The 57671-nt window shown below is 47.8% G+C and carries 56 protein-coding genes and 2 pseudogenes (1 of these 58 running past the window's edge); 42 read left to right on the forward strand and 16 right to left on the reverse strand.

Annotation, left to right across the window (positions count from 1 at the left end; translation table 11 throughout):
- From QWZ04_RS22745 to QWZ04_RS22895, 31 genes are all read left to right on the forward strand, one after another.
- Positions 1–175 (forward strand): TraY domain-containing protein (locus tag QWZ04_RS22745; protein ID WP_290330651.1); only part of this gene is annotated, 175 nt, incomplete at its 5' end.
- 560 nt (positions 176–735) lie between these two features.
- A complete protein-coding gene (gene traA, locus QWZ04_RS22750) occupies positions 736–1023 on the forward strand; it encodes a type IV conjugative transfer system pilin TraA (protein ID WP_290330587.1) in 288 nt (95 codons plus the stop codon).
- Positions 1024–1032: 9 nt separating this feature from the next.
- A complete protein-coding gene (gene traL / locus QWZ04_RS22755; RefSeq protein ID WP_012396993.1) occupies positions 1033–1335 on the forward strand; it encodes a type IV conjugative transfer system protein TraL in 303 nt (100 codons plus the stop codon).
- Between the two features lie 9 nt (positions 1336–1344).
- Positions 1345–1920 (forward strand): type IV conjugative transfer system protein TraE, encoded by a 576-nt coding sequence (gene traE, locus QWZ04_RS22760; protein WP_290330588.1) that lies wholly within the window; start codon positions 1345–1347, stop codon positions 1918–1920.
- A 61-nt stretch (positions 1921–1981) separates the two neighbouring features.
- The gene (gene traK, locus QWZ04_RS22765; RefSeq protein ID WP_290330590.1) at positions 1982–2674 is read left to right on the forward strand and encodes a type-F conjugative transfer system secretin TraK; all 693 of its coding nucleotides are present in this window, start codon (positions 1982–1984) and stop codon (positions 2672–2674) included.
- Positions 2664–4172 carry a TraB/VirB10 family protein gene (locus QWZ04_RS22770; RefSeq protein ID WP_290330591.1) on the forward strand — a complete coding sequence of 503 codons (1509 nt, stop codon included), beginning with the start codon at positions 2664–2666 and terminating at the stop codon, positions 4170–4172. The genes traK and QWZ04_RS22770 overlap by 11 nt, the downstream gene beginning before the upstream one ends.
- A gap of 3 nt (positions 4173–4175) precedes the next feature.
- Positions 4176–4556, forward strand: coding sequence for a type IV conjugative transfer system lipoprotein TraV (gene traV / locus QWZ04_RS22775; protein ID WP_290330592.1), 381 nt, complete (start codon positions 4176–4178; stop codon positions 4554–4556).
- A gap of 12 nt (positions 4557–4568) precedes the next feature.
- Entirely contained in the window at positions 4569–4931 is a 363-nt protein-coding gene (locus QWZ04_RS22780; protein ID WP_290330593.1) for a hypothetical protein, read from the forward strand.
- Between the two features lie 15 nt (positions 4932–4946).
- Positions 4947–7496 (forward strand): type IV secretion system protein TraC, encoded by a 2550-nt coding sequence (gene traC, locus QWZ04_RS22785; protein ID WP_290330594.1) that lies wholly within the window; start codon positions 4947–4949, stop codon positions 7494–7496.
- Positions 7453–8190 carry a type-F conjugative transfer system protein TraW gene (gene traW / locus QWZ04_RS22790; RefSeq protein WP_435433651.1) on the forward strand — a complete coding sequence of 246 codons (738 nt, stop codon included), beginning with the start codon at positions 7453–7455 and terminating at the stop codon, positions 8188–8190. Before traC ends, traW begins: the two co-directional genes overlap by 44 nt.
- Complete coding sequence (locus QWZ04_RS22795) at positions 8190–8717, forward strand: hypothetical protein (protein WP_290330596.1); 528 nt, start codon at positions 8190–8192, stop codon at positions 8715–8717. The genes traW and QWZ04_RS22795 overlap by 1 nt, the downstream gene beginning before the upstream one ends.
- 344 nt (positions 8718–9061) lie before the next feature.
- Positions 9062–10072: a conjugal transfer pilus assembly protein TraU gene (traU, locus tag QWZ04_RS22800; RefSeq protein ID WP_290330597.1), complete on the forward strand. Its 1011-nt coding sequence runs from the start codon at positions 9062–9064 to the stop codon at positions 10070–10072.
- Between the two features lie 25 nt (positions 10073–10097).
- Complete coding sequence (locus tag QWZ04_RS22805; RefSeq protein ID WP_290330598.1) at positions 10098–10322, forward strand: hypothetical protein; 225 nt, start codon at positions 10098–10100, stop codon at positions 10320–10322.
- 18 nt (positions 10323–10340) lie between these two features.
- Positions 10341–11048 carry a type-F conjugative transfer system pilin assembly protein TrbC gene (gene trbC / locus QWZ04_RS22810; protein ID WP_290330599.1) on the forward strand — a complete coding sequence of 236 codons (708 nt, stop codon included), beginning with the start codon at positions 10341–10343 and terminating at the stop codon, positions 11046–11048.
- A 13-nt stretch (positions 11049–11061) separates the two neighbouring features.
- Positions 11062–12792: a type-F conjugative transfer system mating-pair stabilization protein TraN gene (gene traN / locus QWZ04_RS22815; RefSeq protein ID WP_353958869.1), complete on the forward strand. Its 1731-nt coding sequence runs from the start codon at positions 11062–11064 to the stop codon at positions 12790–12792.
- A 30-nt stretch (positions 12793–12822) separates the two neighbouring features.
- Positions 12823–13173: a hypothetical protein gene (locus QWZ04_RS22820; RefSeq protein ID WP_290330600.1), complete on the forward strand. Its 351-nt coding sequence runs from the start codon at positions 12823–12825 to the stop codon at positions 13171–13173.
- Positions 13170–13670, forward strand: coding sequence for a hypothetical protein (locus tag QWZ04_RS22825; RefSeq protein WP_290330601.1), 501 nt, complete (start codon positions 13170–13172; stop codon positions 13668–13670). Before QWZ04_RS22820 ends, QWZ04_RS22825 begins: the two co-directional genes overlap by 4 nt.
- Positions 13671–13927: 257 nt before the next feature.
- Complete coding sequence (locus QWZ04_RS22830; RefSeq protein WP_290330602.1) at positions 13928–14485, forward strand: helix-turn-helix domain-containing protein; 558 nt, start codon at positions 13928–13930, stop codon at positions 14483–14485.
- A gap of 42 nt (positions 14486–14527) precedes the next feature.
- Positions 14528–14893 (forward strand): hypothetical protein, encoded by a 366-nt coding sequence (locus QWZ04_RS22835; protein ID WP_290330603.1) that lies wholly within the window; start codon positions 14528–14530, stop codon positions 14891–14893.
- A gap of 316 nt (positions 14894–15209) precedes the next feature.
- Positions 15210–15767 carry a hypothetical protein gene (locus tag QWZ04_RS22840; protein WP_290330604.1) on the forward strand — a complete coding sequence of 186 codons (558 nt, stop codon included), beginning with the start codon at positions 15210–15212 and terminating at the stop codon, positions 15765–15767.
- 33 nt (positions 15768–15800) lie between these two features.
- On the forward strand, positions 15801–16580 hold the full coding sequence (gene traF / locus QWZ04_RS22845) for a type-F conjugative transfer system pilin assembly protein TraF (protein ID WP_290330653.1): 780 nt from the start codon (positions 15801–15803) through the stop codon (positions 16578–16580).
- A 146-nt stretch (positions 16581–16726) separates the two neighbouring features.
- A complete protein-coding gene (traF, locus tag QWZ04_RS22850) occupies positions 16727–17140 on the forward strand; it encodes a conjugal transfer protein TraF (RefSeq protein ID WP_290330605.1) in 414 nt (137 codons plus the stop codon).
- Complete coding sequence (locus QWZ04_RS22855) at positions 17137–18546, forward strand: conjugal transfer protein TraH (protein ID WP_290330606.1); 1410 nt, start codon at positions 17137–17139, stop codon at positions 18544–18546. The genes traF (QWZ04_RS22850) and QWZ04_RS22855 overlap by 4 nt, the downstream gene beginning before the upstream one ends.
- A gap of 2 nt (positions 18547–18548) precedes the next feature.
- Entirely contained in the window at positions 18549–21386 is a 2838-nt protein-coding gene (traG, locus tag QWZ04_RS22860) for a conjugal transfer mating-pair stabilization protein TraG (protein ID WP_290330607.1), read from the forward strand.
- Positions 21387–21474: 88 nt separating this feature from the next.
- Positions 21475–22005: a hypothetical protein gene (locus QWZ04_RS22865; protein ID WP_290330608.1), complete on the forward strand. Its 531-nt coding sequence runs from the start codon at positions 21475–21477 to the stop codon at positions 22003–22005.
- A 24-nt stretch (positions 22006–22029) separates the two neighbouring features.
- On the forward strand, positions 22030–22257 hold the full coding sequence (locus tag QWZ04_RS22870) for a hypothetical protein (RefSeq protein ID WP_290330609.1): 228 nt from the start codon (positions 22030–22032) through the stop codon (positions 22255–22257).
- Positions 22258–22862: 605 nt separating this feature from the next.
- Positions 22863–24962 (forward strand): type IV conjugative transfer system coupling protein TraD, encoded by a 2100-nt coding sequence (traD, locus tag QWZ04_RS22875; protein ID WP_290330610.1) that lies wholly within the window; start codon positions 22863–22865, stop codon positions 24960–24962.
- A gap of 33 nt (positions 24963–24995) precedes the next feature.
- Positions 24996–25175, forward strand: coding sequence for a hypothetical protein (locus tag QWZ04_RS22880; protein WP_290330611.1), 180 nt, complete (start codon positions 24996–24998; stop codon positions 25173–25175).
- A gap of 209 nt (positions 25176–25384) precedes the next feature.
- The gene (locus QWZ04_RS22885; protein ID WP_290330612.1) at positions 25385–25612 is read left to right on the forward strand and encodes a hypothetical protein; all 228 of its coding nucleotides are present in this window, start codon (positions 25385–25387) and stop codon (positions 25610–25612) included.
- A gap of 188 nt (positions 25613–25800) precedes the next feature.
- Positions 25801–27324, forward strand: coding sequence for a hypothetical protein (locus QWZ04_RS22890; RefSeq protein WP_290330613.1), 1524 nt, complete (start codon positions 25801–25803; stop codon positions 27322–27324).
- Positions 27325–27394: 70 nt separating this feature from the next.
- A complete protein-coding gene (locus QWZ04_RS22895; protein WP_290330614.1) occupies positions 27395–28021 on the forward strand; it encodes a hypothetical protein in 627 nt (208 codons plus the stop codon).
- A 561-nt stretch (positions 28022–28582) separates the two neighbouring features.
- Here QWZ04_RS22895 and QWZ04_RS22900 read toward each other — a convergent pair.
- The gene (locus QWZ04_RS22900; protein ID WP_290330616.1) at positions 28583–28996 is read right to left on the reverse strand and encodes a hypothetical protein; all 414 of its coding nucleotides are present in this window, start codon (positions 28994–28996) and stop codon (positions 28583–28585) included.
- Between the two features lie 174 nt (positions 28997–29170).
- Between QWZ04_RS22900 and traI the strand changes: the two genes are divergently transcribed.
- On the forward strand, positions 29171–34960 hold the full coding sequence (traI, locus tag QWZ04_RS22905; protein ID WP_290330617.1) for a conjugative transfer relaxase/helicase TraI: 5790 nt from the start codon (positions 29171–29173) through the stop codon (positions 34958–34960).
- 18 nt (positions 34961–34978) lie between these two features.
- Here the strand turns inward: traI and QWZ04_RS22910 are convergent, their stop codons facing one another.
- The 6 genes from QWZ04_RS22910 to QWZ04_RS22935 all read right to left on the reverse strand — a co-directional run bounded on the left by QWZ04_RS22910 (position 34979) and on the right by QWZ04_RS22935 (position 40118).
- Entirely contained in the window at positions 34979–35338 is a 360-nt protein-coding gene (locus tag QWZ04_RS22910; RefSeq protein ID WP_290330619.1) for a hypothetical protein, read from the reverse strand.
- Positions 35339–35907: 569 nt separating this feature from the next.
- Positions 35908–36351, reverse strand: coding sequence for a lytic transglycosylase domain-containing protein (locus QWZ04_RS22915; protein ID WP_290330620.1), 444 nt, complete (start codon positions 36349–36351; stop codon positions 35908–35910).
- A 64-nt stretch (positions 36352–36415) separates the two neighbouring features.
- Positions 36416–36751 (reverse strand): type I restriction endonuclease subunit M, encoded by a 336-nt coding sequence (locus QWZ04_RS22920; RefSeq protein WP_290330621.1) that lies wholly within the window; start codon positions 36749–36751, stop codon positions 36416–36418.
- Positions 36752–36835: 84 nt separating this feature from the next.
- Positions 36836–37222, reverse strand: a complete 387-nt coding sequence (locus QWZ04_RS22925) for a DUF7659 family protein (protein ID WP_290330622.1) — start codon at positions 37220–37222, stop codon at positions 36836–36838.
- A gap of 42 nt (positions 37223–37264) precedes the next feature.
- Positions 37265–37609: a hypothetical protein gene (locus tag QWZ04_RS22930; protein ID WP_290330623.1), complete on the reverse strand. Its 345-nt coding sequence runs from the start codon at positions 37607–37609 to the stop codon at positions 37265–37267.
- A 685-nt stretch (positions 37610–38294) separates the two neighbouring features.
- The gene (locus tag QWZ04_RS22935) at positions 38295–40118 is read right to left on the reverse strand and encodes a ParB/RepB/Spo0J family partition protein (RefSeq protein ID WP_290330624.1); all 1824 of its coding nucleotides are present in this window, start codon (positions 40116–40118) and stop codon (positions 38295–38297) included.
- 638 nt (positions 40119–40756) lie between these two features.
- Between QWZ04_RS22935 and QWZ04_RS22940 the strand changes: the two genes are divergently transcribed.
- The 7 genes from QWZ04_RS22940 to QWZ04_RS22970 all read left to right on the forward strand — a co-directional run bounded on the left by QWZ04_RS22940 (position 40757) and on the right by QWZ04_RS22970 (position 49893).
- Positions 40757–41350: a tyrosine-type recombinase/integrase gene (locus QWZ04_RS22940; RefSeq protein WP_290330626.1), complete on the forward strand. Its 594-nt coding sequence runs from the start codon at positions 40757–40759 to the stop codon at positions 41348–41350.
- A gap of 163 nt (positions 41351–41513) precedes the next feature.
- Positions 41514–42617 (forward strand): helix-turn-helix domain-containing protein, encoded by a 1104-nt coding sequence (locus QWZ04_RS22945; RefSeq protein WP_290330628.1) that lies wholly within the window; start codon positions 41514–41516, stop codon positions 42615–42617.
- Positions 42598–43086: a PIN domain-containing protein gene (locus QWZ04_RS22950; protein ID WP_290330631.1), complete on the forward strand. Its 489-nt coding sequence runs from the start codon at positions 42598–42600 to the stop codon at positions 43084–43086. The genes QWZ04_RS22945 and QWZ04_RS22950 overlap by 20 nt, the downstream gene beginning before the upstream one ends.
- A gap of 15 nt (positions 43087–43101) precedes the next feature.
- Positions 43102–45411, forward strand: coding sequence for an EcoAI/FtnUII family type I restriction enzme subunit R (gene hsdR, locus QWZ04_RS22955; protein ID WP_290330632.1), 2310 nt, complete (start codon positions 43102–43104; stop codon positions 45409–45411).
- A gap of 1 nt (position 45412) precedes the next feature.
- Positions 45413–47206, forward strand: a complete 1794-nt coding sequence (locus QWZ04_RS22960) for an ATP-binding protein (protein ID WP_290330633.1) — start codon at positions 45413–45415, stop codon at positions 47204–47206.
- Positions 47207–47209: 3 nt separating this feature from the next.
- Positions 47210–48703: a class I SAM-dependent DNA methyltransferase gene (locus tag QWZ04_RS22965; RefSeq protein WP_290330634.1), complete on the forward strand. Its 1494-nt coding sequence runs from the start codon at positions 47210–47212 to the stop codon at positions 48701–48703.
- A gap of 2 nt (positions 48704–48705) precedes the next feature.
- Positions 48706–49893 carry a restriction endonuclease subunit S gene (locus QWZ04_RS22970; RefSeq protein WP_290330635.1) on the forward strand — a complete coding sequence of 396 codons (1188 nt, stop codon included), beginning with the start codon at positions 48706–48708 and terminating at the stop codon, positions 49891–49893.
- Positions 49894–50400: 507 nt separating this feature from the next.
- On the opposite strand, the gene QWZ04_RS22975 is transcribed toward QWZ04_RS22970, so the two are convergent.
- From QWZ04_RS22975 to QWZ04_RS23000, 6 genes are all read right to left on the reverse strand, one after another.
- Positions 50401–50697, reverse strand: a complete 297-nt coding sequence (locus tag QWZ04_RS22975) for a hypothetical protein (RefSeq protein ID WP_290330636.1) — start codon at positions 50695–50697, stop codon at positions 50401–50403.
- A gap of 11 nt (positions 50698–50708) precedes the next feature.
- Entirely contained in the window at positions 50709–50927 is a 219-nt protein-coding gene (locus QWZ04_RS22980) for a hypothetical protein (protein WP_290330637.1), read from the reverse strand.
- A gap of 34 nt (positions 50928–50961) precedes the next feature.
- Entirely contained in the window at positions 50962–51426 is a 465-nt protein-coding gene (locus tag QWZ04_RS22985) for a hypothetical protein (protein WP_290330638.1), read from the reverse strand.
- Positions 51427–51441: 15 nt separating this feature from the next.
- On the reverse strand, positions 51442–51912 hold the full coding sequence (locus tag QWZ04_RS22990) for a hypothetical protein (RefSeq protein WP_290330639.1): 471 nt from the start codon (positions 51910–51912) through the stop codon (positions 51442–51444).
- A 525-nt stretch (positions 51913–52437) separates the two neighbouring features.
- Positions 52438–52740 carry a DinI-like family protein gene (locus QWZ04_RS22995; RefSeq protein WP_290330640.1) on the reverse strand — a complete coding sequence of 101 codons (303 nt, stop codon included), beginning with the start codon at positions 52738–52740 and terminating at the stop codon, positions 52438–52440.
- A gap of 73 nt (positions 52741–52813) precedes the next feature.
- Positions 52814–53023 carry a hypothetical protein gene (locus QWZ04_RS23000; RefSeq protein ID WP_012397048.1) on the reverse strand — a complete coding sequence of 70 codons (210 nt, stop codon included), beginning with the start codon at positions 53021–53023 and terminating at the stop codon, positions 52814–52816.
- A 315-nt stretch (positions 53024–53338) separates the two neighbouring features.
- On the opposite strand from QWZ04_RS23000, the gene QWZ04_RS23005 reads away from it, so the two are divergent.
- Both QWZ04_RS23005 and QWZ04_RS23010 read left to right on the forward strand, forming a co-directional pair.
- Complete coding sequence (locus QWZ04_RS23005; protein WP_290330643.1) at positions 53339–53941, forward strand: DUF2913 family protein; 603 nt, start codon at positions 53339–53341, stop codon at positions 53939–53941.
- A 47-nt stretch (positions 53942–53988) separates the two neighbouring features.
- A pseudogene (locus QWZ04_RS23010) lies at positions 53989–54228 on the forward strand (Rpn family recombination-promoting nuclease/putative transposase); the annotation flags it as partial.
- Positions 54229–54330: 102 nt separating this feature from the next.
- Here QWZ04_RS23010 and QWZ04_RS23015 read toward each other — a convergent pair.
- The 3 genes from QWZ04_RS23015 to QWZ04_RS23025 are packed head-to-tail and all read right to left on the reverse strand — an operon-like array spanning position 54331 to position 57498.
- The gene (locus QWZ04_RS23015) at positions 54331–55332 is read right to left on the reverse strand and encodes a tyrosine-type recombinase/integrase (RefSeq protein WP_290330644.1); all 1002 of its coding nucleotides are present in this window, start codon (positions 55330–55332) and stop codon (positions 54331–54333) included.
- Entirely contained in the window at positions 55329–56243 is a 915-nt protein-coding gene (locus QWZ04_RS23020) for a tyrosine-type recombinase/integrase (protein WP_290330645.1), read from the reverse strand. Before QWZ04_RS23020 ends, QWZ04_RS23015 begins: the two co-directional genes overlap by 4 nt.
- Positions 56244–56253: 10 nt before the next feature.
- Positions 56254–57498 carry a tyrosine-type recombinase/integrase gene (locus QWZ04_RS23025; protein ID WP_290330646.1) on the reverse strand — a complete coding sequence of 415 codons (1245 nt, stop codon included), beginning with the start codon at positions 57496–57498 and terminating at the stop codon, positions 56254–56256.
- 161 nt (positions 57499–57659) lie between these two features.
- Between QWZ04_RS23025 and QWZ04_RS23030 the strand changes: the two are divergent.
- Positions 57660–57671: pseudogene (locus QWZ04_RS23030) on the forward strand (Rpn family recombination-promoting nuclease/putative transposase) (its annotated part continues 684 nt past the right edge of the window); the annotation flags it as partial.

Here is a 57671-nt window from a genome sequence, read left to right on the forward strand (position 1 = left end):
CAAAAACCCCAATGGCACACACGTCAACGTCAAGCTCTCAGAAAAACACAATCGTGTTTTAGAGCAGTCGAAAATTCACAACAAACGCGCTAAGCGCGCTGAAGCCCAAGCCCGGCTTGAGCATCACCTCGATTTGTTTGGCGTGAATTGGGAAGTACCAAAAAACAACCGGTGATTTTTTTAGCCAAAAGGATCCCGAACAGGGATCGCTTTAGTTTGTTTTTTAAAAACGATTTTTTGTTGAGATCGCTTTTAAAAAAGCAGGAATGCAACTGGAAGCGCTAAGAATGGCGCGGGCAGGTTACCCCAAGAAGGCCGAAACCCTTCCTTAATGAGACGGTGTCATAAGACGCCCCATCATTAAGAAATATGCGAAGCCGTATGCTAGGCGATGACCGTTAGGGCCACCGACGGGAATGTAGCATCTGTTATTGCCAACACCACAGTAAGGGCAATCCGTGTCATTCGAGCGGTCATATCGAATAAGGCGCGGGGCGATTAGAAATAACGCTTTATCGCCCCTTACCTTTCAAGCTCGCTTTTGGCTGCGATAACGAGGCAACGCCTCTTGTCGAGACAAAAGGAGTACCGCGTTAGCGGAGCACTTAGCTCCATCGCAATAGAAAGGCCAGGTGAAAGGCATCGCCTGCGCGGCGCTTTTCACATGGTATTACACCCATCTTTCATGCACACCCAAGCCTTAAGGCTTTTACTCATAAAAAAGGAAATCATCCCATGAAATGTAACTCACAACGCGCTCTGGCTGTTGGCGTGGCCGTCGGGCTTGGCGCCCTCTTGCTCACGCAACCCACGCTCGCCGCCGATTTGTTTGCCGGTGGCAAGCAAGCGGTCAAAGACACTGCCGGCAAAGGCTCTCTAGTCGAAACCGCCATGCTCGGCACTGGCCTACTTGGCGCCGTGGTGACCGGACTCATGACGCGTAACTGGTTCGCCGCCCTCGGCGGATTTGCCGGAGGCTCCATCCTATGGAACGTCGGCGCCCCAATGGTCGGACTCGGCTAAGGAGATCTCATGGAAGATCCTCATCAATTTTTTGCGGTCCCCAAACACATGAACAAAGGACGCCGCCTCGTCGGCTTCCCCATGGATGAAGTGCTGCCGGCCTTTGTCACCTTTGGCCTCGCGTTTTGGCTCGGACACGAAATGATTGGCATGGTGATAGCCATGGCGTGGTTCGGGGGATTGCGCTACATCAAATCCCAATACGGGGATCACATCATCGCGCAAGCCAGCTATTGGTGGGGGGCTTCCTTTATGAAGCGTGTGTTATTCACGCGCACCCCTGCCGCCTCCAAACGCTACTGGATATATTAAAGGCCGTTTATGGACAGTTTCATCAAACAAGACAAACTGGCGATAAAAAGCCTGCTCAATCTTTTTTTGAGCCTCGGCTTTCTTGCCATGCTCCTCACCAATCTGGTGCTCGGCTTTTCGGTGTACCAAGCCCTCACCCATAAAAGCCGCACCCTTGTGCCCCCGGTGATATCAAAAGCCTTCTCTTTGTCGGACTCCCAAGTGGATGCGCCCTACTTAGAGCAAATGGCCGATTACTTTTTGTATCTCAAACTCAACGTCACCCCGGGCAACGTCGGTCGGCAATACGGCCAACTGCTGGAATACGTGGACGAAGGCAGTTGGGCCAGCTTTCAACCCAATCTGCTACGAGAAGCGGGCGCCATCAAAAAGGGCAACATCAGCAGCCAGTTCGCCGCAAGCACGTTCACGGTAAACCTTGATGCGTTGAAAGTGCGCGTAGAAGGAGACTTAACCAAACACGTTGGAAAACGCGCACTGCCGTCAGAGCACAAATGGTATCAAGTCAACCTGACCTACCACCATGGCGTACTCGCCCTTCAATCCATCCAAACTCTAGAGGCCACCGACCATGCCACGCCCTAATGTCTTTCCCCCAACGCGCACACGGTTGTGCTTACTGCTCTTTCTCTTGACCGCTCCGTTCATGGCGCAGGCGCAAAACGCAGAAAAAGTGACCTACCCCTTTAGTAATGGCGACACCATCCCTTTGTCTCTGTCTTCCATTAACCTCAACCGGCTCGTGGTGGCCAACGACCGAATTTTATCCATCGTGTGTCCGCAAGGCTTTTGCACCTCATCGGGCAACCAAAAAGACGCCTCCGGCTCCATCACCTTAAAAATCAACATTGCTCTGCCCTTTACCGCGCATTTGACCACCGAAAAAGGCCGCTTGTTCGCGCTGTTCATCAGTCCCAAAGCCACCCCGGGCTTCGTGTCTGAATTTACTTGGGCGCAGTCTCATTTAGAACAAGACAGCGTCATGCAAACCAGCGCCGATTACCCCAAGGGCTTAACACGACTCACCAAGGCCATGATGCGCTTTGTCCATGATAAAGCGCCGATTGAGGGATTTAGCCAGCACCCGGTAGATCCGACGACGTTACCAGACGATGACGCAGCGCTGGCCGTCATCCCCACCACCGTGTTTGTCGGCCGCGATTACTCGGGCATCATTTACACCCTGCGCAATCAAACCCAAACCCTTATGACGCTCACCACCGCGCAATTTTACAGCGATTCCGCGCGCAGTGCGGCGCTTGAAGCTTACGAGCTGGCTCCTGGGGCCAGCACCACCTTATACCTCATCACCGGGGGAGGCGCCGCGCATGTTCGATAACACCAAAGACCGATTAAGCCGCGTGGGACGCGCCTTCTTTAAAGACCGTGACGGGGACTTTGACCAAGGCGAGCGCATCAATCAAGCCACGCACTCCCGCAATCTCATCATCACTCTGGTTATCTTGGCGGCGCTCGCCTTAGCGGGCGCGCTGGTCTGGCAAATGACGCGAGAGGCCACCTCGGTTGAGCCCGTCACCCAAGTGGGCTTTGGCGCCGTGGTCGGGGATGACTTCACCGAAAAAGACAACCAATCCGCCCTCACCGCGCAGCAGCTTAAAATCAACCAGCTAGAGCAATCCCTGACTAAATTTGAAAGTACGCTGTCCCGCTTTGGCGACAGTCTCGCAGCGGAGCTTGAAAACATCGAGCAGGCGAGCGCGCGCAATCAAAGCTCGACCTTAAGTGAGCTTGAGCGAAAAATGCAAGACAAGTTAACGGAAATCGACGCCCTCAAAACGCAACTCACCACGCAGTGGCAAGAGGCGAAGAAACCGGCAGGCCAAGGCGCGTCAGCCGACGTCTATTCTGGCCGAAATTTTGGGGAGTATGCCCTGCCACCTCGCCCGTCTGTTCGTGATGGGCAAGACAACCCGAACATGGCGGACTTTCAATACCAAGGCAAAGACAACGTCGCGTTTGCCGCGCAAGGCTTTGACAGCTTCGAGTTCACCTGGGCGGCCAGTGAGCAAGAACGCGCCCCTCGGCGCACCGTTGATAACTACGTGCCAACCGGCACCTTTGTGACCGCCGTCGTCACCGGGGGCGCGGATGCGAACGCCGGCGTCTTAGGCCAAGGCGATACGGCGCCGCTGGTTTTCCAAACCCTGAACGCCGGCATTTTACCAAACGGTAAACCGTCAAAATTACGCGACTGCACCGTCACCGCCTCCGTTTATGGCGAAATCTCGTCCAGTCGCGGCATTGTTCGTACCCACCGTTTGAGCTGCATCCAACCAAGCGGGGACATCTTAGACGTGCCCGTCAAGGCCACCGCGTTTAACTTTGGTCGCAACGGCATTCGCGGAACGACGATATTGAAAAACGGTCAAATCGTTAAAATGGCCGGGATATCAGGCATCCTTGAAGGGTTAGGCGGCGCCGGAAAAGCCCTCTCTCAGACCACCACGCCGACCGCGTTAGGGCCAAGCAGCAGCGTCAGCACCGACAAAATCGGCCTGAACTTACTGGGCAATGCCACCCAAAGCGTCGGCAGCAAACTGGCCGACTATTACATCCAATTGGCGGAGTTGTATCACCCCATCGTGGAAGTCAACCCGGGCGCCATCGTGAACCTGGTGTTCTTGGAAGGGTTCCCGCTTGATCCGGTTCTGGCGCAAGCCTACGAAACCGAACTGAAAGAAAAAGCGCAAGCCGCTTCCAATACCAACCACATCATGGACGTCATCACCAATGCGCCCACGAGCGCCATCAACCCCCTCGCCGATAAGCTCACTCAACAAGGGCTTAACCAAACCGGCTTTGGACGACAGGAGTAACACATGAAGCGCATCATAATGAGCCTCACTTTGCTTACCTTATCCGGCTGCGCCGCCGGATTGGATGGCGACTACGGCTGCAAAAAAATAGGCGGCACATCGAGCTGTACCACCATGGACGACATTCGAAACAACCCTTACGGTCATGCCGGTCAAGACCATGGCGACGCCATCTTGACCCCCACCACGCCCGCCTCTTTTACGCTGCTGCCAAGGCGAGACCGACACGGCCAGCCGACACGAAGCCGTGAGCGAGTCAAAAAGGTAACCATTTTTCCTTTTAAAGACCAAGATAACGACTACGTTGACACCATGGATGTGTATTTCGTGCTGGACGACAGCCAATGGTCAGGGCGCCCCGCGCCGGCCATTTGGCAAGATTAAAAGGAGAAAGGAATGCAATCCTTCATAAAAAAGGCGTTCATTGTCGCCATGCTCCTTTGGGGCGCTCTGTTAATGAGCGCCTTAGCCCAAGTGGCGCAGTACGTGCTCAGCACGAACTCAGCCAGAGCCCACACCTATACGGTTTATCTTGAGCATCAATCGTGGTCTCATCAACGCCGCATTGACGCCTTACGCGAGCTAAAGCGGTGCGAACTCGGGCAACCTATCAGCGAAGACGCCACACACCCAATCATCAAACCCGTTAACCTCTACGAGTGCCTCAACAAAAAAGGCTTCAATGAACTCTCGGCCGCCATTAAGCGCTCCGATGAGGCCATGATGCCCGTCAGTTGGCCCTTATCCCTTTTCTGGTAACCCCACGGAGTCTCCATGTTTTCTCAATCCACCTCCGGCTTATCCCGCCTCTTTACCGAGGCCAAAAAAGCGCAAAACCACTTACACCATGAACTGCCTTATCGAGAGCATGACGCCATTGACCGCGTTTTTCGCAATCAACACGCTCAAGGCTTTGGCTTTCGCCTCAGCATTCTGGGCGGCGCCAATGACACCATCATTCAATCGCTCAACAAATTGGTGGCCGATTTACCGCAAGGCGACAAATGGGACTATCAATTGCAACTGTTTGGCCACAATCGAGTGGCGCATTATCTGGAAAGCAACGAAGCCTTACTCAGTAAACGCGGCGGCGTGTGCGCGAAAATGGCAAGAGATGACGCGACTTACGCGAATTACGCTGCCCAAGCCGGCTTTTTTCATCGACAAAAAAACAGCCATTTCGATTTACGCGATTATGATGCGTTTATGTTTGTCTCCACCTGCGAAGACGAACCCCAAGCCTTGCTGGATGCGCGCATCACGTTAGAGACCGGGTTAATGCAATTGGGGTTTGATTTGCAACCGCTGACCCCGGAGGCGCTGCTCACTCACGTGGGCGATGTGCTTAATTTTGACCCCAATCAAGACCGGCCACAGCTCAAGTCTTATCACCCTTTGGAGTCACTGCACCGCCAAGCGCTCGCCCCTGACACGGAAATGATGACGCACCGTGAGTACATTGACACGCGCCACACCAACGACAAGGGAGAAGAAACTCGCGGACGCATTGTGAACATGGGCTTATCCAAACTGCCCGGAGACTATCGTTTGTACGCACTGCCGGAGTGTTTTTCGTCGTTAAGAAACGTCTCCCGCTCCATCAAATGCCCCCATATGCTGACGCTCAACTTTCGTCATGAGCCCACCGGCAAACAAAACGCCAGTAATGATGCCAAAATCAAAGATTTGACCAAAACGGTGGAGTCAAAAATGGCGCTATTAGCGCCGACCGCTAAAGACGAGCTGGCTGAGCGCAAAGCGATTCAAGCCGGATTGCTCGGTAAATCCTTTACCATCGCCAGCATGGTCTTGACCGTCACGCTGTTCACCAACCGCAAGGAAGGAAAACAGCACACCCAAGCGGCCAGAGAAGCGTTCAGTAACGCCGGTCTCGATATCGCCCCCCTCAAAATGCTCCAGCCTCAAGCCTTACTCAGCATCCTGCCCTTCATGATGAGCGAAGGGCTTTGGGAAGATTGCAAGCGGGTCGGCCGCACTCGCACCGTGAAAAGCTCCAACCTAGTGAATTTTTTCCCGGTGGTACTGGACTTTCGCCAGCTCAAAGGCGGCATGCTGCTTCCGACCATGCGACAGCAAATTTCATTTTTTAACCCCTTTACCTGCGGCAGTGATAACCAGAACATTGCCCTGACGGGCGGCTCAGGGGCGGGCAAAAGCTTCTTTGTCCAAGAGATGGCCGAGAACGTGTACGCCATGGGGGGCAAAGTGTGGATCCTTGATAAAGGCGCCAGCTACAAAAAGCTCACCTTAAGTTTGGGCGGCACTTACATGACCCACAAAAACATTTACTTAAACCCGTTTACTCACTTAGGAAAAATGGCCGACGCCCAATTTGAGTTTGTGGACGACGACGGCACCGCGGTGGATCCGATGATGGAAGCACTGGACAACATCACCGCCTTATTCGCCACCATCGCCTCGCCTTATGCGCCCCTGTCTACGTTCCAACAAAGCGTTTTGGGCGACGCCATTGTCCAAGCGTGGGAAGCCAAAGGCGTAGACACCTTGGTGGATGATGTCAGGGATGCGCTCATCGACATTGCCGGTGAAGAGCAAGACCGCCGCATCAAAGACATTGCGGTGCAACTGAAAAAGTATGGTACTGATGGCACGTATAGTGATGTGTTTAACAAGCCGTCCATGCTCGATCCTAAAGTAGAATTCACCACCTTGGAGTTAGACGGGTTTCCGCCTGCGGTGTTAAGACCGGTGATTTTCGCGCTCATGGTGTCGATTAATCAGCAAATGTACTTATCCGGCTCTCGCTCTACCCCGAAGCTGTGCATCATTGAAGAGGCGTGGAGCTTGTTGAGTGGCGCCAACGAGCAGGCGCGCGAGTTCATTAACACCGGCTATCGCACCGCTCGAAAATTTGGCGGCGCGTTTTGCACGGTCACGCAAGGCATTGAGGATTTCTTTAGCAGCGAAGAAGCCAAGGCAAGCTACAACAATTCCGACATTCATATCTTATTACGACAAGGAGCCGGCTTTGATAACTACCTCACCGACAACCCCAACGTGTTCTCCTCCTTTGACCAAGCCATCATCAAGGGGTTTGAGCGATCCAGCGACGCGGGCTACAGCTGCGCGCGCATCAAAGCGGGCGGACACGTTACCTACCACCGATTTTTCGCCTCCCCCGTTAAACGCGCCATGCTCTCCACGGAGCCTCACGAGTTTGAGTATTGTGAAAACTTGGTGCAAGCAGGCCACGCTTTGGAGGCGGCCATTGAGCAAACGTCCATGCACTTTTACGGCGATGAAATCCACGCCTTCCAGCAAGCCATACAGCAAGCGCCGTAACGCTTGCCTTTTGGCCGCGCTTTGGGTAAGTTTGTTGTGGGCAGGGGCAACCACTAACAGTCAGGCCAAGGATTTTGGCCTGGTTGCCCCCGCCTTTCCCATTGGGGAAATCGACATGCTGGAGTGGATAGAGCACCGTTTAAAACAGTTTGAGGCCAACGGAAAGATGGCCGACCTACAAGACACGTTCACCCAACGGGTGAAAGCCAGCATCCAAACCCCCACGCCCGTCCAAGGGCTGTTAACCACCACGTCGCCGCGCACCTTTTATGTGGATCCCAGCGTGACGTTAACCAAAGACTTACTCGTTCCCAATACGGGCCAGCGCATTGCCAAGGCGGGCACGCGCATCAACCCGTTCGATCCGACAACGTGGCCAGCCATTGACGGTCAATCGGTCTTACCCAATTTTGAATTGAGTAAAGTATTGGTGTTCTTTGATGCCCGCGATGCCAAACAGCGGCGATTTGCCAGTCAATACACCCACACCAAACCGATAAAATGGGTGCTCACTGGGGGCAGCCCTAACGCCATGGCCGCCTTAACCGGTCAGCAATACTATTTTGCGCAGCAAGGGTTTCTCACCAAGCAATTGCACATCACTCACCTTCCCGCCATCGCCTATCAAGAAGGCACACGCTGGCGCATCGACGAAGTGGATGTCTCAGGCTTACAACCCCTGGAGATAGAGTAATGGCAACCCAAAAACGATGGAAAGGATTTTGCTATGACATGGTATTCATGTTGATTGAATTGCTCAAAAACATAAAGGCGTTATTGTTTGAATTTCTGATGGCCCCCATCATTCAATACAGACAGCCTTACCATGTTATAGACAAGCACATCAAAGCCGCCGTCCAGCAATTAAACGCCATTGATGGCGTTGAAACTATCGCGTCTTGCCATGGCCACTTGTACGGGCACATTGAACCCCCCTATGTCTACTTTAAAGCCCCTGTACACATAGCCATTCATCTGCATCAACACCTTTGGAGCGTGGCTCAATTTAAGTCTATTCCCTGGGTGATTGAAGGGAAATTCAACCAAGAATGTGAGTTATGCTTTCGGCTGACAAGCCCACCTTACGATAAAGCCTACCACTACTTTTTCTCACGCCTCTGGCGATATGGATACCAAAGACGTGAACTTGAGCAATCCATGCGCGAGCTAGCCTATGAAATTGAAGTCGCCAGCCGCTCTCTCAAGAGCAAAATAAACTAGAACCCCAATAGCCGCTATCACAGCTAAGATATTTTTATTTCGCTGTTTATAAAAGGGGGCTTTCGTATCGTTCTCTTGTGCCATTCTCATTAACTTACCACCTTGGATACCATCGAGAAAAAGCCGATAAAGAACTTGCGCAGTTAGCCCAACGCCTCTCAACGATAGGGGCAATCAAAGTAACCTAACAAAGTCACTTTGGATAATGAGCGTCTTCTTGATCATGCTTCCATTGCGACCCTTTTTCTATCAACTAAGCTCGCTTTTGGCTGCGATAATGAGGCAACGCCTCTTGTTGAGACAAAAGGAGCACCACGCGCAGCGTGGATACTAAGGACACGCCTATGCACCGCTTACTGTTGCGCTCAATACTTGGCCTCCTACTCGTATTAAGCGCCCCCTCTACGCTCGCCGCCGGCCCCGCCTGCAAGAGTCGTTTTATCAACCCCATTACGGATATTTGCTGGGACTGCTTGTTTCCGATGACGATTGGCGCCGCCACCGTATTGCCCTCCAAATACCCCGATACCCGCAACCCTTCTTTTCCGATCTCCTTTTGCCCCAAGCCGCCGCCGATATTCATGCAAGTGGGCATCAACATTGGTTATTGGGAGCCTTATGCGTTAACGGACATCACGCGCGTCCCTTATTGCATGGTCAACATGGGCATTGAAATGGGGGGCGCCAATAAGCAAAAAATAGGAGGACGCATCACCGCCCGCGAAAGCGACAGCAGCGATGGCGGTTTTTATCACGCCCATTGGTACAAATACCCGCTCATTTACTGGTTACAACTGATGCAATCGGCCGCGTGCATGGCGACCGATAGTTTTGATGTGGCTTATCTCACCGAAATTGACCCGATTTGGGACGACGATGAGCTGGCCCTGGTGCTCAACCCCGAAGCGTTATTGTTTGGTAATGTGGTGGCGCAGCTTGCGTGCGTGCCAGAGGCCATGCTCACCTCGACCAATTCGTCCCTGCCCATTGATGCCCTGTTTTGGTGTTTGGGCTCCCAAGGCAGTGCCTATCCGTTAACGGGCACAACGAACTATCGAGACACGCCCATCCAAGCGGCCACCCTGCTGATGGAAAGGCTCAATTACAAATTGCATCGTCAAGGCATGGTGTGGGAAACTCGCGGTGAAAGCGGGGCGATTTGTTACCAATATCCAGACCCACTACTACCCAAATCCCGATACCGCTATCAAATGTCCGCGCCCATTGCGGACGCACAATGGTGTCACCCCTACACGACCACCACCACGCTGTGGGAGGCCGGTCATGACAACCCCGTCACCGGGGATAATTTTGGCTTTGTTCAATGGCGCAAACGCAATTGCGTCTTTTTATAATCTGAACCCAACAAAGGAGTACAACATGAGCACCGCCGGTATTGATGAACGCACCCTATTCATCGCCAGTAGCCCTGACTCTTTAAACGACTTTTTAAAAACGTCACTGTCCGAACAAAAACACGTGTATTGTAATTTCCCTTCAACCCAACTCAATTACTTGTTACGACGCGCGCTCACAGCAAGAGAGATATTGTCCATCAGCTTCCAGGATGCTCGCACGTTTTATCCACCTTTCACCACGAATTAATTGCATCAGGAGACACTCATGCGCCCTCGACTCTTACGCAAAGCCTGTTGCTTTGCGCTGTGGGCCTGCGCGCTCACAAGCCCGCTCACCCACGCCTACACAAAAGAAGAACTTCAAGCCTTTCAGGACATCGAAAGGCGCCTAGCGGAGCACCCCGACGCCGCCATCATGGCGCAATCCAAAACCTTACATGACCAAGCCCGCGCGCATCGAAGCGAGGCGCAACAAGCCAGTAAGGCCGCGGGGCTCAAGCTTACCCCGCAATCGCTCTCCCCCTTACTGGATACCCTATCCGCTCAGACCAATCCAGAGCAAGCGCCCAAAGGCGTGATGGTGTTTGTGTCATTAACCATGCCGAACACCGCCCTCACTCAATTGCTTAAACAAAGTGAGCGCACCGGCATCCCCTTGGTGATACGCGGCGTCCTGCCACAAGGCTTTACCGCGACCGTAACGCGCATTCAAACCCTCATCAATCAAGGCAACCGCCCAGCCATTCGCAGCGGTTTCTCCATCAGCCCAGATTGGTTTCGGCAATTTGATATCCAGCAAGTGCCCACGTTCGTGTCCATCAAACCCGGGCAATGCCAACCCAAACAATCTTGCCTGCCCACCGATTATGATGTGGTCACGGGCAACATTTCGTTATATCAAGCCTTAGAGACGCTAGCGCAAGGCGACACCCAACAGGAGGTGGCGACGCTGCTGCGCGCACTCGAGCATTAAAAAAGGAGCGCTCATGCGCACATTCTTGCCCCGCTTCATCACGCTGTTATGCCTTTGCTATCCCATGCTCACTCACGCCAATCAAGCGCAAACCTATAGCGACAGCGCCCAATGGGCGAAACACACGGCCAACCAAACGCTCACCCCAAGCGCGTTGCCCTTAAACGCCAAAGACTATTGCAAGGACGCCGCCTGTAAAAGTGGCGTGGATAACCCCAAAGAGTCCCAACTCGATGACAGCACTATCAATAGTCAAAAGGCGCACGCCTTTGCCACCAATGACACCGCGCAAGACATCACCCACAACTTTAACCAAGGTCGGCCTGACATTAAAAATGATCCCGCCATGAGATTTGCGCTGCTTGGCCAAGAGAACGCCTTTGAGGTGACGCACGGCATCTCCAACGCCTACGTGGATTGCAAGAGCGGCTCTCAATGCGTCATCGACCCTGTCCCAAGGCAATGCAATCAACCCACGCGAAAACAAGTTCCTTGCGAGAAAGTTCCCATCGCCTCTGTGACCGTGAGTCCCGTCATTTTCATTTGCCCTCAAGGTTGGACGAATCAAGGACGAGACTGCACAAGGCAAATCACACAATGTCGTTATGACGCCCGCAACTCTGTCTCCGCTAGCGGAGGCAACTGCGGACAACTTGGGGGCGAGCGAATGACGTGGGATGGGCGTCGCGTTCAGAGCGGAAAATGGAAAGGGAAAGAAAAATCGGATCGAAACTATGATTGTCGAGGAGGCCGGCACAGCGGCTGGTCAACCACTTGGGAGATTTGTGGTCTGATTAATGAAACCATGCCCGCCACGCTGACCTGCCAAACAGGCTTCTCTCTTTCAGGCGGTAATTGCATCAAAAACACCTTCCGTTGGTCACCGCAATGCACGTTAATTAAAGCCTGTAAGCCCATCAGTGAAACCTGCATTGAGGGGGAAGAAACCCGGATAGTCAATGGGATCCCCACCACGTTGCCTTGTTGGAAATACCAAATTAACCATGAATGCAACACGACAGATACCTGCAAGCCACTGCACAACGACTGCACAACCACAGAGAAACGATGCAGCTTGAAGCAAAATGGCGTGTGTGTCGAAGAGGAAGTGCAAAAAAGCTGCCCTGAAAAAACCTGCCATACCACGACACTCGAATGCGGTGAGCGGTCTTTTTGCTTGGATGGGGATTGCTACCAAGAAACGCCGAAGCTTAATACTAACTTCGATAAATCCGTGGCCGCGCTCGCAGGCCTTGCCGAAGCGGTCAAAGACGTCGGCTCACCGCCCAAAATCTTCACGGGAAAGCCGATGCAATGTGAAAAGAAAATCGCCGGCTTTAATGACTGCTGCAGCGATTCAGGTTGGGGCCAAGGCTTAGGCGCGAAATGCAGTGAGCAAGAGAAAGCCTTGGGCAAAGCCAAAGGAAAAGGCCTCACGCTGTATGTCGGAGAGTTTTGCGCCAAAAAAATTCTCGGCGCTTGCTTTCGACACAAACGCAGTTACTGCGTTTACGACAGTAAGCTGGCCAAAATCATCCAACAACAAGGGGCCATGAGTCAACTTGGCAAAGGGTTAGGCTCCTCAGAGCGCCCCACTTGCGCGCCATTAACCCCCGAAGAGCTCGGTCAAATCAATTTTGAACACATTGACTTTGCAGAGTTTTATCCAGAGATGAAAGCCAACACCAACCTACCCAACTTTGATGAAATCAAAAACCGACTTCAAAGTGCCACGGGCGGGTAAACCGCCGTCAACAACACAAGGAAACACACCATGAAACCAGTCCCCACTCTCATCCGCGCCCTTCAATTGGGGCTTTATGCGATGAAAGCGCTCGCCTTTGCAATAATATTGCCCGCGGCTCTTTTTATTTGCGCCTTATTGGGTTACCTAGGCGCCATGACACCGGAGCAAGTCCAAGCGCTGTCTATTGCTGAGTTTTACGACATGACGACCACACTCTGGTCGCAGACCCTCACCGCAACAGGGGGCGCCATCACCCTTTACGCCTTGCTTCTGATGGCAAAAAACCACTTACAAAAACGGGTTCGACAGTACGGCTTACCCGTCATTGCTGGCTGCAATTGTCTTAAAACCAGCCATAACAAAAAGGAAAACCGATGAAAAGCATCCTCCAACGCCACCGACATACCCTTTCCCAACTCGCCAATCACCTCATTTTTTATCCCGCGGTGATGTTCTTTACTCTGACGGTATACGTTTTCGCTACCGACCTTCACTTTCGTCATAATCAAACCCTCGTCACCGCCGTGGCGAAAGTTACTTGGCTCGGTAAAGCCGAAGAGGGGCAGATACGCATTTATGAATGCACCGATGGAACGCCGATTGATAGGGCGACCATCATAGGTCATGCCAATCCTTGTCCGGACTCCGAAGTGAGTGTCATCCCAATAGCCGACTCAGCGCAGCAAACCACGCAGCGAGAAAGAAAGCAGATGGGACTCCTTTATTTGATTTTGGTGCTCATCAATGCCCTCGTATTTTCTATACCGAAGATTTACGACCACATAAAGAAGAAAGACAGCGAGCGCTCAATGCATCAGGCTCTGGTCGGTGAAACCGGCAAAGCCATGGGGAAAGAAAAGAAACGAGAGCAGTAAGGAGACGCGCTCTTATCGTCAAGCTCCCTTCATCGACGGGAACTTGGCGGTAAGAGCCACCGATTAAACCGTCATTTTTCGTTGAAACCAAAGCGCACCAATCATCAAGAGAAGTAAGGGATAAATCTCACCCAAATATGACCAAAACAGAGGAATGGCTTCACCAAGAATATCACCAGACATAACGAACTCCTTTTGTGTATTAAAAATAAAAATCAAATAAATAATACACCGGCAAATTTCAAGAGCAACTGAATATGACAACTAATATTTATGAAGCTAAGCAACACCAGGCTAATCACTCTCTCAATATATTGCAGCGACGCCTTACTTACCTTATACACGAACAAACCATTCATTCTGTATTTGAAAAAACAGGCATATCCAGAGCAACGCTATATCATTATGTTAACGCTAAAAGCCACCCTACCCTCCCTAAACTCGCCCTTATCGCGCAGGAATGTGGCGTTTCGTTAGCGTACTTATTCGGCGCAGAGCAAAACGATGCACAACCATTACCGCAGCAAAGCACGCCTTTGCGCTTAACGGTCGTAGATGACGTCATGAGTCCTACGATACCCACTCAAGCTGAGATTGAATACCGCCCCATCAAACCGCGACCAAAGAAAAAGCGCTTAACGGATGGCTTGTACCTCTTAACCAATCAGCAAGGGTTGATTGTACGCCGCATACAGTGGCTTGAAACGCAACAAACCTATCGAGTTTTTGGGGATAACACGCATTACCCACCGCAACATCTTGAAGAGATAGCCCCTATTGGCAAAGTGACCGCGATTATCCAACCCATAGGTTAATACCGGCCACTCACACCCTAATCAAAAGAAGGAAACGCATCCATGCATAAATCCATTTTACCTCGAACCGTAAATCACCTTATCTCCTCACTCATTGCCATGTATTTAATCATACTCCCCCCTGTGCTCTGCATCGAAAGGGGGTATTGGTGGCTTTGGCTGGGCGTAAGCGCGCTGTTGTGGGGCGTCATCACTTGGCTTGACTCCCTATCTCTTGATTTCACTCTGACTAAAACACAAATAAACGGATGGCGCTTTGTTATCGCAGCGCTGATGACATATATCCTGATTGTCTTTCCTATTGAGCAATTCATCGGTCTAATGCTGGCAGGCGGAACCCTATTATTAAGCGCTGACTTAGACGAGAGTCACGAGCAACCTGACGAACGTTCGCGAGCATCCAATTAAATACATCAAAGGGAAAATGAGCGCTCAACGCACCAAACAAAGATCGACGAAAGCAGTAGGGTTATAGGAAGGGAAAATAAGATAGAACAGTAAGGAAAACCGCCCTTATCGCTAAGCCATGAGTGCTTTACGAGAAGAGCGATTAATAAATATGTCAAAATTAAGCAAACCCTTTACTTTGCAAGAACACAAGAGCAAGAAGTAAAGGGAAAAGTACCCAAACACCCGAATCTATTGCAGCCGTCCACAACGCCATAATTTAAACCTCATTGATTAAATAAACACAATCAATATAAAGACAAAGACAAAGTAGCCCATGAACAATCTAGAGACTCGAAAAAGAGAATTTAATCCCAAAATAAAGGAGCAAATCTGCGGACTTGGGGAGCGACTTCGCATTGCCATTGCACCGACGTCGCAGCGAGCCTTCGCGAAAGCATGGAAAGGTGCGGGGTCATTTGTCAGCATCAACAACTATGTAAATGGCAAAAGCACTCCTGGCATTCACGACTTAATCGCCATAGCACAACTGGCCAATGTAGATATCCTTTGGTTATTAACAGGTCAGAACTACACCGATAACCACTGGCTTCAATCCAACCAGTGTGTCGAACTTTGCTTAGACGATGCAATGAGCCCAACGTTATCTATCAATACGCCAGTAGTTCTTGAAAAACTCACACCAGATAGCTACCTACCCAACGGCATTTATTGCTTGGAAAGCTCACAAGGACGAATATTTCGACGGTTGCAATGGGATGAAGAAAAGCAAGGATTCTGGTTACTTTGCGATAACGAAAGATTCCAGCCTCAATTCTGCCAATCACCCCACGTTGTAGGAAAAGCCATAAGCGCACTGTCACCCATAATTTGAACACTCTGTCTCATTTAACCAAGGTCTATGATGATGAAAAAAACACGGCTTTGCGTCATTACCCTGGCGCTGATTGCTCACCTCGCTCCGGCACTGGCTAACGATGCCCCGTTAGGGTGGCGATGGTACAACGAACCAAAAGCAATCACCGAACCCCCCAAACCCAAGCCACTGCCAAGCAATACCCAAACCACGGTGTCACCGCCGAGCACCCTCTCAGCCACGCAGCAAATGGACTGGTTTCATTCTATGCACGATGAAGCCAAAAACGACGCGTTCATTCACCCAAAGGACAAAGAGAAACTGGCGCACTTCTTAGCCCTGAACCGCTTCATCACCACTCAAACCGATGAGATTGGCATGACCTTTAAAGCCGTGCTGCTTGACAAGCCTGAGCTGTCTTACACCAAAGACCACCCAACAGAGCAAGCGGCCAGACAGCCCTACCTTGCCCTTGAAACACAAAAAAAGACGGACGCCGTCAAGCAAATGAAACAGGAGGGATGGGGTTTCTTCTTTGTCTACGAAGGCCGCGATGCCCTTACCCAAAAATTAGCGCCCTCCATTCAAGCCTTTGCCGACGAACATCACTTCGATTTGCTGGGCATAAGCACCGACCAGACCTTCATCACCAACCTAAAAGAAAACCGGCACAACCAAGGTAAGGTGACCGTGCCCTTTACGCCGGCTTTGATTTTGGTGCACCCGGATACAGGGGAAATGAAGCCATTGGCCTATGGCTGGATAAGTCAAACCGACCTTCTTGGGCGGTTTTACAACGTGGCCACCGACTTTAAAGCCTCAGACTTTTAACAACGAGAATGTTTAATCCACTAAAAGTAACCACAGCCCAACAAACACCAACAACGCGACGCAAAAGCCCGCACCGATTATCACGTTTACCCAAAAAAACCACTGTCCATTTTTAATCCCCTCTTTATTTTCATCTTGGAGTCTTCATGAATGTTATTCGCCCTGTCTTGCTGGCGCTCCTGCTGAGCGTCAATAGCGCGCACGCCGCCATGCAAAACCCATACGCCCTGGTGTTCTTTTTTGACAGCACCTGCGCCTACTGCCATCGACTGGCCCCCAAAGTCCAGCAAGCCAGCCTCGACTTTGCGCTGCCAATCTACGCTTTTTCCGTGAACGGCCAAGGCATTCCAGGCTTTGAGGTGCCCATTCCCGTCACGCATGACATCGCCACCACCTTTTTCCCGCAAACCACCAAGCCGGTGATGCCCGCGACGTTCTTACTTAACGTCAACAGCCGTAAGTTCGCCAAGCTCAGCATTGGCGATGTCGCTCAAAGCCAGCTCAATCAAAGCATACAGCAAGTGCTCAACGACCTCACCATTCAAAAGGCCCTACAATGATGCGCTCATTTACTCACCGCTTATGCACATTTTATGTGCATAAACGCATATTTCCTTTGTTATTCTTAAGCTTAGCCGCCCCCGTTACTTGGGCCGACACCAATAACGCGTTGGCGCGCTTTTTTGATGCCACCAGTTATCAAGCCAACGTCAGCAACCCCACCGCGTATCAAGGCCAAGCGGCAAACTACTACAGTGGGGGCAGTCTTTTCGTGCGCACGAAGATTGTTGATGCGCAATTGGTCAGCGTCACCGTGCCCGCCATCAGTGCCGGTTGCTCAGGCATTGACATGTTCATGGGCGGGTTTTCTCACATCAAATCCGACCAACTGGTGAAACTGGGCAAAGCCATCATTCACAACGCCCCGCCTTTTGTCGTGAATTTGGCCCTGCAAACCTGGGCGCCACAACTCAAGCAAAACCTTGACCAGTTGCAAGCGACCCTCGACAAATACCTCAACCAATCGGTGAACTCCTGCCAAGCCGCGCAAGCGGCTATTGGGGGACTGGCGGCGTTTGCCGCGCCCGCCACCAAAAAACACGTCTGCGCCACCTTAGGCACGCAAAACAACGCCTTCTCGGATTGGGTGGAAGCGCAGCACCAATGCGGCGCCGGGGGACAAGCGGCGGGGCAACTGGCCAGCGCCAAAGGCGATGCCAGCTTAAAAGACATGACCAAAACCAATCACAACGTGATTTGGTCCGCCATCATGACCAATCCCTTCTTAGCCTCAGACACAAAACTGGCCGAATTCATGATGAGCCTGTCAGGGACTTACGTGTACGACCAAAACGGCAAGCCCCACTACTACCCAAGCTTGCTCACGGACAACAACAACCTCATTCAAACGCTGCTTGAGGGCGGAAAAGGCGACATTTACCAATGCAAGAACACGGGCAAAGACGCTTGCGTCACTCTGACCAAGAAAACCGCCCTCACCATCAGCAAAACCCATGGCATTGAACGCCGCATTCGCGCGATATTAGAAGGGCTGCTGCGCACCATTAACACCGACCAAGCCTTGACGAGCCAGCAAAAAGGCTTTTTGGAGTTCACCCAAACCCCGGTGCTGAAATTTTTCATTGATGCGACCGCCACCCAGCAAACCCCGGATTTGGGGCACTACGCGCGCATGATGTCCGTCGAGCTGTTAAACCAATACTTAACCAACATGCTCGCCATTGCCCGGCAATCGCTTCAAAACACCAACAATGACCTAAAAGACATCGAACGCATTACCCACGACATCGATAACGCCAAGCGTTTCACCGATGGGCTGGCGGACAAGGCTATTCACGCCTTACTGAACAAGAACGCGCTCATCGCCTCAGAAAAAGAGACGCCGAAAGAAACGCGAAAAGCGATTCAAAAACAGACCCCACCCACGTCAACCTATGGACAATAACCATGAGAACCCTGGAATATTACACCTACACCGGCTCTGAGGTCGTGGCCAAGGCGCTAAACGCCTTAGCCACGTTTTTTACCACCGCCACCTTTGGCAGCTTCTTACAAATCTGCTTGGGGCTGGGGCTCATCAGTAGCTTGTTCATGTTCATGCTCAGCCGTAACCCCAAAGATTTGATAAAATGGGGCGCGGTCTTTTTTCTGGTACCGTTATTGCTCATCAACATGAAAGCGCGGGTCCTGGTGATAGACAAAACCGAGCCGGGTAAGTTTTTCACCGTGGATAACGTGCCTTATCTGGTTGCGCTGCCCACTTATTTCTTTTCTACTGTCATGGTGGGCATGGCCGAAGGGGTCGAAGCGATTTTCACCACCTCCGATGATGAGCGTTATGGCCGCACGGGCATGATGTTTGGCTCTGAGCTGTATCAACTCTCCAGACAATCAAGCGTGCAAGAAGTGGCGCTCAAGAAAATCTGGAACGACTACTTTGATAACTGCATGATTGGCGATGTGCAAATCAACAACAAGTACAGCTGGGATACCCTCTTTTCCAGTCCCGACATTTTTGCGATGTTAGACACCGTGAGACAAAGCCCCCTACGGGCGGTCTTTTTAGACGAAGGCGCGGGTAAGATGAGCTTTAAAACCTGCGCGCAAGTCTACCCCATCGTCAGAAAACGCTTCACGGACGCCGCCGGTGGCAACCTCACCGCATTGGCGCATCACCTGTTAGGGAAAAATGCCGCCAAGTACAAGCCTCAAATCGCGCTGTCGCTCAAACGCAGCTACGATAAGTACGTCAACATTTCCACCTCAGCGTCCAACAACATCAGACAAAACATGGTGATGAACGAAGTTCGTTATAACCTTGACCGCCTTGATCCAACGCAAAGCGCGCTCAACTACGCCTACACCCAAAACAAACTGCAAACCACGTCCATGTGGGCCTCACTTGGCCTCATGGCCCGCGAGTACTTGCCGATGCTGCACACCCTGATTTTCATGCTGTTTGCCTGCTTGGGCTTCTTCATTGCGGGCGCGGCGGTCATCCCCGGACTGACCGCGCTGGTCTTAAAGAATTACGTGTCCACCTTCGCGTACTTATCCACGTGGCCGACCTTGTTTGCCATCATTAATGCGCTGCAATTGTGGGGATTGGAATCCTTGTCCACCGATGTGTCTGGGCGCTTTGGGGGGCTGGTGCTCTCCAACGCGAACGCCATGGATGAGCTTCACAGCCGCTTTGCTTGGATGACGGGCATTCTCATGATAAGCGTCCCGGCCATTGCTGGCGGCCTTCTCAAAGGAGGTCAAGCGGTCATGTCCAGCATGAACTACCAACTGGCGGGCATGATTAACTCAACCAACGCAAGGGCGAGCGCCGCGGCGGCCAGTGGCAATTTGGATTTTGGTAACATGCAGATGGACAACCACAGCATGAACAACACCAACGCCAACAAATTTGATGACAACACCTTAACCAACACCGGGCACACCTACACGCAAAAAGGCGATGGCTCCGTGAGTACCCAACACGCCGATGGTCGCATGACCTATGACAGCAGCCAAACAACCAGCCGGGGCAACATCAGCGCCAACACCCAAGCCATGGTGCAAGAAACGGTGCAAAACGCGCGCAGCAGTACGCAACAATCGCTAGACCAAACCACCACGCAGCTTGGCCAAAGCCTCAATGCGGGCATGGCGCTCAATGAGCGCTGGAATGACAGCGTCAGCAAGAACCTCTCTTACGGTGAGGGCGGCTCGACTGGGGTAAGCTCTCAAGTGAGCGAGGGCATGAATAACATGCAATCGGCCATTGATAACGTCAGCCAAAACAACAGCTGGACCAAAGACCAATCTCGGGCGTACTTACAAAGCGTTCACGGCGGCGCGGATGCAGGCTTTGGCCTGGGCGGAAAAAGCGGCATGGGCGGCCCTTCCCCGTTCAGTTTTGGCGTCAATGGCGGGGTGAAATTCTCAGACGAAGAGCGCACTGCTTACTCAAACATGAGCGCAGAGCAGCAACAGCAACTTGAGCAAGCCACGCAGCAATACAGCGAAGGCGCCACCACGGTTACTAACGCCGCCTCACAAATCGACCATAAAGACACGCGCAGCGATGTGGAGCAATACGCGCACGACTTTGCCTTAAACATGCAAAACACCCAATCCTTAACAACCAGCGCCATGAACAGTCAATCGCAATTGGAGGCCCTGTCAGAAACCCAAACGCGCTTAGACTCTGGCTCGTCCAGCTTCTCCGCCAACTCCATCCAAGGATTCCAGAATTACTTAGAAAAAACCCAAAGACTAGAGGAACCGGAAGTCAAACGCCTCATGACCGCCTTCCAGCCGGAAGACATCGCCGACGCGAAAGAAGAATGGCAAAACTACACCCGCACCGAAGCCTTTGCCTCAATCGCGGGCTTTGAGGGCGATAATGGCGCCAAAATCAAACGCATGGAGAGTGACTACCAAACCGATGCGACCCAAGAAGGAGAGAAACCGGCATTAAGCCGCGGCCAACGCAGGTTAATGGATAAAGAGGGGGAGCGGTCGCAATCGGCGTTTGAGGCCACCACGGAGGCGGTTCTTAGCGCCAGACAAACCGGCGCCTTGTACAACGATGAGTATTTTGAGGGCACAAAAGAGAGCGTTTATAACCAGCAAGAGCGGGCGCAACAAGACATCGCGCCGCTTGAGTCGATGATTGATATCCGCATCAAACCCCAAGTCGAGGCAGAGCTTAACCCCGAAAGGACGGAGTACGTCAGCTCAGACCAGGCGTATCCGGCGGCGCCGGCTTACACCAAAAACCCAACACAACAATAGTGATCGAGGTGCATAAAAATAGCTTTATGCACCGCTTAAATACTGGTATTATGATCAGGTATTGAGTCTCACGATAAAGGACATGACCATGAAACATTTTCTTGCGTTACTGCTGCTTACTTGTGCGAGTGCGCAAGCTCAAACGCACTCCCCGGAGTTAGAGCAATTACTTGAAGAACTTCATCATCAATATGAAAACCCCACGCTTGCGGGGGCGCAACGAAAAATGGCTGACGTAGGCAAACTCCCTTACTTCTTGATGCACATTGATGAGACAGACACCGTTGAGAGCATGAGGCTGAACGCGTATTTAGACGGGCTTCAAGCGGCGTATCTGGGCAGCGTCAATCGTCAAAACGACTTAGGGGGCAACCACTGGTTTTGCATGCGTGACACCATGGCCATGCACCCCAAACGCAACCCTGAGTTTGTGACAGAGATGATTTGGACGGTACTGGAGAAAACGGCCAAGAATGACCCGCAAGGGTTTAGGCAAGGTAACTATGCCGCCGCTTTTGGGGTTTCTACTAAAACGATACTAGAGTACGGCCTACAAACCGAATACCCTTGTTACGCGCCCATTCCAAAATCATTGCAGCTTAATGGCTGGAAATATTAATTTCAAGAAAGCGAAGAGCACAACATGGATACGAATTGGCATGAAAAACTCAAGCTCGATACAAGCAGTGTGGCGTTAGTTGAGTCTCGATTTGTCCGCACCACGCAGTCTCAAACCGACGTAGCAAAGTGGATGCTGGATGAATGGATGCCGATGGATTCAGTGGTGGCCATAACGGGTTTACCGCTTGAAACCGTGGTGTTGCTTGAACTGGAGATGACATCCAGCCTGGGAGCTGATGACTGGCACTGACCACACAACATCAAGGGAGCACGCCCCTTAACCCCATCGTCGTCTTTATTGCAAAAAAAAGCCCCACGCATGACGTGGGGCTTTGGCTTTCATTCACAAGTTTACACAAAAGTCACATAGAGCACCTATCGTGACTCATTCGGATGCACGAAACAAACGAGTCAACACCTTACTCAAAATCTCGCCATTTGCCAATAAAAAAACGATGACGTAGAGGTCAATCACTCACACCCTTTGGCGATGGTGCGCTGCTTGATGGAGGCGAAAAAGGTATATCAGCTCCTATCGCCTTCCACGCCTTATCCTTAAGGACAACCTCCGTGTCTCGTGACACCAAGCAGCCTAAAAAGCATATCGCAAAAATCCGTTGATTTCACGCATAAAAATGCCCTCATCAAGGAGGGCATTTCGTCTATTCTGATATGAATATCAGTCCCAATCATCAAGCCATCACTTCATCGGTGGTTCCCGCACCTAGCAACGCCTAACAATGAAGACCCAATCGAAACTACCTGACCTCTTCTTTTTTTACAATATTTATTTGTACCAGAGTTAGTAATGAACAAACTCGCCACCTCTGCCTTGACAGACAATAGGAAACCATTATGCCTAGACCCACGCGCGCCAAAGGGAATCACTTTACCCGTGGCGGACAAATTACCTTTCACTCCATTCGGATGTTCTTTCAAGTCAACAACACCTTAGTCACCGCCGCCATTTGGTCGGTGATTGCCTTAACCGGCTTGATGACCTGGCTCAGAGCGCCGAATAACGCCTTTTGGTCCATCTTCTATTATTGGCGCAATCGGCTTTATGCCAGTTTAGGCCACGACCTCAACAGCGAAGTCACCACCTTATGGAGTGGGAAGCGCTACGTCGGCACGCTCGCCTCCCAACTGGAAAACACCCAACTCATTAACTTATATGATGAGGTCATCCAGCAAATACAAATCAACTTCTTGCTCACCATCGGGCTGATTTTTGTGCTCTGGATGCTGGCCATGCGCTTTTTCAGGCGACAAGGGGAAAAACAAAGTGAAGACTTTCATGTCAGGGGCTTTCAATACGCGGAGCCGAAAAGACTAACCCAAGATTTAAAGTCGCGGGCCAAAAAGCTGAAAAAGCAAGGCGTCGGTAACGGGCGTATCTCGGATTTTAAAGTCGATGGGCTTGCGTTGTTTAAACACGAATTTGAGGTGCAGCACCTACTCGCCGATGGTACTACGGGGGCCGGTAAATCCGTGTTGCTGAGAAAGCTTTTAACCTGGATACGCAAGCGAGGAGATAAGGCCATTGTTTACGATAAAGGCTGCACCTTCACGAGTAAGTTCTTTGACCCCTGCCAAGACACACTGCTTAACCCGTTTGATGAACGTTGTGCCAACTGGGATGTTTGGTGTGACGCGAAGGATGCCCCTGATTTTGAGAACATCGCCAACGCGCTCATTCCCCAACACGGCGAAGGCGACCCGTTCTGGGTGGATTCCGCGCGCACCATCTTCTCCAGCGCCGCGTATCAAATGAGCCAAGACGACAAACCGTGCTCAACCGCCCGATTACTCAGCCTCATTTTAACCTCTGAGCTTGAAACGCTGGGTAATTTCTTACAAGGAACAGAATCGGCCTCACTGGTCTCAAAAGACATCAAAAAGACCGCCATCTCCATCAAGTCGGTGCTGGCCACCTACATAAAAAGCCTGCGCTTTTTAGATGGATTGGATGACAAAGACGCCAAAGGAAAACCCAAACGCAAACCGTTTTCTATTACCGACTGGGTACAAGATGACAAACAAAAAGGCTTTTTGTTCTTATCCAGTAATGCGCAGCAACACGCCTCATTGCGCCCGCTCATCTCGACATGGCTTGCCATTGCTTCTAACGCTATTTTGGGCTTGAAGGCCGATGACAACCGGCGCATTTGGGTCATCATGGATGAGATGCCAAGTTTACATAAACTGCCAGAGCTGGATAACATCATCTCAGAGGTGCGTAAATTTGGGGGGTGCTATGTGATTGGTCTCCAGTCTTACGCTCAATTGGTTAAGACTTACGGCAAAAACACCGCGGATGTGATTTTTGATTTGCTCAACACCCGCTTCTATTTTCGCGCGCCGTCGGCGCAAATGGCGCAGATTTCCTCTAAAGATTTAGGGGAGCAAGAAGTGGACGTATCAAGAGAAAACATCTCTTATGGTGCAAACGCCTTGCGTGACGGGGTCTCCATTGGCCATCAGACCGTGACTCGCCCGGTGGTGTCGAGCAGTGAAATACAAGCCATGGATGATTTACAATGTTACTTACGCGTCCCCGGTAGCAGTTTCATCACTCAACTGGATTTACACTTTGATAAGAGGCGCGATGTCACGCCCGCGTTCATCAAGCGAGATTATACGCTCTCGCCTGCGATGATACGGGCGTATCAAGAAGCGGTGTATTGTGAATGCGTAGCCCCTGGACTGTTTCTTAGTGAAGAAGACCGGGATGTACTGGCAAAAAGGCAATCGGAGCAGTTTGATACGCCCGAAGAGATGACGCTTGAGACCAACCAAATCAAAGCGGCCACTCAAAGTGACGCGGTCAAACACCTCGCAAGCGAAGAAGCCGCTAAACTCAACGTCGAGAGTGACTATCAAGAGCGCGCTCAGGCAGAGCTTGAAGAGTCCGCAATATCTCAAGATATTGAAATGGACGGCCTATCTGAATAATGAAAAGCAAATGAACTTATTAAGGCTCTCAATATGGCAAAAAACCCCTTACAAGACCATCAACGCATGACCATTAAATCCAAATCAGACCACAGTGAGTCTCCCATCAAACCCTTATCAGAAGGCAAAAAAAGTGAACACAAAGTGCGGCGGCGCATTGAGGATTTACTGGATGAGCAAGCTTTTCACCAATTATGGGACCCGCTTGAATAACCATTGACGGCCTCAATGATAATGATTACTATTTGCAAACAATTTGACGCAACATTGCTCACATTGCTTCCAGTGTAATTTTGGGGTGGCTGAACATAACGCCCTAACTTTGTTTCATTTAACGACGCCACTTGGCGTCGTTTTTTTCTACTCCGCATCGCGTATCCTATCCCTTGTCTTTTTCATTCCTGTTTTGCATGGGAGGCCACATGAAGCCAAGAAAACACCACAAACACCAACAAAAAATCCAAAGACAACATCAGTCCCGTCCAACATCATCTCAAAAGGAGAGCCAAGCAAAAGCCTTATTCGTGCTTGATATGCTCGATGGCAATGACTGGCGACACCTGACATTGACGCATGAAGCCGCATTAAAGCTCATTCGACGAACCAACCACCGAGGGTATACCTTGACCCCTTGCTCGTCCGCCGATTAATCACTCCAACACCAAGCCTTGCCATCGCAAGGCTTTTTTACGCCACGCAGCCAAAACGCGCCATTTCACACATTTACCGACCGACTCACCGCTCCGCTTTGCGGCTAGCGGCGATTTACATTGCACAAAAAACAACCCGGTCATTCAAAGACACACTCGCCCCCTACTAACAGAAAAAGGATAAAAAGATGAGCCATAACATCACCATCAAACCAGAGCACCTCCCCGTACTTCACACACAATTACTCACCATCCGTCATCAACTCATCAGCACGGAAATTCTGCCTAATCCCTTCATTGGAAAAACCGCATGGTTGTCGATTTGCGCTCAAGCGATAGGGTATCTCGATTGGGACGACTTAACAGCACAAACCCAAATGCCCCCCATATCGACCAATAGCATTGTGTTTGACCCCGCATCCATTATCCCTTTCATACAAAGCGTGAGAGTCGGGGTAGGTGAGCACATCGACAACATTGAAGGGCTGTCCAGTGTCATTTTGAGAAACTTAACTGGCGAAGAGTTAAGTTCGATGGATGGCAATGAAGAGGATCGCCCTCCATTACCCACGCCACCCACTTCTTATGTCATCGAGTTAGGACCCAACACCCTGTATGCGTCCGACCTTTTAAATTGGCTCTGGCCTATGACCCAACATCATTCCGTTCATCGTATCGAACATCACTATTTAGAACACATGAAAAAAAGGCGAGTCGGATTGAGTCAGTCACAAGCGAAAGAGCGCGCCTTGGATGTTTATCCACACTCAGGCGTGTTAGTCAGCGATATTTTAACCTCACTCATATCTGGAGGGTATCTAGAGATTAACGGCAAGCAAACGTCCGTGTCTTTTACACAAAAAGGACTTAACTATGTAAACCATCAAATGACCAACGAATATGACGCAAAATGGAAAGCCTGGTTTAAGGAGTTCGCAGCTCATGTCAAAACAATCCCATACCGATACATCAAGCACGATTGGACACGCTACATCTCTTTATATTCCAGTGGGATCACCGCGATGGCCGCCGCAAAAAGTATTGAGTGGTCAGAATGCTACACCCAAGCGCATTCTGAGATCCAATCCGCCATTAAACACCAACTCGACATTGACTTACCTCTTTATCCAAAAGAACGATATCTGCAATTTACGCCGAGAATACTGCTGACACCAGCGCTGACCAGCAACAAGATCAGTGACATTCATTTTGAATTTATCGGGCCAGACTGGGCAAAGCCAAACGGCAAGTTAAAAACAAAACGCTTTTGGCCAAACAAACGTTATGTGTCGGTGTACTTAGGCGATCGCACTAAAAGTCGAGGTTGGTACGCCACAATCCCTAGCCATATTGACTCTTTTAACGTGATCTATAAATGGACAAGCCCGTCCCATTCTTTTGCAAGCGTCACACACCACATGACTTATCAATTAGAAACCAATATGGAGTGCGCTCAAGATTGGCTGTACGGCAACGAGTGCATGAAATATTCCGATGCTTCGATACCAGCAATGGCAACCGATGAATACAGCTTTAACAGTCTAGATTGCTTGACGCATGGCAAGCACTTAACCGAAGACGACATTGTAGAATTAGATCGATTTAAAGCGGGCATTACATCCATTCAGATTGATGAACATGGCGTCACCATTCACGAAGAACGAACGCTAACCGCCAGCAATTCATTTGCTTGTGTTGGGATCATTTTGTAACCACAGTAACAACACTCACCGCTCAGTTTTGCTGCTAGCGACAATTTGCGTTACATAAGGAAATACCACCATGTCAATCAAAGACAAAATCAAGACGAACTTTTTCAAGTTAATCCGTACCACAAAGCCATCATCCCCAGAAAAACACCCTCAATCAAATTTGCTCCAACCCCCAAAGTTTGAGGCAAGCAGATATTTAAATGCGGTTATCGTAAACACCCCATCCTACCTATTTCGTCTTTTCAAAAAAGCAGGGGATGGGTATACACACAACAACATAATTTTTCCCAGTGAGGCAGAAACGGTTTTAAGACTGACGTCCTATTATTGTACTTTGCGCCATGTACCCCTTCATCTCGTGAATATGAGACGACCGCGCCATTTCAATAAACAGCAAAAAGAGAGCATCTTTTCTAAAACCAAGGCGCATGAGCGCTATGAAATGCTCTCCGGCTACATCGAAAAGATTGACGATACTTTTAAGAGTCACATACCTTACAGTGACGCAGCATTTGACATCCTTGACTATATCACCCGACACCCTATGTACGAGGCAAGGCAGAATATTCTCATTATTCAACACTACAACAATGATCAATGCCCCGAATGGTTTTGTGAGTTCATTGACGATATCACATCATTAAATCGATTTTGCTATGGCAGTGTTTTATTTATCGATTCGAGCTTTGAGCCGTAAACCAACAAATTAGTCCACACAGATTTTACTTCTACTTTCCCTTAACTCCCACACCGCTCAGTTTTACTGCTAGCGGCAATTTACGTTATATAAGGAGCACCACCATGCCACTCAAAGACAAGTTTAAAAAAACGAGGCACACTGTCAGAAGCCAGTACCCTTTTATGACAATAGCCCTATTGACCCGTGATATAGCATGGTTAATTTTTTTATTTTATAGTCCATTCATCCTACTCAGGGTGCATAACAATTTGTATCAAACTACACTAGAAATTGTCTTTATCATTACGTACTCAACGTTCTTAGCTTGCGCTCTAAACAAACAAAAAGGAAACAGCATTCACGCCTCACGCTTTCACCGATGGCTATCAAAAAAGAAAAATGTGAAAGCGCTTACTAGAACCAGCATTGCAACACTAAGAAACGCCCTTTGTCACTTTAGTGTATGTTCAGTAATCACGGCATCAATAATCGCAATACCGTTATTCTCATTACCTATTCAGATGTGGACGTTATTTGTAACATGGGCGTTTTCTTGTATCTGGACTTACGCACTGATTGTCAGTGTTGTTCATATCTATATCGGCTCATGCAAAAAACCATAAAATAGCCGACAATCAAAATTGAAGCCGACACTCCCCACTGAAACCAATGCTCGCCATAAAAAGCAATTTTTGTTTGAGTAAAAGTACGAACAATCCCTTCATTTGCCCAATAGTCTAAAAACGGAGTTAACATGCTCCACAAAGCAACAGCAAATATAGGGTAAGTAAAATCTAAAATATCAACATCCATACTGAACCTTGCATACAATACCCCTGCAAGAATAACAGACCATACAATAAAGGATGTGACAGCACTCACCGCCATCTCAAAGGGTACTTCTGCAGTCTTGCCCACCCACATAACCATACCAATAAAAACACAAACAATAAGGACAAAAATCGGTTCAAGATCACCATTATGTCTTTTCATTAAAGCACCTCAAAAATCCAAACGACTAATCATAATATCCACAAACTTCAATCATAACTAAACCGCCAAATGAAACAAGAAAAGGGACTGAAAGAATTTTAATCTCATTTTTCATCCTCACTACCGCTCAGTTTTGCTGCTAGCGGCAATTTGCGTTGCATAAGGAAAATACTCATGCTTTCTATTAGCCCACTGAAATCCGCTTCTGGCGCCGCTAAATATTACCTAAGCGAAGAAAACCCAAAAGACTCACCGGATCTCTCGTTAGAAAAAGACGCCGGTGACAACTACTACCTCAAAGAAAAAGACCAAGAGGAGAACACCTTTTGGCATGGCAAACTCGCCATCGAAGCGGGACTGGCAGGCAAAGCCGTAGACCAACCGACCTTAGAATCGGTACTCTCAGGCAACCTAGGCGATGAAACCATTAAAGGGAAGCGGGGAAATCACAAATCAGGCTTCGATCTGACCTTTTCGGCTCCTAAAACCATCAGCGTTCTTGCGCTTGTTGGAGGAGATGCCCGCCTCATTGAAGCGCATAACAACGCCGTCAAATTTGCTTTAACAGAGCTTGAAAAAGACGTGGCACAAGTCAAAGTCACTCATGAAAAAGGGATCCAAGAATACGAAAATACGGATTCGATGCTATTTGCGGTCGTGCGCCATAAGACCAGCCGTGAAAATGACCCACAAGTCCACTCTCACGCTCTAGCGGCAAACATGACGCGAGACCAAGAAGGTGATTTACGGGCTTTATCAACCAGCCTAAAACAAAAAGGCGGTGTCATTAACGGCACAGGTGAACGCATTTACAACTTCCAAAAATACTACGGTATCTTATACCAAAGCCAGCTTGCTAAAGACGTACAAGCCCTTGGTTATTCGACGCGAGGCGTCGGTAACGGTCAGTTCGAAGTCAACGGTGTCCCTCAACCCATTATTGAAACATCATCGACTCGCAAACAGCAAATTGACCAACGCACCCTAGACTTAGGCTTTGATTCACGCGCGGCAAAAGACGTCGCCAACCTCGATACACGTAAAAGCAAAACCTACCAGAGTCATGAAAGCCTCAATAATCAGTGGCAAACTAAAGTACGCTCGCAAGGCTATGAGCCGTCTGAGTTAGTGGGAATGGCGCAGCAAGCCAAAACATCACAAGATGGGATTACGCCAGATGATGCGAAAGCCGCCATTCATAAAGCCATTGACCATTTAGGTCAATACAGCACCGCATTACACCTAGAAAAAATCATTGAACTTGCCGCATCTGATTTTACCAAAGGAGGCGTTCAAGCCAATGCGATTGAGCTTAAAGCCATCCTAGACCAACAGATAAAAGAGGGCGCGCTTATTCCTTTAGCCGATAAAGGGCAATACACCACCCAAACCCTGATTGATAATGAGCGCTCACTCATGAAAAGCACCCAAGGACGGGCGCACCACATGCGCACCCACATTGACCCCTCGCTCTTACATCGCCTTGATATTCCAGCCAACCAGCAACAAAAGCTCACCGACCTATTTCAGTCCACCAAGCAGTTTCATGTCGTCAATGTGCACGGCTCATCACAAGGTATCGCGCAGCAACTGCTTAATGTCGGCAACCACAGCGGAAAACGAGTTCAGTTCGTCTCCCAAACCGCCAAAGCCAAATCAGAAGGCGTGGAGAATATTCAGCGCCACAGCCACACCTTAGCCGCCTGGATAACGCATCATTTTACACCTGAGCAGCGCCACACCACCCAAAGCTTGCTCCAGGGCGAAACGCCGCTCACCAACAAAGACATCTTGCTCATCGACGACGCCAATAAGATGAGCGCCAATGAGCTGATGAGTCTCACCGACCAAGCCAAGCAATCCAACACCAAGGTGGTGATGCTGAACCGCGTCTCCAGTCGTCAAGGCTTTAAAGCCAACAACGCCATTGAACTGTACCGCAAAGGCAACGTAGAGCATCATACGTGGGTCGGTGGGAAAAGCGCCCCCACCGACATCAAACTGCATGACAACGACACCGATAGGATAGCAAGGGTCTACGCTGACTTGCCGGACAAAGCCAACACCCAAGTGATTGCCACCTCCGGCGTCGAGCAGCGGCGATTAACCGAAGCGATACGAGGGCAGTTAAAAAACACCGGCGCCCTCTCTCGTCATGAAACCACGCTATTCACTCAAACCCCTCACTCTCTCTCCAAAGCGCAGCAACCGCTTGTCCAACACTACAAACCCGGCATGACCCTCACTCATTGGGAGCAAGGCAAACCCCAAAGTTTTGTCATTGCCAGTATCGACAAAGAGAGCAACACCATGACCGCACTCAGCAAACGCGATGGACAGTCACACCGCTTTGACCCGTCCAGTCGCGCCTTTAAGAAGATGAAAATGCAAATCAATAAACCGCAAAGTCTCAACATCGCCCAAGGCGAACGCCTTCGCACACTGGGTAAGCACTTTCCTTCTGGCTTAGAGGGCAATCAAAGTTACCTTGTCACTAACGTGGATAAAGAACACATCACACTGGAGAATCAAGGTGATAGTCAAGGTAAGCCACAACACCTACGCCTAGAGAGTCTAAAAGACGCACCCCTGCAATACAATTACGTTCACGGCGCCAGCCACATCGAGCAAAAAGCCCATACCTTGCTATCAGGAAAAGCCTTTACTCTGTCTAAACCCCTGATAAACGACCTCACTGAAAAAACAGCGCGCCTGGATGTCTTCACCGACAAGCCAAACAAAGCCCAAAGCGCCCTAGAAAAAGAGCAGGTCTCCCCGTCGGCCATTGAGCGTGTCTTGCAAACGCAAAACGTCAACGACCGCTACCTAAGCGGCGCCACCCAAGCCTTGTTAACCCAAGACGTCAGTCAGGCGCTTTCCGCCTTGGCAAAAGCGCAAAACGCCCCACTGATTGAAAAAGCGGTCAGCTTTGCCTTAAACCATTTATCTGAGCGTGAAGCAGGCTTTAGCCAAAAAGCCTTAGTGGTGGAGGCGGTACGCTACGCCTTTGAAGAAGCCGGCGGCGTTATTACCAAAGACCAGATTGACACGGAGCTTACCAAGCGCCGTGACACCCTTTCCGCGGAATACAGTGACGGCACACGTTGGACAACACACGCGGCACTTGAGACTGAAAAACGCATCTTGCAAAACATCACCAATGGCAAGGGCCAACATCCGCCTTTTGCGACAACCAAGCAGGTAAAAGCCTTTCTTGAGACCCAGCCTCGCCTCACTCAAGGACAACAAGGCAGCCTTACCCTGATTTCAACCACCCAAGACAGCTTTGTCGCCATTCAAGGCTTAGCCGGTACAGGGAAATCCACCATGCTCGAGTCCAACATTGAACTTATCCAATTAGCAAAACAAGTCAGCCAACAACCCGAGCAAAACGTCATTGGCCTTGCGCCCACCCACGCCGCCGTTTCTGAGCTGGAAAGCAAGGGCGTGAAAGCGCAAACCCTAGAGAGCCTACTCAGCGACGTCCGCCAAGACAACCACCAAGCCAGTGACTATCAAGGCACTTTGTTCTTTCTCGATGAAAGCTCCATGGTCAGCAACAAACAAGCCGATGAATTCACCACGTTGGTCAATGCCAGTCAATCCAAAGCCGTGCTGTTAGGGGATAAAGAGCAGTTGTTATCTTTAAGCGCCGGTAAACCCTTTGAGCTGGCCATGCGTCAAGGTCGCCTCGATACCGCTTACATGACCGACATCATTCGTCAGCAAAACGACCCCCTACTCAATGCCGCACAAAACACCATTGATAAGCAACCCGAAAGCGCCCTGGACAAACTCCAACACCAAGCGCCTGATACGCAAGGCAATCACCAACATGTCATCTCCACGCTGGATGAAAACAATAAAGACCGACGCAAAGCGCAGTTAGAAGCCACTGAAAAGCTGCCCTTTGTCGTAGCAAAGGATTATCTAGCGCGCACACCTGAAACCCGCGAAAACACGCTCATCATCGCCTACACCAACCAAGAGCGTGATGACATCACGGCCTACGTTCGTGTTGGCTTAATGAAAAACGAGGAAATCGGCAAAGAGAACATTGTCGCCACGAGATTGCGCTCCATCGGCGCGACGGGGGAAGAGCTCACCACCATGATGCCGTACCAAAAAGGCTTAGTGCTGAGCACCAAGCCCGGTGAGTACGCCACCATTACCCACGTGGATTCAGAGCATGGTGTGGTGACGCTTGAAGACGCCAGCACAGGCAAGACAAAGCCGTTCTTACCGCGTAACCGTGACCATCGTTTCACGACGCTTTTCTCTGTATCAGAAAAGCCACTTTCAACAGGCGATAAGATTGTCACTCGCTTTACTGATAAAAGCCGCGACATCAAAGCCAATGTGGAGTACCGCATCACCCAAGCCGGACAAGACAGCATCATGGCGCAATCAAAAAGTGGCCAAACGCTCACCATCAACCCGAATGAGTTAAAAGACAGTCATTGGGACTACGCTTACAGCCGAACCGCAGACATGGCGCAAGGGGCCACGTACCCACACGTCATTACGGCCATCAAAAGCAAAGGCGCATTAACCAACCTAAGACGTGCCGGCATTGATGTCACCCGCGCCAGCCAGCACATAAGGCTCTATACCGATAACACAACACACCTGCTCAAAAGCTGGTTATCCAAAGAAAGCCATAAAGCCAGTGCAATAGAAACCGTCAACCAAACCCCACCCCAAGCCACCACTTACTTTAACCGTAACGCCCTGCCCCATGAGGACGTTCGCTTCCAAAATAAAAGCGGTGACTTTGACTACAAGAAATTTAAGGAGCACATCAACACGCAACTCCCGAAATACACCGAAAGCTTGGCCATGCACTTATTAGGTAAACCCAACCAATCCAAATCCGACCGCGACTATTTAACCTTTGGCATTGGCAAATCCGCCATTAAAGTGACCTTAACAGGCGAGCATCGTGGTTATTTTAAAGACTACACCACGGGCGAGAAAGGCTCGCTGATTAACCTCATCATGAGCCACAAAGATATGGGCTATAAAGAGGCCATGAAAGAAGCCCATACTATGTTAAATGAGCCAGATAAATACCAACTGGAGGAAAACAGCAAACATGACAAATTACTCAATACCACGCCAAAGCATATTGCGCAATTTGAAGAAAGAGCCAAGGAATACATTAGTCAAAGTAAACCGATAGAGAACACACTGGCTCAAACTTACTTAAACAAACTTGGGGTAAATCACACCCACAATGACCAGGTTAAATTCCACCCGGCGGTTTACTCGTCTGAAGACAAACTCTTCCATCCCGCCATGGTCACCAATATTCACAACAAACAAGGCGAAACCAAAGCCATTGAAGTGACCTACCTTGACCATCAGGGAAATAAAGACAGCGCCTTAGACATTAATCCAAGAACGCTGGGGACAAAATCCAAACAATTAACAACCTTCCATCAAGGGGAGCATTTAAACACCACCCTCATCAGCACGTCGATTGAAAACTCATTTTTAATACGCGAGCACACTCAAGGCCAAATGGACATTATTAACGTCAACCACAAGAATGACATTCAAAATATACCCACGGATGAATTAAGACAGAATGTCATTATTGTCTTAAACCAAGGCAACCACGATTTAAACCCGAACAACATCGAGAAGATTGTTGAGAACTTTAATGGTCGAGACATTCAATTCATGTCAGACGACCATTTAAAGGAGGACATTAAAACCTGCATAGATAAATTAGACCGCGATAACCGCGCGCATGATATCGAATTAAGCGAAGCCCATCCCACTCATCAAGAAAGAGAATTAGACACTCTGAACCTGGATGAGAAAAAAGAACGGGACAGTCAATCCCTTGAACACTTTGAAAGCAAATCGCCGTCACCTCAACACGAGATGGCTTTTAATCATCCAGAGAAAGAGAGCGATTGGGAAAACAGAGAAATAGACAGAGAGTTAGAGCGATAATAAAGGGTAGCCATAGGGCTACCCTTTTTTTTCGCCTGAAAGATAGGACTCCACTTTATTATTGACATCAGCCGACACCAAATTACGCATCTCCCCTGCTTCTTTTTTATTTTCATGAAAAGCCACCCCATCAAAGCTCTGTGTATGCGTTAAATTACCAGTACCTTGTATCAACCTAATGCGTCGGTACATCTCCTCCATCAACTCACGGTTTGATGGGCGATCGTCTTCTTTATCGTTTAACTTTATCTGCAATGCCAACGTCAAGAGTTGCCGAACCGCTTCCGCGTCACCCAACTTTTCTCTGTCTCTGAACGTCTTAAAATCTTGCTCCAATTTACCTCGAATGTAACTTTGAACAGAAAAAGATTTAGCCATAAACTTGCTACTCCACCGTAAATTTGCACTTTAGAAGCACATTATAATCACATCACATCTGATGCATCAACTTATTAAGAATAACATTAATCACATTTAAAAACACAGACTTAATCACATGCAAATTATATCTACATTATTTGTACTTTAAATCACTCACAGCCCTTTCCATTAAAGGGGTTAAGTACAATCAATGCACAAATGATGTAATTCCACATTGAATTTCAGCGGCTAATTAGTTGAGATTTTGAAAATTTTCCCCATCTAAATACACACGCTAAATTTGAATATAAGCTGTTGTTTTTAATGCTTTTATGTTTTTACAGACAACCATTTAAATCGTTTTTCGATTTAGCGTGGTGTGTGGTAACTTTCAGAGAAAGTAAAAAGTCGGGGCGGCTTCATCAGCTTGAGTGGGTAGAACTTGAGGAAATAAAACCAGGCCGAAGCAAAAAGACGAACCCATGACGACTGAATCGGGGATGCAGAAAGGGACGAACAGGCAAGAGCAAAGAGGAATGAGAACGTTGGACGGCAAGACGTATTGCACCAGAGCGGTGCAGTGCGGGTTATTTTACGTTTTGCGAATAATAAACAGATTGGACTTTTTGGATGTATATTTTTCTGGCGGTTTCGGTACGTTTGGAAAACCCTGCGTTATATGCCCCCACGCTGTTCCAGTTATAACCGTGACTGGCAAAGTTAGCGCTTAATACCCATGCACCTAATGACACGTTAAAACACGGTTCATAAACATTCTGATCATTCACATTAAAATATGAAAGCTTGTCGAACCAGATTGAGTTAATTTGCATCAGGCCATAATCGCGGCTCACGACCTCACCGACGTTATTTTTATTTTCATTGATAGCCTTAGGGTTTAAGTTACTTTCAACGGTTGCAATGGCTCTGAGTAAGTCTGGTGACACATTATAATGGTTGCCAGCCTCATTAAAACAAAAAGCAAACACAGGGAAAGGGAAAATAAGCCCCCATAAAAATAGTGCCTTCATATCCTCTCTCTATTAATAACAATCCAGCCCGAAGGCTGGATGATAACACGATAAATAATGGCCGTTAGTATTCGAACGGGAATAATACGGTGGTCACACTTCGATCGCCTTCGGTAATAATCCAAATCCTTTGATTGCAAATTTGATAACCTGACATGATACGAGCGCCTATTTTTGTCGCCTCATCATTAGCAATTTTATCTTCTATTGGCATATCCCCCCAATCGCCGTTTTGATGACGCATTAAGTAAATACGCAAATTAGCTCCGATGTTGTCACTCAATAACATTTTTACGCCTTGAGTCATCACCACCGCTCCCAATTCAAAAGGTTGGGCGCTGCACACATACTGCTCTGCTTCCATTTTTTTGTTTTCTATTGTAAACTCTAACTCGCTCATTATTGGGTTGTCCTTTAAGATTAGATAATGGGTCGCGCCTTGATATTTATTAGCGTTCATATCAAGGCGTTTTTTATTGGTTGATTAACACACGTTTTCGGTCTGGCAAATGTGGCGATAGACTTGGTGAATATCATCAAAGCAATAGCCGTATTCGGTGAGATTTTCGACGCAATCCATAATGTCCCCGCTATAAAAGCATTCGTAGTTAAATAGCTCACGGCGAATAATGGCATCTTTCCCATTGTCTTTGATGTCTTGCTTAATTCCTTCTTGGTTAATGGTGGCGAGACGGTTAATTAATTGTTTGGCTCTGTCGGTAGGACAAATTAATCCAGCCCCTATTGAGACGTATTCAATGCCTTGTTGTTTTGCTTTGGCAAACTGCTGATTAGAAAAAGCAAAAAAAGCCCCTGCGTCATTAAACGCTTGCGTTTGTTTATCTTGGATGTAATGAGATAACGATTTCATGGTTTTACTATTCCTTGTCTTAATTAAAAACATCGCCCGTCATTAAAACGGGCAACGGTCAAATGAATAAAGGGTTTCAAAAGGCGTAGACACATCCAGCACAACAAAACAGTCCCTTAACGTCCCGATTTGAAATTGGCGCATGATAAGGGCGCGTACCTCTGCCAGCGTGAACGGGAAGTACTGAGCCTCACGCTGAACAAACCCTGCGGCCTTGAGTTCTTCTGCTGTAATGTCACTCCAAGGCGCAATCGAAAATCCTTGCGGTGCGCTCTCGCTCTGCTTTAAAGAGACATCATGTTTTGGTGAGCTTTCGCCCGCCAGCGGCGAGACGCTGGTCGCTGTTTGGCATTTAGAGAGAGTTAGGGTTGAGTTTTGTTGCGCCATGGGGAGTTTCCTTTTTGTTTGAGTATCACCTTTCGGAGCCGCTTAGCTGTCCATCGGGCTTTCATGGTTCTCAATAACAAGGGCGCGAAGCGTTCATATACCCTTGTTATTGAGGTTCTGAAAGGTCATGGTTAACAGCTTGCGAGTCCGTAAGGTGATGCGAGTAGAAAGGAAAATCGGCGCATAAAAAACTCGGCCCTTACTCTGTCTTAATGACAGGCAGTGAAAGACAACGAGGAAGAATGACGAGGCGTAGCGAACGCAGTGAGCGGAGGCGTTGGGTGATTGTTCGCAGGAACGCAATGGCACATCGAGCTTTGCTCGATATTCGTGTCATGCGTTATCGCGGGAGGAGCGAAGCGACGGAATGAACGGAGCGAAGCGAGAACGCCCAAGAAAACGGAAAGCTCTGCACGAAAAGTTACCTCCAAATGCCTCACTGATAGTTAATTATTTTACTGCCTAAACCTAAACCAGCATGCACTGAGTTCAGGTATTATCCATAGAAAAAAGGCCTTAAATCAAAACAGGCCCTGGGACAGCGCTTGCTCGTGTTAACGAGCCTTTCTTTTTGCTTTTTCCTGAACTTATCTTGGTAATGGGGAGCACGCCTTTTTTCGTAGACGAAGTAAGGCTCACACACGGTTGGGGATATGCAGTCCGTCAGGACTGCATATTGAGGACATTAAAAGCCCACGGGCATCCACTGAGCGAAATGCGCCCTCTGTGGCTCTGTCAGTGAGTTATCTCCCCCATTAAGCCAGATAGTTAATTGCTTCACCAAATCACTCTTCTTGAGCGATTGGGCGCTCTGTAACCACGTTTCTGACATCACAGGACGGGCAATATCAATCAGCGCCTCTTTGTTGATGCGTTTGATGAAGCTGTCCGTGGTTGGTCGCCAGTAATCGGGCGCATCAAAGGCCAGTGCTTGATAGAGGAAATCATGAGTGGAGCGGTTATCCCCAACCAGACAAGGCACGAGCATTAATGACGTGGCGAACGCCACTTGCTTGTGTTTTTCTTCACTATCGAGGGCAACGAACGCTTGAAAGCGTTCGTGCTCACCGCTTGCCTCATACCACGTCATGTCCAAACTTTGCTTGTGTTGCTCGATACGCTCAAGTGCTTTGTTCTCATTAAAATCCCCTTGCTTTGGCTCAACAGCGCTGTGATTTAGGGTGACATTAATGGGCGCACTCAAGTATTGATTTTGGGCTTTCAGGCACAAAGAGAAGTGAAGCGCATCGAGCGCAAGTGACGTATTTTGCATCAAGGCATGTTTTGCCATGGCTAGGCGGTGCGCGTTCAAATCGTCAGTAAGTGCGCCGGAATAGGTTGGCTCTGACGCGACAACGTCACTTAAACCCTCCCCTAGTTCGACGCCCTCCTCACGGTTTGCTTTCTTGGCATATTCGGCTTGCAAGGCTTTGAGCGCTTTACGTTCGGATTTCGCCACCAAACCTTTAATGATGCAGATATCCCCGTTGTGGCCTAACGCGAGAATGCACCCTGCTAACGCTTTTTCGGCTTTCTTATATTTACCTTGATTGGCCGTCAGTTCAACATAGCCACGCGATTCATCGTGAGTGCGTGTGAGCAGTATTTCGGTCCATTTCCAGCCCTGCGCGCTCAGTTTATCCGCTTCAAGTTGTATCTTAGCCCTCGCAAGCGATTCCATTAAGGCGCGGTTTTCAAAATAAATTTTGTCAGAAAACAAATCCGTGGTGACCATCCCCCCTGCTTGTTCGTAATACGCTTGACCAACAAACGTGACGAGTCCGCTTGACGCTTCCAATGCAGATTCTTTGAGCATGTGGCGTACTTGATGTTCAGAATACCAAGACTTCTCTTTCACTTGTTCCCACACGTCTCGTTGACGCTCTGGACTGGCAAGGGTGAATAATATGACACGCTCAAGAGAGACGTTGCCCTCGCGGTATGCTTCAAGGATAGCCGACTCGACCGCTGCTAACTTCATGCGCTGATGCACATAACGTTGTGTTTTACCAAAACGTTGCGCGACCTCGGCCACGGTTGCGCCGTCTTCGACTCTTTTTGAGTACGCCTCAAACTCATCGACTGGGTGCATCGAGGCGCGTGTGACGTTTTCAGTCAATGAGATTTCAGTGGCATCGTGCGACACGGTGGACGCATTTAAGATTTTAACGGGCACAAGGTGCTCAGGTGTAATTTTATTTAATTCAACCAGCGCTTGGAGTTGAGCTAAACGACGCCCCCCACTGATGACAGGATACCGACCTGACTCACAAGGCAACGCGACCAAGTTTTGAATGATGCCATGCGCCAAGATGGACGCTTGTAGAGATTCATCATCGGCTTTACTGGCTTTGCTCTTTCGCACGTTTAAATCCGACACCACCAATTGATTAACAGGCAGTATCACAATAGAGGCATCATTTTGTGCAGTTGCCTGAGTGTCCAGCGGCGATACGCTGGTCGCGTCTTGACGGTTAGAGGGCGCTGAGATTGGGTTGATTGCGTTCATAGCGGTTTTCCTTTTAGGTTCGTTGAGTATCACTTCGCTTATTGCCTGATTTCATCGACTCAACTTGAAAGACCGCTTTGACAAGGGCGCGAAGCGGTGAAGCCTCCCTTGCAAAGAGGGCGAACGTTGAGAGATTAAGAAATCAGCGCGGGTAAGCAAGTGAGCTCAAATCAAAAAGTAAAACAAAAGGAACGAAGCACCGAAGCGATGACGCCCTCTTAGCGTAAAGGCGTGAAATAGAGCGGAGTGCGTCGCTTCAGACGCCTAACGACGCGTTTGCGTGAGGGATTGTCTATCTGGAACTTAGAAGCGCATTGAGCTTGCTCAATATGGGCTTCAAGTTAGCGATAGGAGGAGGAACGACGAAAAGCCCGACCGCTTGCGGTCACGCCCTGACGGGAACGGCTACAGGAAGAGCATAAGGTGTGTTCATTTTGAGCATCAATTGAACCGTTAGAGAGCGATCACAACAGTTAGACCTTTAACTCCAAGAAGGTTTTGCCCCTTTATCAGCTAGAACAAATACTCTACCTCCAGTTCTTGCTGCAATTTTCAATTGCATATTCATGCACCTTACATTTCCCGCTCTTCAGCTAAAATTAATAAGACCATTTCAGTAGTCATATAGGAGATAGCGTATGTGGACGAAGAAAGGTCATTTAACTGGGCAGAAAAAGTCCTTTAAGCTTGAGGATATCTGGCGCATCCGTACCAGACTCGAAATCGAGGGGAATATTATGGAGTTGGCTCTGCTCAACCTCGCCATCGATTGTAAATTACGATCATGTGATTTGCTCAGAATGAAAGTTCGAGATATTTCATCGGGTGGTGTTATTCAAAATAGAGTTCTTTATCAACAAAGTAAAACGGAACGTGAGGTTCAATTTGAAATAACTTCTCGTACAGCTCAATCACTAACACTGTGGTTAATGCAAAGTAGCTTATCGTCATCAAGTTATATATTCCCTAGCCCTCGTAAAGAGGGAAGGCCTATGAGCTATAGCTGCTATGCAACTATAATTCATCGCTGGGCGTCACAACTTGGTTATGACTATTACCTGTATGGTACTCACTCTATGCGAAGAACAAAGGCAACCTTGATCTATGCACGAACGAAAAACATTCGAGCCGTACAGCTATTGCTTGGTCACGCCAAGTTGGATAACACAATTCGTTATTTAGGGGTAGAGATGGAAGATGCACTTAATATATCTGAGGATATAGAGTTGTAACATTATTGTGTTAAAGCTATGCGCATGAGCAGGTGGTAGATTGGATAATGAGCAAAATGGGGCGCTCGGAACTGCAAATTAGATAGTAAATCACGGCAATTCGGTTTATATTAATGACAATTTAGTTGTTTTTATAAACCAAGCTATTGCTTGAGAGGATACCATGTTTGCAGAGCGCCTAGAACGAGCCCGCAAGGCTGCCGGGCTATCAATGAGTGCATTAGCCAGTGAAGTTGGCCTATCCGCTAACGCCATTAAAAAGTACGAACATGGCACGACTATGCCCTCTTCTTCAAATCTACTTAAGCTTGCGAAAGCGCTAGATGTGCGCAGCGAATACTTCTTTCGCCCAACCAAGGTGAAGTTAGAGGGGGTTGAGTACCGCAAACGTGCAAGCACACCCAAGAAAGTCTTAGACCGAATCAATGGTGACGTATTAGACCAAGCTGAACGTTGGCAAGAGCTTTTAGATCTCTATCCTGACTCAGTAAAACCGATCCCTGAGTTTGCTCTACCTGATAAACTTCCTGAACAAATCCTTAGCTTAGAACAAGCTGAAGACTTGGCTATTCAGATACGCCATGCTTGGGAGTTAGGGCTAAACCCTATTCACGATATGATCGATACCCTCGAAGCTAAGGGTGTGATGATCATTACCACGGATGTGGAAACAGATAAGAAGTTTGACGGTTTAGCGGGTAAGATTGGCAGCACGCCAGTAGTGGTGATCTCTACCGCCCAAAGTGGTGACCGCCAGCGCTTCACCTTGGCCCATGAACTTGGGCACTTAGTCGTGCATGGACGTTTAGCTGAAGGTATTGATGAAGAGAAGGCTTGTAACACCTTTGCTGGTGCATTTCTTCTACCTGCCCAAACACTTATTGAGCACTTGGGTGAAAAGCGCCGTCATATTGAACCGCGTGAATTACTGATGCTAAAGCACGAATACGGTATTAGCATGTTGGCGGCACTGTTTCGAGCCGGCCAATGTGGAATAATTACGCCAGCGACTCAGAAAAATCTATTTATGCTGTTTAGTAAAAATGGCTGGCGAACTCAAGAGCCAGGAAAAGCATACCCTCATGAATCGACTTATCTACATAAGCAATTGGTATACCGTGCTTTAGGTGAAGAGTACATAGGGGAGTCAAAAGCCGCTGAGTTACTTGGCATGTCTGTATCTAGCTTTCGTAAAGAACGAAAGTTGGAGGCGCCGACTCAAGCACAGTTAGCTCAGGAGGCTAGCCGTGCAGCAGCTGCTAATTAGTGATGCCAATATCCTCATTGACATGGAAGAAGGTGGCTTACTGGAAGTAATGTTTCAGTTGCCCTATGACTTTGCAACGCCAGATATCCTTTTTGTTGAAGAACTTGAAGAAGATCATCCCCACCTTCTAGATTTAGGGTTAGCGCTAAAAGAGGTTTCTGCAGAATCAATGATGTATGCCATACAGCTAACGGGGACCTATACCCAAGCAAGCCGAAACGATTGTTTTGCCCTTGCTTTAGCAAAGCAAGAACAGTGTCCTTTGCTGACTGGTGATATGGCCCTTAGAAAAGCAGCAGAAAAAGAAGCTGCCATTGTTAAAGGCACGGTTTGGTTAGTAAACCAACTGGTGGTTCATCAGCAAATCAATACAGAACAAGCGCGAGCGGCATACAGGCAGATGCAAGCCAATGGCAGGCGTTTGCCTTGGGTTATGGCCGAACAAGCTTTAGTTGAACTAGATCGTTGAGGGAGTAGTTGATATATGTCGTCAGAAGCAGATACTAGAGCAAACTATATAGATCCAGCTTTAAAAGCCGCACATTGGCAAGCTAGTAACATTATTCGCGAGCATTACTTTACCGACGGCCGTAAGCTTGCCGGTGGCGTCCGTGGTCGCCGTTGTTTTGTCGATTATCTGCTCCACAAAGACAATCGCTACCTTGCTGTAGTTGAAGCAAAAAAAGAATCTGAGCACCCAACCAAAGGCCTTCAACAAGCCATAGACTATGCCACGAAGCTACTTGTTCGCTTTGTCTATTCAAGCAACGGCAAACAAACCTATGAGTTCGACTTAGAAACGGGCAAAGGCGACTACATCGAGTTTTACCCAACACCGCAAGAGCTTGAAAATCGCTATGCGGGCGTTAATTCGGATCTAGGAAAGCAACTTCGAAATGTGCCCTTTCATTTAGAAGGCGCAATGCAGCCGCGTTATTACCAAGAATTAGCGGTACATGCGGCGACAGATGCTATCGGTAAAGGTAAACCACGAGTGCTATTAACGCTGGCTACCGGCACAGGTAAAACTTTTATTGCCTTTCAGATCGTCCATAAACTGTTCCAGTCCCGTTGGAATAAAGAATCACCGGGTACACGCAGACCTCGAATTTTGTTTTTAGCTGATCGCAATATTTTGGCTGATCAAGCCATTAACACTTTCAACCCATACGAAAAAGATCTAATTAAAATAAATGGTGAAGAGGTGCGCAAACGTGGAGGTGTAGTGCCAACCAACGCACACATCTTTTTTGCTATCTATCAAGCCATTGCTGAGCGTGAAAACATCGAAGGCTATTACAAAGCTTACCCAAATGATTTTTTTGACCTTGTGATGATTGATGAGTGTCACCGTGGAAGTGCCAATGAAACAGGCTCATGGCGAGCTATACTCGATCATTTTGGCAGTGCGGTGCATGTGGGTCTAACAGCAACACCAAAACGTGAAGCCAACGTGGATACCTATGACTACTTTGGCGCGCCTGCTTTTGAATACTCATTAAAAAATGGCATCAACGATGGATTCTTAACACCATACCGTGTCAAACGGGTTCGCACGAACTTGGATGAGCTAGTACTAACTAAAGATGACCAAGTGATCGAAGGTGAGTCAGGGCAAGATGTCTATCAGGTTGATGATTATGACAAGAAAATTGTTGTCGATGAGCGTACCGAACTGGTCTCAAAAGCCATTTTGGATAATATCAATCCATTAGAAAAAACCATCGTCTTTTGTGAAAACCAAAATCATGCACTCACCATGCGTGACATGATCAATAAGCATAAAAAGGTGAAAGACCCACACTACTGTGTGCGAGTGACCAGTGATGAAGGCAAAATTGGCCGCGAGCTACTGGAAAAATTTCAGGATAACGACAAAGACATTCCCACCATTATTACTTCATCGCAAATGCTAACTACCGGTGTGGATGCCCGAAACGTGCGTAACGTAGTGCTTGATAGAACCGTAGGTTCAATGGTGGAATTTAAACAAATTGTCGGTCGTGGAACCCGTGTTTTTGATGGCAAAGACCACTTCACCATTATCGATTTTCGCGGAGCAGCTAATAAGTTTTATGACAAAGATTGGGATGGCGAACCTGAAGCGCCAGAGCCAGGAGGGACTGGTGAACCGATACCACCACCTTACACGCCTGAACCACCCGGAGGAACAGGTGACCCAGAGCCGGGCGAGCCAAAGCCTCGGTTAAAAGTAAAACTAGGTAAGCATCGTGAACTTAAAGTGATTGATGTTGAAACCCGCTATATCGATGAAAACGGCAAACCGCTCACCGTTCAAGAGTTTGTAGAACGTTTAATCAATCAATTGCCAGGGCTATTCAAATCAGTCGACGAACTGAGAGGGATCTGGTCTGATCCAGACGAGCGAGAGGCTTTACTCATTAAACTCGTGCAATCTGGTTTCGACAAAGAACAACTTGCTACGCTGCGACGTATGTTCGAAGCTGAAGAATGTGACATTTTTGATTTGTTGGCTTTTTTGGCCTTTGAACAGCCAATGGCAACTCGCAAAGCCCGTGCCGACCAAGTACGCACTAATAGCGTCTTCTTTAGTCAGTATCAACAAAAGAAAGCGCAGAAGTTTTTACACTTTGTGCTCAACCGTTATGAACAAACTGGTAGCACGGAGCTTTCGCGCGAGCGCTTGCCAGCACTTATCGAGCTATCGGGTTTAGGGACAGTGAAAGATGCCTCAACAGCATTTGGTGGCAAACCAGCCTATTTACTGGCGGCTTTTAAACAATTACAACAACAACTTTATCATGTGAATTAAAATGGAAATAACATTAACGCCTAATCCGCTGTACGACCAGTCGCAAATCTTAAACATTAATAAGGTGGCAACTTTAATTGGTGAAAATGGCTCTGGTAAATCCAGTATCTTGCAATCAGTATTTGAAGCGCGGTTAAACAAACACGCACATCAACATCTAAATGTGGTGTGTTTTTCTTCTGGGCAAAATGAAAATTACTCTGAAAAGTTTGGCATTTATTTAAAGCGCGAGCGGCAAGCAGGTAGAGGGTTAGGTTTGGAATGCCTGTATTTTGATAAGCCTTGGTCTAAGTTGCTTATCTTTTTGGCAACCGCTACCAAGCGTAGTGGCAAAGTTCGTTCATTTTTGCGTGAGCGAGGCTATATTACTGAGGCTGATGGTGATGACCAATCGACTTGCTTAAAATGTGCATTCAAAATAGACAAAAACTACGTCAATCGAATACAGGATGCTTTAAAGCGAGAAGAAAATGGCGAAGTTGATACGCTGCGAAAAACTCCTTACTTCCGTTCATTAGAGAGTTTCATTAGCACATTTCACTCTAGAGACTATGACTTTGAGCAACCACTGCGTAAACGAACCATTGAAATATCAGCAAGCCGCCTTATCGATGTTTCATTCGATTACCCAAGACAAGCACAAGCAGGAGAAGAAGGGATAGAGGCTGGTGAAGCAGATGCTCAGGCTTCAAATATAGCGTTTGGTCCTGAAGTAAGCTTTTTTACCCAAGCGGCAGACAACGATTACTTCATTGATAAACAAGGCTATAAGCTCTTTCTTAAAGATGGAATAGAGCTTGCTCAGTTGAGCGATGGTGAATACCAACTGCTCTTCTTATACGCATTGATAGACCTTTTTGATGCGCCGAATACTCTATTCCTGTTTGATGAGGCAGATTCGCACCTGCACTACAAAAACGTAGAGAAACTATGGTCGTTATTACACAACATACAAGGCCACGCTATTACCACTACACACCTGTTGGACTCTATTTCTGCAAAAGAAAATCGCATAGAACACCTGAAAGTTGTGGAACACGGCCGAATCAATGAAGAAAATAAGATCAAGCAACTGATCAGCCGACTCAGTGTGCTTTCCCGTGCCAAATCCGTTGAATTTGAGGTGTGTGGTAAGATGCCTAACATCGCCTTATTAGACGACTACAATGACTGGATTATCTTTACCAAACTAGCGTCACGTGCGGGATTAGACGTAAATCGATTAGACTCCGTGCATGCTATTAAAAAGTCATCTAGTTACGCATCGGCAAGCGAGACCTTTGGTAAGGGGAAAATAGATTGGTTACATGGCTTGAGTAAGATTGAATCACCTCTTGTCACCACGCAAATTTTCCTAATTTGCGATAGAGATGAAGCGGCACTTGAATGGAACGCGAATGATGGTGTGCAAGTTAATGGCCAAACTTATCGTGGGTTATTATCGGCAATTCAATGGCCACGTGGCACCAATGTATCGCCATATCTATTAGCTTGGAAGCGCCGTGAAATTAAAAATTACCTGCTTTCACACACAGCGTTGTTGTCCCATGGCATTTTAGATCAAATTAACAACACAGAGCTATTAAGAGCACCGTGTTATTTACAACCAAATAACCCAGGTGACAACGACGATATTCGTCGCTTGAATGCCAAAAATTGCATTGACCCTCTGATCAATACCGAGGGTATAGGGCTCGATATTGACAAACTTCAAGCCTATATCGACCTGATTCTGCCCACAGAAATCAGCGAAGACATCACCAATATGTACAATTTTATTATCGGAAAACTATAAGCCATGTCATTACAACAAAAGATTGACCGAATTACCGACATACTACGCCGCGACGATGGTATTAGCGGCGCTATGCACTACACCGAGCAAACCTCTTGGGTGCTGTTCTTAAAGTTTTTAGATGATTACGAGTCTGAAAAAGAAGATGAAGCAGTACTGTCAGGTAAATACTATCAACCGGTATTAGATGAAGAGCATCGTTGGTCAAATTGGGCATGCCCTAAAAATGCTGAGGGCAAACTGGATATTAACAAGGTCCGTACGGGTGATGACTTAACAAAATATGTTAACGATGAGCTGTTCCCCTACCTAAAGGGAGAAGAGTTCACAGGGGTTAACGTAGATAGAAAATCGTTTAAATACAAGCTTGGTGCTATTTTCCAATATTTAGATAACAAGGTAGCTTCTGGTCATACCCTACGCGAAGTACTGGATATTATCGATACACTGAATTTCCAGTCTAGTGATGAAATGTTCGAACTGTCATTGGTTTACGAAGGGATGCTACAAAACATGGGCGATGCCGGTGGTTATGCAGGTGAATTCTACACTCCGCGACCAGTAGTTCGTACCATGGTGAAAGTGTTAGACCCTCAACCATTAGATAAAGTCTATGATGCAGCGGCAGGCTCTTGTGGTTTCTTAGTCGATGCATTTGAGTATAACCTACCAAAAAATCGTAAAAAACGTGGAGTTAGAGAGATCACAAGCGAAGAATATGACTTCCAGCGTTTCGATGCGTATTGGGGCTTTGAAAAAACGTCACTAGCCTATGTTATGGGCATGATGAACATGATTCTGCATGGCATCGAATCACCTAATCTGTTCCGTGGCAATACCCTGACTCAAAACATTCGCGATATTCAGGAACAAGATCGTTACGACATTATTCTGGCTAATCCGCCTTTTGGTGGTAAAGAAAAAGACCAGATCCAACAAAATTTCCCAATTAAAGCGAATGCAACTGAATTGCTGTTTTTACAACACTTTATGAAAACACTAAAAAGTGGTGGTAAAGCGGCAGTCGTGGTGCCCGAAGGTGTACTATTCCAAACTAATAGTGCCTTTAAACAGGTAAAACAGGAACTGCTGGAAAACTTTAACCTACATACCATTTTAAGCCTTCCAGCCGGTGTGTTTTTACCGTACTCAGGCGTTAAGACCAACGTATTATTTTTTGAACGTAGCGGTGGCACTAGTGATGTGTGGTACTACGAATGCGAGCCTGAGAAAAAGCTCACCAAAAACAAACCGATCACCGATAACCACTTAAAAGAGTTTGTTAATCTGTATAACAGCCGCGAAACTACTGACCGCTCATGGACCGTACCAGCCAGTAAATTGGCTGAATATTATGATCTATCCGCCAAAAACCCAGCCAAGCAGAAAGATGCTGAGCATCTAGCGCCAAACGATATCCTTAAGCAGATCCGCACCAAAGAAAAACTGGTATCAGGGCTGTTGGATGAAATTGAAGATCTGTTGGCGGAGAAATAAGCATGGAACAGGTTTTATATTTATTGCCGGATGGGTGGGAGTGGCAAGAGTTAGCAGATGTTGTTGTTAAAACGGAAAACTTGAACCCGTTAAAACACGCAGATCAGCTGTGGACGTACATTGATATATCATCAGTAGATCGTGATCGATTTGCAGTTACAGATCCAAAGGAAATTCTAGGGAAAGATGCTCCATCACGAGCGAAAAAGCATGTACAGCTAAACGACGTGATATTTGCAACGACACGACCAAACCTAAAAAACATAGCGTTGGTTCGGGATGAATATAGCTCACCAGTGGCATCGACAGGTTTCTGTGTTCTCAGAGCTAACAAAAAGGTTTTACCTGCCTATTTGTTTTATTTTGTCACAACAGATTTTGTTCAAACCCAAATTGAGCCCTATGTTGGTGGCGCTTCATATCCCGCGATTACTGATGGAAATCTTAAGAAGGCTCCAATCCCGATACCTAGCATCGAAGAACAAAAATGTATCGTCGAAAAACTCGATGCACTGCTCACCTGCATCGACACCGCCATCGAGCATTTACAAAGCAAACTCGATCTATCTAAGCTACTGTTCGACAGCGTATTAGATGAATTTTTTAAACTGTCGGATTGTGATTCTGTGCCACTAACAGAGGTGGTTGATTTTATCGGTGGCTCTCAGCCTCCAAAATCACAATTTTCTGATGTTCAGAAAGAAGGCTATATTCGATTAATTCAGATTCGTGATTATAAGACTGGTAACCATATTGTTTATGTCGATAGCGCATCAACGAAGAAATTCTGTACGAAAGATGATGTGATGATTGGACGCTATGGACCACCAGTATTTCAGATATTGAGAGGGCTTGATGGCGCTTATAACGTTGCTTTGATGAAAGCCGTACCTAATGAGGATGTGCTGACGAAGGATTATCTATTTTGGTTCCTTCAGTCTCCGTCAATACAGAACTATGTTATTGGCATTTCTCAAAGAGCTGCTGGTCAGTCAGGGGTAAATAAAAAAGCGTTAGAAAAATACCTAATCCCAGTTCCAAGCAAAGCTATTCAGAATGATATTGTTGAAAAAGTGGGGCAGTTAGTAAATAAAAGCCGCAATTTAGAAGCTAAAGTGTCAGCAGAAATTACGTCTCTGAACCAACTAAAAGCATCAATTCTCGATTCCGCCTTTAAAGGCGAGCTCTAAGTAGGGAGTATGGTATTCGATACCACAGTTTTGAACAAAAAGAGTTTAGAGTAGCAATCAACAAACTTGCAGAATTACTCTCACACTCAAAAACGGTTCTGTTAGGCGAGTTTTTGTGCTGAACTTCCATTAACCAACCAGCTAACAGAAAGAGCGCTAGAAAGAGAAAAGCTCTCCGCTGATTCAAAGCCGGTGTTGACTGCCATACAAACTTCTTTTGCATGTGCAAATCAGAGCGGCCACAGACCACTTTTTTGCTGTGGCTTTTCTAGAGATCGCAGGCTCTTTGACATCTCGAATTAATGATGATTTTCAGGTTCTCAAGCTCGCATCTTTAAGTTGTGCGCTGTTTATTTATTTGCTTTAAGTGATTATTAACTCAAACCAATGGCATTGCGTAGACCTTTAGTAGATTTTTTACTCTAACCAATAAATGTCCAAAAATTAGTTAGAAATTGATCATTCTTTAATTTTTGTCATGTTCTTGCTCCTCTCGGCGGTGACACGTCATAACTGACCGATCCAAGCGAGTTTGACGTCCTTGATGGTTCGATATGAATGGCTGCACAGCCAATCGCCCCACATGGAATAGGTCTCCACAAAATAGAGCGGTTTGTTATCAACGCAGGACACGTTTAAGCGCAAATAGATGTGCGTTTGGTATTCGCTTGACCAATTAATCACATTACAAGACTGGCCGTTGTTATAGACATCAAACCGACGTTTAGGGGTGATCACTGCTTGTTTTTTAAAGTCACGAGCCGTGAGCTCGGAAAGTGCCGCAAAATGAGTAGGCGTTTTCATCGCATGCTTCCTTATTCTTCAATCCAATGGATGAGGGTATACACACTGTTCAATCCTTTTTGACACAAGATTTCTTGCACGTTATTACGCGCGATACCTTGGCCCCAATAAGGAAGATGAAGCCCAGTGCGCTCAATATGAATCACGATGGGTTGGCGAGCACCACCATGACGTGCTTTTGCTAAGACCAACGCACCGGTCACAAAAATAGAGGGGATGGACTGTTCCATTTTTTCTCCATGACAATCAGATTAAGAGTTAGGGTTAAGATGCCAGGCGGATATCAAAGTTGAAGCCGCTACAGTGGTAGTGCTCACCCTGCTTTTGAAAACGCAAACCAGGGAAGACGGCCCCATAAGAGGCATACACAATGACTTCTTCACGGCTTTCTCGTAAACGCCACTCACCAAGTCCGATACGGCTATCGAGATCCAGCAAAAGCTCATAGAAGTCATGATGCTGAAACGTTTTCTGTCCGATGCCAGGGAACTGAGTGTTGATGGCCTCCCGGACTCTTTGTTCTTTTAATTGAGCGATATCATCCAATTGCTCAGAACTCTGACCACGACTGAACATTTTCAGGTGTTGCACGCGCTGCACAATCGCGTGACGCTGTGGTGATAGGGTTGGCGCCGATGGCGCCCCTATTCCCTTAATCGACTGACGCAACGCCTTCACTTGGCAGCGAAGCGCCACTGGCTCTATCGTACGGCTTGATTGTTGTTTCATGTGAGCGCCCTCTGGTTAACATTCCGACGTGCCAATCCAGCGACCGTCGCTATCAAAGGCATCCCATGGTTCGATCGTCGTGTCGTTCTCTTCCCATTGCTCGGCCAGCCCTTCCCAACATGGCTTGATAGACACCGGCTCTTGATCCGTCAATTGGTTGAGGTAACACTTAACCAGGGCCTCTTTAGGGAGCGCACAAAAGAATTTCGTGGGATGAACATGATCCGTTTGCGCCACAAACTGCATGGCTACCTGCTCGCTCATGTTCCACACGTACTTTTCTAGATACTCAAAAGAGGCCTCATCATTTAAACCTTCACGCTGCGCTAAGATCTGTTTTGAATCGGAGTCAATCAGTTGAATGAAGCCCCTTTCGCCCTCGGACAAAGAGACATCATGTTTTGGTGAGCTTTCGTGCTCCAGCGGCGAGACGCTGGTCGCTGTTTGGCATGTAGAGAGAGTTAGGGTTGAGTTTTGTTGCGCCATGGGGAGTTTCCTTTTTGTTTGAGTATCACCTTTCGGAGCCGCTTAGCTGTCCATCGAGCTTTCATGGTTCTCAATAACAAGGGCGCGAAGCGTTCATATACCCTTGTTATTGGGGTTCTGAAAGATCATGGTTAACAGCTTGCGAGTCCGTAAGGTGATGCGAGTAGAAAGGAAAATCGGCGCATAAAAAACTCGGCCCTTACTCTGTCTTAATGACAGGCAGTGAAAGGCAACGAGGAAGAATGACGAGGCGTAGCGAACGCAGTGAGCGGAGGCGTTGGGTGATTGTTCGCAGGAACGCAATGGCACATCGAGCTTTGCTCGATATTCGTGTCATGCGTTATCGCGGGAGGAGCGAAGCGACGGAATGAACGGAGCGAAGCGAGAACGCCCAAGAAAAGGTCAGGATTTTCGAAAAGATCTATCAAAAAACAGCGCATTGATGCTTGATAATTCTCAGCCCCTCCTTAGACAAACAGACCTAAACCTAGACCTAGACCAGTATGAGATGAATAGTAGACAACATTAAGATTCAGAAAAAAGCCACTCATCAGCTTCATTAAACGCTTGCTCAACAATGTTATTTGCGAGAGTTTTTTTATCTTTATGTGCATAAATATCGAGTCGATTACTCGTGCCAGCACGTACACGGACTTTTGCATCAGGAAAGATCCCATGCAGCCTTTTCTCTAACTCAACCGTGATCAAAGAGAGCTCGTTTTTAGGTAACTTATCCTTTTGAACCATCATTTCAACTCGCATAATTAACGCCTCCAGAGCCACACGTGATACTGTATGAAAATACAGTATCATACCGCGTATTTTCATGTAAAGCGCTTTAATATTTGCCTATTAATCTCAAAAAACCTGCCCGTTCCTTTTGAACTGTCTGGAGAGCGGATCAGTCGCTCTCCAAAAGCTCGACCAGTTTAATGTATTCATTTATGGTCAGCGGCTCCGGTGACTGTAGAACGGTTTTTCTGATCAGCTCTTTAGTCATATCAAGAGAGCCATTAAGATATTGCTGAGTAACAAAGAGAAGTCGCTTGAAAATCACCGTTGTTGGCAGGAACGCAATGGCACATCGAGCTTTGCTCGATATCGGTGGCATGCGTTATCGCGGGAGGCGCGAAGCGACGGAATGAACGGAGCGAAGCGAGAACGCTAAGAAAAGGCAAGGCTTTGCGAAAAGAACAAAAAAACACCTCACTGATGCTTGAGTATTCTCTGCCCCAAAGCCAAAGCCAAAGCCAAAGCCAGCATGCACCGAGTTCAATTTTTATCCGTAAACGAACCAAAAATAAGGATTTGAATCGCCATAGGCACTAGAATAGTGCCGGTTCGTGTAAACGAACCCTTCTTTTCGCTTTCCCCTGGGGATCCGCAGCGCCAAGAGCGCCATAGATAGAGAGTCAGACCAGCAAGCATGCAAATAAAACGCGATTTTAATTACTATCATCATTTACACGACACGGTGACGCACGCGTTACTTCACTTGTTCTTTCAGATATCAACGACGACCCGTTATGTTCCGGTGAATCGCCGTAATGAGATACTGATTAAATATCTCAAGCCTAAATTAAGCGACACATCGTTATCAAGCATTAAGAAAGACATTAAGCTCATGGTAAACTCAGCCAGAAAGAGCGGAGGGAACTTAGAAATGAAACTGCATGAGTTAAACGCCCTGGCGAAACAATCTAAGCTTAAAGGAGCGGAGAAGCTTTATCACTTGTTGGTCTGCCTTTATGATGAAGAAGGCCTCGAGTCTCGACTGTTTGAAAAAGGGATGCAAACCAAGCCCGGCATACTGTATTTACTTGAAGAGCAATTAGAGCAGGGCTTTGATGCTGAGCACCGGCAAGTGAGCCCCATTTCAATGCTCATCGAGTTAGAGCGCGCGCCTGAGCTGATTGAGTGCATCAACCGACACGGTTTATTTGTGGCGGAGATGAAAGAATGGAATGAGAAGACACACCAAGCGCACCTTTTGGTTCATCCCTTAGACATCAACCTGGTTGAAGGCTAACGGGAAGTGCGATGAACGTATCACATTAACAATGAGATAACGCAACGATGGCAACGAACAACCCTCACGACGGTTTATTTAAATCCTTTTTAACGCTGCCTGAGGTGGCAAAGGATTTTCTAGAAATCCACTTACCGCCCGACATTCAGGCATTGTGCGATCTTTCCACGCTGCAACTGAAATCGACGTCGTTTTTGGAAGAAGATTTACGGCCTTACTACTCCGATGTGCTTTATTCATTGGAAACACGTTATGGTACAGGGTATGTCTACACGGTGATTGAGCACTTATGCGGTGCGCCGCATAAGTGCTCTTATGCAAAGCGATTGTTTATGCAAAGTATGTAGGTTGAACCCTAGTCATAGAGCTCAACCTGTTGTGTTATTACTTTACATAATATGATCTCCTCGAAGCATAGCAATAAGACGATCTGATGGCTTGAACTTACCAGGCCTCAGTGCAGTCGGAACAGTCTCCGCGATGCTTTGTAGCTTTTCCATCGGGTCCATCTGAAGGTAACATTCAGTGGTAACTGTACTCTCATGCCCCAACCACAATGCCACTTGCCGTAGATCTCCTGTTGCTTTCAGAACTGATAATGCACATGTATGACGCAGAACATGAGGAGATAGTTTTTTTTCAGCCAAAGAAACGCATTGTTTTACCGCTTTCTTTCGACATCGCTCAAGCACGTATTCAAATCCAGCTCTTGTCATTTGGTTCCCCTGAGCATTTAAAAACAACTCCGGCACAGTTGCATTGCCTCGTACAGATAACCACGCACGAATTGACTGAGCAACGTTTTTCCATAGTCGAAGCTCGCGCTGCTTTCGCCCCTTCCCATGCACAAGTAAATCAACTGAAGAATTATCAAAACGTAGGTCTTTCATCTGAATCCCTACCAATTCAGACACTCGAAGACCACCGGCCAGAGCGAGATGTAACATAGCTCTATCCCGAATACCAATTCGAGTCGTTGGGTCCGGAGCATCTAATAATGCCTGTTCCTCATCTCGTTTTAAATGACGCACTAAATTGCGATCCGTTCTCTGCATTGGTATCGCAAGGATACGGTTGATTTGATCTAAAGCTGTGGGTACTCGATATTGAAGAAAACGCATAAATGATTTTATGGCTGCTAACCGTGAATTACGTGTACGAGGCGAATTTAGTCTATCCAATTGAAGGTGCGTCAGAAAGCCCAGAATTAGCCGTTCATTCAGTTGCTCTATAGTCAAAGCCGAAGGCGCGGTTTTAAGTTGTTTACTGGCAAAATTCAACAATAACTGGAATGCATAAGCGTAGGTTTCGCATGTGTTCGGACTGGCTTGCCGGTGATTTTTTAAACGTTCAAGTAAGAAGTTGGTCAGATGCGGAGCTAGTGGTGTCATGATATTCCCTCCTCTTCAAGTGCAGCACAAGCATTTGCAATCCGATCCATAATAATTGGTGTACTGTGCATGTAGTAATAACTGGCCGCCACACTTGAATGTCCAAGATAAGTCATGACTGCCCGTACGTGTTGATCCACCTGCTCAGGGTTAGTTGGCGTGGATTCGAGAGCTCGGACAGCCCATGTATGCCTTAGGTCGTGAAGACGGGGAGAATGACCATAGCGAACTTTCTCGAGGCCAATGTCTACCATCACTTGACGAAAAGCATGTCGTGCGGAAGACTTTTCGAGAGGTTGTCCATTCATTCCAACAAAAATCTCGGTGCTCGAAACGCCTATTTGTCTCTGTAACTTCAGGTATTGGTTAAGTTTACTCGCCGTAGATGTGTGAATTGGGACTATTCGGTTTTTTTTAAATTTGGTTTCACGAATTAATAAGCCATCTGTTGTAATGTCATCCTTACATAATCGGACAGCCTCTCCTATTCGTAACCCTGTTGATGCCAGCAACCCAAACAAGGTGTAGAAAGTGATGGGGCGTAATGATGCACATGGCTCCAGTTTAAGCGCCGCTGCTAGAATTTTCGGTATTTCGTCGGGAGAAAAAATGTATGCAATTGGACGTTTATGGCGACCAGAAGAAAAAACACATGTCGGTGGTAGTTCATGTTCGAGCTCTTCTGCTCGGCAGTGTCGAGCGAAGGCAACGATTGTTCTCAACCGACACTCTCTATTGTCAGCGGATGTTCCTTGTGCAGCCCATTCGATGACAGTGTCTGTGCAAATGTGTGAATCACCTCGTTTACACGCAAATCGAACAAATGATTGGACATATATTTCTTGTTGGGCGTACTTAAACCCACCAAGTCTTCGTAGCTGAATATAGTGTTTAGCATGTAGATTTAACATGATAATTCTCCTATTTCTCAGGCCAGGGCTGAATCACCGTTTGCAGAAGTTTGAAGTCGATCTTGGCGTATTTTGCGGTAGTTTGTAGGTTGCGATGCCGAAGGATGACTCCAATACCTTCCAGTGGAATATTTTGTGCAAGCAAACGTCTAGCAAGAGAGTGCCTAAAAAGATGTGTCGTGACCCCAGAAGGAGGTTCTACGCCCGCATTTTTAAGCGTAAGACGAACAATTCTTTGTATAGTCCCCATACACTTAAATGGTTGGAAAGGCGCTCGGGAACGTAAAAATATCGGGTTATGGTTTGAGGGGGGTCTCTCTTGCTCCAGATACAAGAGTAATGCATCTCCCGCTCTTTGAGGTAACGGTAGCCAGTCTTCATGACGTCCTTTTCCTGTTACACGGATCCGCCCCTGGGTCCAGTCGATGTCTGACAAACAAAGATTCAAAATGTCACGAGCTCTTAATCCGAGTTCAGCCAAAAGCAAGATAATAGCTCTGTCGCGAAGTTCGCTGCGGTACATAGTACTAGAGGCAGCAACTACCTTATCCATTGATTCGGGAGTTAAGTGGCGTGGAATTTCGCTGAGAGACCAGTGGGCTGTTTTGGGCACAGCATCAATCAACTCAGGTTGACATAGCCCTTCAGCAACTAAAAAACGTAAAAATGCCCTTAGGTTTGAACCAACAGCTTTAATATAGGAGGGTTTGTACTGCTCGAAATGAGATAATACGAATTGTCGAATATCTTGGACTTTCCAGCTTTTAGGATCGTCCCCTAAAGAATCAAGTATATTGGCAGCATGAGAGCGCTGTCCAATTCCTGTTTGTCGTGAGATACCCCGATTCAGTTGTGTCCATAAAAAGAATTTATCAAGTAGAAGTTCTCGGGAACTGGGTTTGTTGTGTATTGCTTGGAATAATGGCACAGCCTCTATTTTTGATAAATACATCAAAAAACTCTTAGCTCCATCAGTAGTATGACAATGCTCCCCCGGTCTGGAGCCAGGGCAACGACAGGACGATAAATGATCTATGAATTTTTTAAGGACACTGTCGTCAATATTATTAATTTCAACATGATGAGTATCGAGCCAGTATCCGAAATGCGCTGCGGATCTGATTCGGTGTTGCATAGTTGATGGACTGAATTTCTCTGCGTGAAGGAATGTTGTATAAGACTGGACAAATGATCCCAATGAACTGGCGGTAAGCCTTTTTAGAACGTCAGGATTTGGAAAAACTTCATTCAACATGGTGTTCTCCTTTATTACTTCGCAATGAAGGTCTTCACCAGTCTGCTCTTATGTTTGGTGTTTTTTTATGCGGTGTGTTCAAAAAAGGAAAACTCGATCCTTAATATTACGTGGGCTGCATACTTTGCATAAACAATCTCTTTGCATAAGAGCACCAAAGTAGCGCAGACGCC

This window comes from Vibrio tapetis subsp. quintayensis (genome assembly GCF_030409945.1).
Classification (GTDB): domain Bacteria; phylum Pseudomonadota; class Gammaproteobacteria; order Enterobacterales; family Vibrionaceae; genus Vibrio; species Vibrio quintayensis.

Excerpts from the sequence above, each read along its gene's own strand:
- traA (WP_290330587.1), top strand. The coding sequence starts at position 736 with ATGAAATGTAACTCACAACGCGCTCTGGCTGTTGGCGTGGCCGTCGGG.
- traL (WP_012396993.1), top strand. The coding sequence starts at position 1,033 with ATGGAAGATCCTCATCAATTTTTTGCGGTCCCCAAACACATGAACAAA.
- traE (WP_290330588.1), top strand. The coding sequence starts at position 1,345 with ATGGACAGTTTCATCAAACAAGACAAACTGGCGATAAAAAGCCTGCTC.
- traK (WP_290330590.1), top strand. The coding sequence starts at position 1,982 with ATGGCGCAGGCGCAAAACGCAGAAAAAGTGACCTACCCCTTTAGTAAT.
- QWZ04_RS22770 (WP_290330591.1), top strand. The coding sequence starts at position 2,664 with ATGTTCGATAACACCAAAGACCGATTAAGCCGCGTGGGACGCGCCTTC.
- traV (WP_290330592.1), top strand. The coding sequence starts at position 4,176 with ATGAAGCGCATCATAATGAGCCTCACTTTGCTTACCTTATCCGGCTGC.
- QWZ04_RS22780 (WP_290330593.1), top strand. The coding sequence starts at position 4,569 with ATGCAATCCTTCATAAAAAAGGCGTTCATTGTCGCCATGCTCCTTTGG.
- traC (WP_290330594.1), top strand. The coding sequence starts at position 4,947 with ATGTTTTCTCAATCCACCTCCGGCTTATCCCGCCTCTTTACCGAGGCC.
- traW (WP_435433651.1), top strand. The coding sequence starts at position 7,453 with ATGAAATCCACGCCTTCCAGCAAGCCATACAGCAAGCGCCGTAACGCT.
- QWZ04_RS22795 (WP_290330596.1), top strand. The coding sequence starts at position 8,190 with ATGGCAACCCAAAAACGATGGAAAGGATTTTGCTATGACATGGTATTC.
- traU (WP_290330597.1), top strand. The coding sequence starts at position 9,062 with ATGCACCGCTTACTGTTGCGCTCAATACTTGGCCTCCTACTCGTATTA.
- QWZ04_RS22805 (WP_290330598.1), top strand. The coding sequence starts at position 10,098 with ATGAGCACCGCCGGTATTGATGAACGCACCCTATTCATCGCCAGTAGC.
- trbC (WP_290330599.1), top strand. The coding sequence starts at position 10,341 with ATGCGCCCTCGACTCTTACGCAAAGCCTGTTGCTTTGCGCTGTGGGCC.
- traN (WP_353958869.1), top strand. The coding sequence starts at position 11,062 with ATGCGCACATTCTTGCCCCGCTTCATCACGCTGTTATGCCTTTGCTAT.
- QWZ04_RS22820 (WP_290330600.1), top strand. The coding sequence starts at position 12,823 with ATGAAACCAGTCCCCACTCTCATCCGCGCCCTTCAATTGGGGCTTTAT.
- QWZ04_RS22825 (WP_290330601.1), top strand. The coding sequence starts at position 13,170 with ATGAAAAGCATCCTCCAACGCCACCGACATACCCTTTCCCAACTCGCC.
- QWZ04_RS22830 (WP_290330602.1), top strand. The coding sequence starts at position 13,928 with ATGACAACTAATATTTATGAAGCTAAGCAACACCAGGCTAATCACTCT.
- QWZ04_RS22835 (WP_290330603.1), top strand. The coding sequence starts at position 14,528 with ATGCATAAATCCATTTTACCTCGAACCGTAAATCACCTTATCTCCTCA.
- QWZ04_RS22840 (WP_290330604.1), top strand. The coding sequence starts at position 15,210 with ATGAACAATCTAGAGACTCGAAAAAGAGAATTTAATCCCAAAATAAAG.
- traF (WP_290330653.1), top strand. The coding sequence starts at position 15,801 with ATGAAAAAAACACGGCTTTGCGTCATTACCCTGGCGCTGATTGCTCAC.
- traF (WP_290330605.1), top strand. The coding sequence starts at position 16,727 with ATGAATGTTATTCGCCCTGTCTTGCTGGCGCTCCTGCTGAGCGTCAAT.
- QWZ04_RS22855 (WP_290330606.1), top strand. The coding sequence starts at position 17,137 with ATGATGCGCTCATTTACTCACCGCTTATGCACATTTTATGTGCATAAA.
- traG (WP_290330607.1), top strand. The coding sequence starts at position 18,549 with ATGAGAACCCTGGAATATTACACCTACACCGGCTCTGAGGTCGTGGCC.
- QWZ04_RS22865 (WP_290330608.1), top strand. The coding sequence starts at position 21,475 with ATGAAACATTTTCTTGCGTTACTGCTGCTTACTTGTGCGAGTGCGCAA.
- QWZ04_RS22870 (WP_290330609.1), top strand. The coding sequence starts at position 22,030 with ATGGATACGAATTGGCATGAAAAACTCAAGCTCGATACAAGCAGTGTG.
- traD (WP_290330610.1), top strand. The coding sequence starts at position 22,863 with ATGCCTAGACCCACGCGCGCCAAAGGGAATCACTTTACCCGTGGCGGA.
- QWZ04_RS22880 (WP_290330611.1), top strand. The coding sequence starts at position 24,996 with ATGGCAAAAAACCCCTTACAAGACCATCAACGCATGACCATTAAATCC.
- QWZ04_RS22885 (WP_290330612.1), top strand. The coding sequence starts at position 25,385 with ATGAAGCCAAGAAAACACCACAAACACCAACAAAAAATCCAAAGACAA.
- QWZ04_RS22890 (WP_290330613.1), top strand. The coding sequence starts at position 25,801 with ATGAGCCATAACATCACCATCAAACCAGAGCACCTCCCCGTACTTCAC.
- QWZ04_RS22895 (WP_290330614.1), top strand. The coding sequence starts at position 27,395 with ATGTCAATCAAAGACAAAATCAAGACGAACTTTTTCAAGTTAATCCGT.
- QWZ04_RS22900 (WP_290330616.1), bottom strand. The coding sequence starts at position 28,996 with ATGAAAAGACATAATGGTGATCTTGAACCGATTTTTGTCCTTATTGTT.
- traI (WP_290330617.1), top strand. The coding sequence starts at position 29,171 with ATGCTTTCTATTAGCCCACTGAAATCCGCTTCTGGCGCCGCTAAATAT.
- QWZ04_RS22910 (WP_290330619.1), bottom strand. The coding sequence starts at position 35,338 with ATGGCTAAATCTTTTTCTGTTCAAAGTTACATTCGAGGTAAATTGGAG.
- QWZ04_RS22915 (WP_290330620.1), bottom strand. The coding sequence starts at position 36,351 with ATGAAGGCACTATTTTTATGGGGGCTTATTTTCCCTTTCCCTGTGTTT.
- QWZ04_RS22920 (WP_290330621.1), bottom strand. The coding sequence starts at position 36,751 with ATGAGCGAGTTAGAGTTTACAATAGAAAACAAAAAAATGGAAGCAGAG.
- QWZ04_RS22925 (WP_290330622.1), bottom strand. The coding sequence starts at position 37,222 with ATGAAATCGTTATCTCATTACATCCAAGATAAACAAACGCAAGCGTTT.
- QWZ04_RS22930 (WP_290330623.1), bottom strand. The coding sequence starts at position 37,609 with ATGGCGCAACAAAACTCAACCCTAACTCTCTCTAAATGCCAAACAGCG.
- QWZ04_RS22935 (WP_290330624.1), bottom strand. The coding sequence starts at position 40,118 with ATGAACGCAATCAACCCAATCTCAGCGCCCTCTAACCGTCAAGACGCG.
- QWZ04_RS22940 (WP_290330626.1), top strand. The coding sequence starts at position 40,757 with ATGTGGACGAAGAAAGGTCATTTAACTGGGCAGAAAAAGTCCTTTAAG.
- QWZ04_RS22945 (WP_290330628.1), top strand. The coding sequence starts at position 41,514 with ATGTTTGCAGAGCGCCTAGAACGAGCCCGCAAGGCTGCCGGGCTATCA.
- hsdR (WP_290330632.1), top strand. The coding sequence starts at position 43,102 with ATGTCGTCAGAAGCAGATACTAGAGCAAACTATATAGATCCAGCTTTA.
- QWZ04_RS22960 (WP_290330633.1), top strand. The coding sequence starts at position 45,413 with ATGGAAATAACATTAACGCCTAATCCGCTGTACGACCAGTCGCAAATC.
- QWZ04_RS22965 (WP_290330634.1), top strand. The coding sequence starts at position 47,210 with ATGTCATTACAACAAAAGATTGACCGAATTACCGACATACTACGCCGC.
- QWZ04_RS22970 (WP_290330635.1), top strand. The coding sequence starts at position 48,706 with ATGGAACAGGTTTTATATTTATTGCCGGATGGGTGGGAGTGGCAAGAG.
- QWZ04_RS22975 (WP_290330636.1), bottom strand. The coding sequence starts at position 50,697 with ATGAAAACGCCTACTCATTTTGCGGCACTTTCCGAGCTCACGGCTCGT.
- QWZ04_RS22980 (WP_290330637.1), bottom strand. The coding sequence starts at position 50,927 with ATGGAACAGTCCATCCCCTCTATTTTTGTGACCGGTGCGTTGGTCTTA.
- QWZ04_RS22985 (WP_290330638.1), bottom strand. The coding sequence starts at position 51,426 with ATGAAACAACAATCAAGCCGTACGATAGAGCCAGTGGCGCTTCGCTGC.
- QWZ04_RS22990 (WP_290330639.1), bottom strand. The coding sequence starts at position 51,912 with ATGGCGCAACAAAACTCAACCCTAACTCTCTCTACATGCCAAACAGCG.
- QWZ04_RS22995 (WP_290330640.1), bottom strand. The coding sequence starts at position 52,740 with ATGAAAATACGCGGTATGATACTGTATTTTCATACAGTATCACGTGTG.
- QWZ04_RS23000 (WP_012397048.1), bottom strand. The coding sequence starts at position 53,023 with ATGCCACCGATATCGAGCAAAGCTCGATGTGCCATTGCGTTCCTGCCA.
- QWZ04_RS23005 (WP_290330643.1), top strand. The coding sequence starts at position 53,339 with ATGCAAATAAAACGCGATTTTAATTACTATCATCATTTACACGACACG.
- QWZ04_RS23015 (WP_290330644.1), bottom strand. The coding sequence starts at position 55,332 with ATGACACCACTAGCTCCGCATCTGACCAACTTCTTACTTGAACGTTTA.
- QWZ04_RS23020 (WP_290330645.1), bottom strand. The coding sequence starts at position 56,243 with ATGTTAAATCTACATGCTAAACACTATATTCAGCTACGAAGACTTGGT.
- QWZ04_RS23025 (WP_290330646.1), bottom strand. The coding sequence starts at position 57,498 with ATGTTGAATGAAGTTTTTCCAAATCCTGACGTTCTAAAAAGGCTTACC.